Annotated in this window: 53 protein-coding genes and 1 tRNA gene (1 of these 54 only partly in view); 24 read left to right on the top strand and 30 right to left on the bottom strand. The window is 62.3% G+C overall.

Going from position 1 to position 56,988, the window contains the following annotated elements; genetic code table 11:
• A protein-coding gene (locus tag HY556_06540; protein MBI4393436.1) for a hypothetical protein crosses the window boundary here: on the top strand, positions 1-274 show its 3' portion. It extends 20 nt beyond the left edge of the window; 274 of the gene's 294 nt are visible here — the last part of the coding sequence; its start codon lies beyond the left edge, outside the window; it ends in the stop codon at positions 272-274.
• Positions 275-392: 118 nt separating this feature from the next.
• On the opposite strand, the gene HY556_06535 is transcribed toward HY556_06540, so the two are convergent.
• The 4 genes from HY556_06535 to HY556_06520 all read right to left on the bottom strand — a co-directional run bounded on the left by HY556_06535 (position 393) and on the right by HY556_06520 (position 4,969).
• Positions 393-2,993: a valine--tRNA ligase gene (locus tag HY556_06535; GenBank protein ID MBI4393435.1), complete on the bottom strand. Its 2,601-nt coding sequence runs from the start codon at positions 2,991-2,993 to the stop codon at positions 393-395.
• Between the two features lie 204 nt (positions 2,994-3,197).
• Positions 3,198-4,328, bottom strand: coding sequence for a signal recognition particle-docking protein FtsY (gene ftsY, locus HY556_06530; protein ID MBI4393434.1), 1,131 nt, complete (start codon positions 4,326-4,328; stop codon positions 3,198-3,200).
• 15 nt (positions 4,329-4,343) lie between these two features.
• Positions 4,344-4,739, bottom strand: a complete 396-nt coding sequence (gene pfdA / locus HY556_06525) for a prefoldin subunit alpha (GenBank protein ID MBI4393433.1) — start codon at positions 4,737-4,739, stop codon at positions 4,344-4,346.
• On the bottom strand, positions 4,739-4,969 hold the full coding sequence (locus HY556_06520) for a 50S ribosomal protein L18a (GenBank protein ID MBI4393432.1): 231 nt from the start codon (positions 4,967-4,969) through the stop codon (positions 4,739-4,741). The genes pfdA and HY556_06520 overlap by 1 nt, the downstream gene beginning before the upstream one ends.
• Positions 4,970-5,126: 157 nt before the next feature.
• Here HY556_06520 and HY556_06515 point away from each other — a divergent pair, with 157 nt between their 5' ends.
• Together HY556_06515 and HY556_06510 are read left to right on the top strand one after the other, a co-directional pair.
• Positions 5,127-6,014 carry a hypothetical protein gene (locus tag HY556_06515; GenBank protein ID MBI4393431.1) on the top strand — a complete coding sequence of 296 codons (888 nt, stop codon included), beginning with the start codon at positions 5,127-5,129 and terminating at the stop codon, positions 6,012-6,014.
• A 23-nt stretch (positions 6,015-6,037) separates the two neighbouring features.
• Positions 6,038-6,292, top strand: a complete 255-nt coding sequence (locus HY556_06510; GenBank protein ID MBI4393430.1) for a SemiSWEET transporter — start codon at positions 6,038-6,040, stop codon at positions 6,290-6,292.
• 25 nt (positions 6,293-6,317) lie between these two features.
• Here the strand turns inward: HY556_06510 and HY556_06505 are convergent, their stop codons facing one another.
• The 3 genes from HY556_06505 to HY556_06495 form a co-directional block, all read right to left on the bottom strand.
• Positions 6,318-7,553, bottom strand: a complete 1,236-nt coding sequence (locus HY556_06505) for an aminotransferase class V-fold PLP-dependent enzyme (protein ID MBI4393429.1) — start codon at positions 7,551-7,553, stop codon at positions 6,318-6,320.
• The gene (locus HY556_06500) at positions 7,550-7,822 is read right to left on the bottom strand and encodes a hypothetical protein (protein MBI4393428.1); all 273 of its coding nucleotides are present in this window, start codon (positions 7,820-7,822) and stop codon (positions 7,550-7,552) included. The genes HY556_06505 and HY556_06500 overlap by 4 nt, the downstream gene beginning before the upstream one ends.
• A 94-nt stretch (positions 7,823-7,916) precedes the next feature.
• The gene (locus tag HY556_06495; GenBank protein ID MBI4393427.1) at positions 7,917-8,555 is read right to left on the bottom strand and encodes a 7-cyano-7-deazaguanine synthase; all 639 of its coding nucleotides are present in this window, start codon (positions 8,553-8,555) and stop codon (positions 7,917-7,919) included.
• 141 nt (positions 8,556-8,696) lie between these two features.
• Here HY556_06495 and HY556_06490 point away from each other — a divergent pair, with 141 nt between their 5' ends.
• The 3 genes from HY556_06490 to HY556_06480 are packed head-to-tail and all read left to right on the top strand — an operon-like array spanning position 8,697 to position 12,403.
• Positions 8,697-9,779, top strand: a complete 1,083-nt coding sequence (locus HY556_06490; protein MBI4393426.1) for a thiamine ABC transporter substrate-binding protein — start codon at positions 8,697-8,699, stop codon at positions 9,777-9,779.
• Positions 9,780-9,806: 27 nt separating this feature from the next.
• On the top strand, positions 9,807-11,450 hold the full coding sequence (locus HY556_06485) for an iron ABC transporter permease (protein MBI4393425.1): 1,644 nt from the start codon (positions 9,807-9,809) through the stop codon (positions 11,448-11,450).
• Positions 11,447-12,403 carry an ABC transporter ATP-binding protein gene (locus HY556_06480; protein ID MBI4393424.1) on the top strand — a complete coding sequence of 319 codons (957 nt, stop codon included), beginning with the start codon at positions 11,447-11,449 and terminating at the stop codon, positions 12,401-12,403. Before HY556_06485 ends, HY556_06480 begins: the two co-directional genes overlap by 4 nt.
• Here the strand turns inward: HY556_06480 and HY556_06475 are convergent.
• Positions 12,384-13,067, bottom strand: a complete 684-nt coding sequence (locus tag HY556_06475; GenBank protein MBI4393423.1) for a thiamine diphosphokinase — start codon at positions 13,065-13,067, stop codon at positions 12,384-12,386. The genes HY556_06480 and HY556_06475 overlap by 20 nt on opposite strands.
• A gap of 327 nt (positions 13,068-13,394) precedes the next feature.
• Here HY556_06475 and HY556_06470 point away from each other — a divergent pair.
• A tRNA-Trp gene (locus HY556_06470) sits at positions 13,395-13,601 on the top strand.
• Between the two features lie 232 nt (positions 13,602-13,833).
• A complete protein-coding gene (locus HY556_06465; protein ID MBI4393422.1) occupies positions 13,834-14,061 on the top strand; it encodes a hypothetical protein in 228 nt (75 codons plus the stop codon).
• 55 nt (positions 14,062-14,116) lie between these two features.
• On the opposite strand, the gene HY556_06460 is transcribed toward HY556_06465, so the two are convergent.
• The 3 genes from HY556_06460 to HY556_06450 all read right to left on the bottom strand — a co-directional run bounded on the left by HY556_06460 (position 14,117) and on the right by HY556_06450 (position 15,197).
• Positions 14,117-14,347 carry a hypothetical protein gene (locus HY556_06460; GenBank protein ID MBI4393421.1) on the bottom strand — a complete coding sequence of 77 codons (231 nt, stop codon included), beginning with the start codon at positions 14,345-14,347 and terminating at the stop codon, positions 14,117-14,119.
• 161 nt (positions 14,348-14,508) lie between these two features.
• Positions 14,509-14,646, bottom strand: coding sequence for a hypothetical protein (locus HY556_06455; GenBank protein MBI4393420.1), 138 nt, complete (start codon positions 14,644-14,646; stop codon positions 14,509-14,511).
• Positions 14,643-15,197 carry a hypothetical protein gene (locus HY556_06450; GenBank protein MBI4393419.1) on the bottom strand — a complete coding sequence of 185 codons (555 nt, stop codon included), beginning with the start codon at positions 15,195-15,197 and terminating at the stop codon, positions 14,643-14,645. Before HY556_06450 ends, HY556_06455 begins: the two co-directional genes overlap by 4 nt.
• A 240-nt stretch (positions 15,198-15,437) precedes the next feature.
• Here HY556_06450 and sucC point away from each other — a divergent pair, with 240 nt between their 5' ends.
• Together sucC and sucD are read left to right on the top strand one after the other, a co-directional pair.
• Entirely contained in the window at positions 15,438-16,589 is a 1,152-nt protein-coding gene (sucC, locus tag HY556_06445) for an ADP-forming succinate--CoA ligase subunit beta (protein MBI4393418.1), read from the top strand.
• Positions 16,589-17,458, top strand: coding sequence for a succinate--CoA ligase subunit alpha (sucD, locus tag HY556_06440; GenBank protein MBI4393417.1), 870 nt, complete (start codon positions 16,589-16,591; stop codon positions 17,456-17,458). The genes sucC and sucD overlap by 1 nt, the downstream gene beginning before the upstream one ends.
• Before the next feature lie 21 nt (positions 17,459-17,479).
• Here sucD and HY556_06435 read toward each other — a convergent pair whose 3' ends face one another.
• Positions 17,480-19,015, bottom strand: a complete 1,536-nt coding sequence (locus HY556_06435; protein ID MBI4393416.1) for an exo-alpha-sialidase — start codon at positions 19,013-19,015, stop codon at positions 17,480-17,482.
• A gap of 64 nt (positions 19,016-19,079) precedes the next feature.
• Complete coding sequence (locus tag HY556_06430) at positions 19,080-19,955, bottom strand: UbiA family prenyltransferase (protein ID MBI4393415.1); 876 nt, start codon at positions 19,953-19,955, stop codon at positions 19,080-19,082.
• A gap of 268 nt (positions 19,956-20,223) precedes the next feature.
• Here HY556_06430 and HY556_06425 point away from each other — a divergent pair, with 268 nt between their 5' ends.
• The 4 genes from HY556_06425 to HY556_06410 all read left to right on the top strand — a co-directional run bounded on the left by HY556_06425 (position 20,224) and on the right by HY556_06410 (position 25,396).
• Positions 20,224-20,823: a hypothetical protein gene (locus tag HY556_06425; protein ID MBI4393414.1), complete on the top strand. Its 600-nt coding sequence runs from the start codon at positions 20,224-20,226 to the stop codon at positions 20,821-20,823.
• 280 nt (positions 20,824-21,103) lie between these two features.
• Positions 21,104-22,219 (top strand): hypothetical protein, encoded by a 1,116-nt coding sequence (locus HY556_06420; GenBank protein MBI4393413.1) that lies wholly within the window; start codon positions 21,104-21,106, stop codon positions 22,217-22,219.
• Positions 22,220-22,251: 32 nt separating this feature from the next.
• Positions 22,252-24,432, top strand: coding sequence for a hypothetical protein (locus HY556_06415; GenBank protein MBI4393412.1), 2,181 nt, complete (start codon positions 22,252-22,254; stop codon positions 24,430-24,432).
• Between the two features lie 106 nt (positions 24,433-24,538).
• On the top strand, positions 24,539-25,396 hold the full coding sequence (locus HY556_06410; GenBank protein MBI4393411.1) for a class I SAM-dependent methyltransferase: 858 nt from the start codon (positions 24,539-24,541) through the stop codon (positions 25,394-25,396).
• 16 nt (positions 25,397-25,412) lie between these two features.
• On the opposite strand, the gene HY556_06405 is transcribed toward HY556_06410, so the two are convergent.
• The gene (locus HY556_06405) at positions 25,413-25,862 is read right to left on the bottom strand and encodes a hypothetical protein (GenBank protein ID MBI4393410.1); all 450 of its coding nucleotides are present in this window, start codon (positions 25,860-25,862) and stop codon (positions 25,413-25,415) included.
• Between the two features lie 169 nt (positions 25,863-26,031).
• Between HY556_06405 and HY556_06400 the strand changes: the two genes are divergently transcribed.
• Positions 26,032-26,211 carry a preprotein translocase subunit Sec61beta gene (locus HY556_06400; protein MBI4393409.1) on the top strand — a complete coding sequence of 60 codons (180 nt, stop codon included), beginning with the start codon at positions 26,032-26,034 and terminating at the stop codon, positions 26,209-26,211.
• Positions 26,212-26,358: 147 nt separating this feature from the next.
• Complete coding sequence (gene tadA / locus HY556_06395; GenBank protein MBI4393408.1) at positions 26,359-28,242, top strand: Flp pilus assembly complex ATPase component TadA; 1,884 nt, start codon at positions 26,359-26,361, stop codon at positions 28,240-28,242.
• 11 nt (positions 28,243-28,253) lie between these two features.
• Here the strand turns inward: tadA and HY556_06390 are convergent, their stop codons facing one another.
• From HY556_06390 to HY556_06380, 3 genes are all read right to left on the bottom strand, one after another.
• Positions 28,254-28,787 (bottom strand): hypothetical protein, encoded by a 534-nt coding sequence (locus tag HY556_06390; GenBank protein ID MBI4393407.1) that lies wholly within the window; start codon positions 28,785-28,787, stop codon positions 28,254-28,256.
• Positions 28,784-29,491, bottom strand: coding sequence for a hypothetical protein (locus tag HY556_06385; protein ID MBI4393406.1), 708 nt, complete (start codon positions 29,489-29,491; stop codon positions 28,784-28,786). Before HY556_06385 ends, HY556_06390 begins: the two co-directional genes overlap by 4 nt.
• A gap of 92 nt (positions 29,492-29,583) precedes the next feature.
• The gene (locus tag HY556_06380) at positions 29,584-31,035 is read right to left on the bottom strand and encodes a DEAD/DEAH box helicase (protein MBI4393405.1); all 1,452 of its coding nucleotides are present in this window, start codon (positions 31,033-31,035) and stop codon (positions 29,584-29,586) included.
• A gap of 220 nt (positions 31,036-31,255) precedes the next feature.
• Between HY556_06380 and HY556_06375 the strand changes: the two genes are divergently transcribed.
• On the top strand, positions 31,256-32,095 hold the full coding sequence (locus HY556_06375; GenBank protein ID MBI4393404.1) for an Mrp/NBP35 family ATP-binding protein: 840 nt from the start codon (positions 31,256-31,258) through the stop codon (positions 32,093-32,095).
• Positions 32,096-32,931: 836 nt separating this feature from the next.
• Positions 32,932-33,090 (top strand): hypothetical protein, encoded by a 159-nt coding sequence (locus HY556_06370; protein MBI4393403.1) that lies wholly within the window; start codon positions 32,932-32,934, stop codon positions 33,088-33,090.
• A gap of 1,360 nt (positions 33,091-34,450) precedes the next feature.
• Here HY556_06370 and purH read toward each other — a convergent pair.
• Positions 34,451-36,103 (bottom strand): bifunctional phosphoribosylaminoimidazolecarboxamide formyltransferase/IMP cyclohydrolase, encoded by a 1,653-nt coding sequence (gene purH / locus HY556_06365; GenBank protein MBI4393402.1) that lies wholly within the window; start codon positions 36,101-36,103, stop codon positions 34,451-34,453.
• 108 nt (positions 36,104-36,211) lie between these two features.
• On the opposite strand from purH, the gene HY556_06360 reads away from it, so the two are divergent.
• Complete coding sequence (locus tag HY556_06360; protein ID MBI4393401.1) at positions 36,212-37,411, top strand: pyridoxal phosphate-dependent aminotransferase; 1,200 nt, start codon at positions 36,212-36,214, stop codon at positions 37,409-37,411.
• 49 nt (positions 37,412-37,460) lie between these two features.
• Entirely contained in the window at positions 37,461-38,408 is a 948-nt protein-coding gene (locus tag HY556_06355; GenBank protein MBI4393400.1) for a deoxyhypusine synthase, read from the top strand.
• Between the two features lie 115 nt (positions 38,409-38,523).
• Here the strand turns inward: HY556_06355 and HY556_06350 are convergent, their stop codons facing one another.
• The 3 genes from HY556_06350 to HY556_06340 form a co-directional block, all read right to left on the bottom strand.
• The gene (locus tag HY556_06350; GenBank protein ID MBI4393399.1) at positions 38,524-39,498 is read right to left on the bottom strand and encodes a PKD domain-containing protein; all 975 of its coding nucleotides are present in this window, start codon (positions 39,496-39,498) and stop codon (positions 38,524-38,526) included.
• A 114-nt stretch (positions 39,499-39,612) separates the two neighbouring features.
• Complete coding sequence (locus HY556_06345) at positions 39,613-40,983, bottom strand: hypothetical protein (GenBank protein MBI4393398.1); 1,371 nt, start codon at positions 40,981-40,983, stop codon at positions 39,613-39,615.
• Positions 40,980-42,482 (bottom strand): hypothetical protein, encoded by a 1,503-nt coding sequence (locus HY556_06340; GenBank protein ID MBI4393397.1) that lies wholly within the window; start codon positions 42,480-42,482, stop codon positions 40,980-40,982. The genes HY556_06345 and HY556_06340 overlap by 4 nt, the downstream gene beginning before the upstream one ends.
• Positions 42,483-42,775: 293 nt before the next feature.
• On the opposite strand from HY556_06340, the gene HY556_06335 reads away from it, so the two are divergent.
• The 3 genes from HY556_06335 to HY556_06325 all read left to right on the top strand — a co-directional run bounded on the left by HY556_06335 (position 42,776) and on the right by HY556_06325 (position 45,065).
• A complete protein-coding gene (locus tag HY556_06335) occupies positions 42,776-43,000 on the top strand; it encodes a hypothetical protein (GenBank protein ID MBI4393396.1) in 225 nt (74 codons plus the stop codon).
• Positions 43,000-43,440, top strand: coding sequence for a PIN domain-containing protein (locus HY556_06330; protein ID MBI4393395.1), 441 nt, complete (start codon positions 43,000-43,002; stop codon positions 43,438-43,440). Before HY556_06335 ends, HY556_06330 begins: the two co-directional genes overlap by 1 nt.
• 140 nt (positions 43,441-43,580) lie before the next feature.
• Positions 43,581-45,065 carry an exo-alpha-sialidase gene (locus HY556_06325; GenBank protein MBI4393394.1) on the top strand — a complete coding sequence of 495 codons (1,485 nt, stop codon included), beginning with the start codon at positions 43,581-43,583 and terminating at the stop codon, positions 45,063-45,065.
• A gap of 101 nt (positions 45,066-45,166) precedes the next feature.
• Here the strand turns inward: HY556_06325 and HY556_06320 are convergent, their stop codons facing one another.
• The gene (locus tag HY556_06320; protein MBI4393393.1) at positions 45,167-45,799 is read right to left on the bottom strand and encodes a cyclodeaminase/cyclohydrolase family protein; all 633 of its coding nucleotides are present in this window, start codon (positions 45,797-45,799) and stop codon (positions 45,167-45,169) included.
• Positions 45,796-46,716: a glutamate formimidoyltransferase gene (ftcD, locus tag HY556_06315; GenBank protein ID MBI4393392.1), complete on the bottom strand. Its 921-nt coding sequence runs from the start codon at positions 46,714-46,716 to the stop codon at positions 45,796-45,798. Before ftcD ends, HY556_06320 begins: the two co-directional genes overlap by 4 nt.
• A gap of 42 nt (positions 46,717-46,758) precedes the next feature.
• Between ftcD and HY556_06310 the strand changes: the two genes are divergently transcribed.
• On the top strand, positions 46,759-48,012 hold the full coding sequence (locus tag HY556_06310) for an imidazolonepropionase (GenBank protein ID MBI4393391.1): 1,254 nt from the start codon (positions 46,759-46,761) through the stop codon (positions 48,010-48,012).
• Between the two features lie 58 nt (positions 48,013-48,070).
• Here HY556_06310 and hutH read toward each other — a convergent pair whose 3' ends face one another.
• The 7 genes from hutH to HY556_06275 all read right to left on the bottom strand — a co-directional run bounded on the left by hutH (position 48,071) and on the right by HY556_06275 (position 56,242).
• Complete coding sequence (gene hutH / locus HY556_06305; protein ID MBI4393390.1) at positions 48,071-49,609, bottom strand: histidine ammonia-lyase; 1,539 nt, start codon at positions 49,607-49,609, stop codon at positions 48,071-48,073.
• 67 nt (positions 49,610-49,676) lie between these two features.
• Positions 49,677-51,320: a urocanate hydratase gene (locus HY556_06300; GenBank protein MBI4393389.1), complete on the bottom strand. Its 1,644-nt coding sequence runs from the start codon at positions 51,318-51,320 to the stop codon at positions 49,677-49,679.
• Between the two features lie 1,574 nt (positions 51,321-52,894).
• On the bottom strand, positions 52,895-54,208 hold the full coding sequence (gene truD, locus HY556_06295; protein MBI4393388.1) for a tRNA pseudouridine(13) synthase TruD: 1,314 nt from the start codon (positions 54,206-54,208) through the stop codon (positions 52,895-52,897).
• Complete coding sequence (locus tag HY556_06290; protein MBI4393387.1) at positions 54,205-54,480, bottom strand: hypothetical protein; 276 nt, start codon at positions 54,478-54,480, stop codon at positions 54,205-54,207. The genes truD and HY556_06290 overlap by 4 nt, the downstream gene beginning before the upstream one ends.
• A gap of 9 nt (positions 54,481-54,489) precedes the next feature.
• Positions 54,490-55,056: an exosome complex RNA-binding protein Csl4 gene (locus HY556_06285; protein ID MBI4393386.1), complete on the bottom strand. Its 567-nt coding sequence runs from the start codon at positions 55,054-55,056 to the stop codon at positions 54,490-54,492.
• Between the two features lie 117 nt (positions 55,057-55,173).
• Positions 55,174-55,779, bottom strand: coding sequence for a methyltransferase (locus HY556_06280; GenBank protein ID MBI4393385.1), 606 nt, complete (start codon positions 55,777-55,779; stop codon positions 55,174-55,176).
• 34 nt (positions 55,780-55,813) lie between these two features.
• Positions 55,814-56,242, bottom strand: coding sequence for a hypothetical protein (locus HY556_06275; GenBank protein ID MBI4393384.1), 429 nt, complete (start codon positions 56,240-56,242; stop codon positions 55,814-55,816).
• Positions 56,243-56,988: the final 746 nt, after the last annotated feature.

Genomic DNA, 56,988 nt, shown 5'->3' with positions numbered 1-56,988 from the left:
GAAGCGGGCGCTCGGGTTCGAAGCGTCCTTCACCGTGCTCGCTGGCGCGCGGATCCTTTGCCTTTCTTGCAAGGGGACCTCGAGGGCCGGGGATTGCACGCTACTCGACGCAGGAAGGCTCGAAGGTTCGTCGGATCCCGCGGACGAGATCCTCGTCGCTTGCTTTGCCTGCCCCCGCTGCGGCGTGAAGGGCACGGCTGTACTCGGTTGCGGTCCGCTGGCACCCGTCGAACATTCCAAAGCGCTCGGCGCGTTCAAGGATTCGAGGAAGTAGGTGCAAGCCCCCGGGATCAGGGTATCGCCGCTGAAGGCCACCGTCAATGGGAGGCGGGGAAGACATGCATTGCCGACGCACCTGCGGGAGACGGGCCTCGGTGGGCGGAGTCGAAGGATCATTGGAGTCTGTGCATGCCGACGAACGCGTCCTTGAACGCCGCGAGTTCGGCCGGGACCTGTACTCCAGATAGCGGCGCGTTCAGGGGGAGGCACTTGTCCTTCTTGATCTTCCAGACCTCGGAGTTGAACGCCTCGACCTTGGCCGTGAATTCGACGAGCGAATCCTTTACCCCGGCGATGGGGTCCGGGAGCCTTGAGTCGTGGACGTCAGAGTCGTAAAGGGCGTGGTGGACGTGGGTCGTGCTGAAGGGACAGACAGGTGCAAGGTTCAAGAGGACCCGGCGAAGCGCCTCGTGAAGAGTCCAGAGGGCGCTCGGGTCCTTGTCGTAGGCGCGCCCCTTGACCATTTCCAGGTAATGCGGGGCGAAGACGTTCCAAACGAAATTCCTGAGTGCGTTCGCCGGCGTGAAGAAGTCGAACCCCTCGTAGCCGTCCCGGCACTCCCGCGTCAACTTGTTCACCTCGGCGAGGATCCACTCGTCGACCGGATGGAGTTCGGCCGGTCTTTCCGGTGGAGCGTCGAAGGAACTGATGAACCGCGCCACGTTGAAGAGTTTCGTGAGGAACTTCCCGGCACCGCTGATGCGGTCCTTCGAGATGCGGAAGTCGTCCCCGATGGTGCATTCACTCGCCGCCCAGAAGCGGAAGGCATCGGCTCCCTGGGCGTTGAGGACCTCGTCCGGATCTATGACGTTGCCGAGGCTCTTTGACATCTTCCGGCCTTTCTCGTCCATGCCAAGGCCTGTTATCCAAACGTGCTCGAAGCCTGGCTTCCCCAGTATCAAGTGGCTTTTGAGCAGCGTGTAATGGAGCCATGTGCGGACGATGTCACGGCCCTGTGGACGCAACGAGCAAGGGAACTGGCGGTTGAACCACGCGGGATCGTCGTGATAATGGAGGACGTAGAGGTTCGAGGCACTCGAATCCATCCACGTGTCGAACACCTTCTCCTCCCCGGCGAATTCCGCATGGCCGCATTTTCGGCACTTCGAGATTTCCGACGGGGCCGCTTGCTTCCACGGCTGGTAATATGGGCCTGGGTTGGGCACGTGTGCTTCGCCGCATGACTTGCAGTACCAGACGGGGATCTCGGTGTGGAAGTAGCGCCTGCGCGACACTGGCCAATCGATCGTGATGGAGTTCACCCAATCGAGGAGGATGCCGCGGTGCTTGTCCGGGTGGAAGTCGATCTTTTCAGCGATCCCCCGGAGGGCGTCGAGTGCGTCTACCTGTTTCACGTACCACTCCTTGAGCGAGATTATCTCGATAGGAGTGCGCGACCTCTCACAGATGGGGACCTTCTGCTGTTTCTTCTCCTCTTTGACGATGCGTCCTTCGGCCTTCAACTTCTCCACGATGGCCGCTCGCGCCTGTTTCACCGAAAGGCCATGCAAGTGGCCCGCGTCGGCCGTCATCCGTCCATCCATCCCGATGGCGTTGATAGCGGGAAGCGATAGCTCCCGGAACATGGCGACATCCGTGAAGTCGCCGTAGGAGCAGATCATCATGGCGCCCGTGCCGAACTCCTTGTCGACCGTCGTGTGCGCCCTGATCTCGACCGTCCGTTCGTAGGTGGGCACCTTCACTTTTTGGCCATGGCCCGCGAGGCCCTGGTAACGTTCGTCTTCCGGATGGACCAGTGTGACCTGGCAGGCCGCGATCAATTCGGGCCGTGTCGTCGCGATGACGAAGTGGTCCACGGTGCCGCCGGCCGCTCCGGCCTTGACCGGCCGCTCCAGGTCCCACCTCACGTGGTAGAGGATCGTCTCCCGCTCGTCATAATAGACCTCGGCGTCCGCTATCGTCGTCTTGCAATCCGGGCAATAGCTGTTCGGCCGCAGGTCTTCTACCACGAGCCCCTTGTTCCAGAGTTCGATGAACGTCTTTTGGGTCATCGCCCGGTAGGCGGGACTGTCGGTCTGGTACCCATTCTCGAAGTCGCAACTCATGCCGATGCGTCGCGCCGTCTGGATGAGCCCCGCGCTGAAAGGCTCGATCTCCTTCCGGCAAAGGTCGAGGAACTCCTGCCGGTCGAAAGTATGCATCTTCCTGTCGTACTTCTTCTCGACGACAAGTTCGATGTTGATGCCGTTACGATCGAGGCCCCAGGGAAAGAGCACCTTCTCGCCGAGCATGCGCCGCGATCTTGCAATCACATCGATGAGGGCGTAGTGGGCCACGGCCCCGATGTGCCATTTGCCGGAAGGGTAGGGCGGCGGCGTGTCGATGGCAAAAACCTTCTCATGGTCGACGGCCGTTTTCCAAGTGGGCTCGAAAGTCTTCCCACGAAGGCGCTCGAAAATCTCCTTTTCCAAGGCCACGGACCAGCCCTTCTCCTTGAGCTTTGGCTCAAGCTGTGGTCGTGTGGTTGGAGAGGCGGGGGTTTCCCCGGGCGTCCCGGACACGTCCGCGGCTATGGAGTGATGGTTAAAAAGGGTGTCGCAGCACGGCTCGCTCCGTGCACACGCGGCGCGACCTACGGTCGCGCGGGGCGACCGTACAGCGTCGCCAACCCGGCCCGGGCAAGACGACTCACTGCTGTACGCGTTGGGCGGGGTCCTACGGACCAAGACCTTCAAACGAGAGACGCCATGCATACGCGGCGCGACCTTCGGTCACGCGGGGACGGCTGTACGGCATCGATGACCGGGCCCAGGTGACGACTCGCTACGTGCAAACTGGCGCGGGGTTTTTCGGACGCCGATCCTCCGACCCGGTCACAAGAACGACGCAACGAAGCCGACGGAGGCATGCTAGCGCCACGAACGACCCCGCCCGGCGCTAGGAACGCGGCGGCTGCCTCAATTCTCGAAGATCCGCCCCACCAACCACTGCGGGTCGAAGGGGATGAGGTCCTTGTAATCCTGTCCCACGCCGAGGAACGCGACCGGTTTTCCCACCGCGTGCGCGATGCTTATCGCGGCGCCTCCTTTGCTGTCGGTGTCCACCTTGGTAAGCATCACGCAGCCTATGCCGACGGCGGCGTCGAACTTCCTCGCCTGCTCCACCGCGTCGTTACCCGCCAGTGCGTCGCCGACGAAGACGACGAGGTCGGGTTTCGAGACTCTCTTGATCTTCTTCATCTCGTCCATGAGGTTGGTGTTCGTCTGCATGCGCCCGGCGGTGTCGATGAGGACGACGTCCTTGGAACGCGATTTCGCGTGCTCGATCGCGTCATATGCGACGGCCGCGGGGTCGCCACCGGCTTCGTGGCGCACGATCTTTATCGCGAGGTTGTCCGCATGTTTCTCCAATTGCTCTATCGCGCCGGCCCTGAAAGTGTCGCTTGCCGCGACGACGGACGAGTACCCGTTCTCGCGCAACCGATGTGCGAGGCGGGCGACGACCGTGGTCTTCCCCGTTCCGTTTACGCCCACGAACATGATGACCGCCGGCTTCTTCGCTTCGAGGATGAACCGGTCGAAGTCGAACACCTTGTCGGAAAGGACGCCGAGGATGGCGCTTTGCAACGCCGCCTCGACCTTCTTTTGGGCGTCAAGCGGGCTTGACACCCTGAGCCCCGAAAGCGACTTCTTGAGGTTCTCACGAATCGTGCCCGCGACCTCCATCGCGACGTCCGACTCCATGAGTGTTAGTTCAAGGTCGTAAAGCAGCTCATCCAAACGGTCGCGTGGAATGAGTTTCCCGCCTTCGGAGCGCGGCGGCTCGACCGGTGACGGCGCGTTCGTCTTTGGCGTCGCCGAAGGCGTCCTTGCAGCAGAACCGGCTCCCGGAGGTGACGGCACCGACCTTGGAGAAGGCGCCGCAAAGTTCTCGGGCAATCTAGTCGAAGCGTGCCTGGTCTCGCCCGCCGGCGCCTTCTCGGAAGGTTGCGGCGACCCGGAGGTCTTCTTCTCGACGACTTCAAAAGACGGGGTCTTTGCGACATCCTCTTCGAACGTCTTGAGTTTCTTCTTGAGAAAATCGAACATGCCCACGGGAATCAACTACCCTTGGAGCGCCGCGCCGAGTTGATCGAGCTGTTGGGCGACGCGTTCCATCTCCATGCGTAGCCTGTCGCTCGCCCGTTCGGCGGCCTGGAGTCGTTCGTCTACGCGAGCGAGGCTTCCTTCGAGGCCTTCTTCCACGGAGACGCCAGACCCAAGGGCGCTGATGACCTTGTCCTTGTTCGTGACACTCGCTCGTACGAAGTTGCCGCCGCCGACAGGGACCAAGAGGTCCTCCATATCAGCATCGCTTTTGACGGCCTCAAGGGTGCGTTTCGCGCGCGCGAGGTCGGCGACGACCTGTTGAAGGTAATCGTGCTGTCCTTCGAGGGCTTGGAACTGGGACTTGAGCTCCTCGAGGACGGCGAACGCCTCCATCCGCTGGTTGTCTTCCATCAGGGGGCCCTCTTAGGGGGCGAGATCTTGCCGCCGGAGGCCATGCGCTCCTTCGCAGCGGCGATGGGGTCGGTCGCATCCTCCACCTTGATCTGCTTCACATCGGTGATGGTCACGACGCGACGGTTGATCCCGTGCTTGCTCCCCAGCACTGAATAGACCCACTCGCGCGCGGCCTTCTCGTCGGCTGCAACGGCTTCGATCTTGAAGTTCGACGTCTTGTGTCCCATCGGAAAACTCCCGCTCACCCGAAAGATAGGCGTAGGCACCATTCGGTTCACCGGTGTCGGAAGAAGAGGGGCTACTTAAAGCCCTTTGGTCGCGCCTGAAACTCCGGGCACCGTCCGCCGACGACAGGCTTTTGGCGAGACGCCCGATGGAAGTCGGATGAACCGGCCTTCGGTCAAGATCCTCGTTGCCGCCCTATTCTCACTCGCAGCGGTGTCGACCGCTTCGGCTTTCTCCGGTCGAACTGCCGACGTCGACACTTCCCTCGAGTTTTCCTCGTGGACCTCGCAGAGCATGACCGGAAGACCGGGGGACACGGGCACGGTCCTTTTCACTTACAATTTCAACGGCAACGGTTCTCGCCTTGTGGAGATCACGCCACAGTTCTCGGGACACGTTGAATGGACGGAACCGGACCAGGCGGCCGGACCGTTCGACGCCGAGAACGGCACAGGCTCCGTTGAGATCGCTTTCGTGGTCCGAAAGGGGGCGTCGCCGGGTCCAACGTCGGTCTCGATGCGCGTCAACGTGTTCAACGCGACGAGAAACGCGACCACGAACCAGACGGATCTCGTAGAACTCGGGTCGTCGGCCTTGGGCGCGACTTTCGAGATCGAGGGCGCGCCTATCGCGGGACCGCCCGATTCCTTCGCTCCCTTTGGCGTCTCACCGCTCGTCATCGGCGGCGGCCTTCTGGTGCTCGTTGGAGCCGCATACATCCTCACAAGGCCGCGTAGACGCGCCTACACGCCCCGCTCGAAAGCACTTCGCGAGACGGACGAGCAGCCGAAACGCCCGCGGGAAGCGCCGGCCGGGGACACGCAGCAGACGTCCCCCGAGGCCAAGGCCCGCAAGGAAGTATTGATCCTGGAGGCGAAGCGGGACGACCTTAGAGGCCAGATCGAGATCGCGCGGGGACGGATGGAACGCGGCGAAATAAACGAGTTCGTCTTCAACAACCTCAAGAAGAAGAAAGAGGAAGCGCTCGCGGAAGTCGAGCTGAAGATATTGGAGTCCAAGGCCGAAAGTCGCGAAGGGAACGCCTGAATCGCGTTGGGAGCCGAAGAGAGATGGACGACGTCACAATACTCGGAATTGTTGCAGGGACCTTGACGACGAGCGCACTCCTTCCCCAGATCCTCCAGACCTGGCGCACAAGATCGGCGCGAGACGTGTCGCTTCCCATGTTCGTGGTCTTTTGCGCTGGAATCTCACTTTGGCTCGTCTACGGGTTGATCCTTGGGGCGCTGCCGTTGATACTGGCGAACGGCGTGAGCCTCGTGCTAGGGCTTTCCATGGTCGCTCTGAAGTTACGCTTCGGTTGACCCCCGGCGCACCCGGAGTGTCACATCAACCAGGACCGCGCTTCGATGACGCCCCTGATCGCTTCCTTGCTATGAGCTCCGCACCGTCCGTCAGCCTTTCCACGTCGCCGCTGTCGTTGTAAAGGTAAACGGACGACCGGACCGATCCGGGTATCTTGTTCGCGTTGAACCACGAGTGCACACAGTGATCACCCGAGCGCACCATGACACCGGAGAGGTCTTCGAGAAGGATCGCGACCTCGTGCGGGTCGAGGCCTGCGACGTTGAAGGAAGTTATCCCGCCGCGTTCCCGTGGATCCACGGGGCCGAGCACCGAGACGCCCGGGATCTCCCGGAGAGCCCCGTCCATTTGTGCGTTGAGTTCGCGCTCGTGGAAGGCGATGTTCGAGGGGCCGACGCGCCCGACGTAATCAACCGCCTCCTTGGCGGCGATGAGCCCCGCATAATCCTGGAGCCCCGCCTCGAAGCGTGCCGGAGCGTCCTTCATCTCGTGCGTCGCGTAGGTCGTGTCGTGGACGGTCTCGCCGCCCACGTTGAATTCATCGAGTCGCGCCAAAACGTCTGCCTTCCCATAGAGGACGCCGACTCCCGTGGGGCCGAGCATCTTGTGCAGGCTGAAGGCCGCCAAATCTACGTCGAGCGAGCGGACATCGAAGGGCCCATGTGGGACCGATTGGGCGGCGTCGAGCATGACGAGCGCGCCCGTCTCGTGGGCGGCGGCGACGACCTCTGCGGCCGGGATCGTCGTCCCATCGAGGTTACTGGTATGCGCCATCGAGACCATCGCGGGTCTTTCGCGGCCGAGGGTCGCTTCGAACCGTTTGAGGTCGAACCCGCCGTCGGGAGTGCTCGAGACGACGACGTGGCGCGTCTCACGAAGACGTGAAGCGAGTTGCCACGGTACAAGATTACTATTGTGCTCCTTGTCCGACGTGACGATCGTCTGGCCCTTCTCGAACGGGAAGGCGCGTGAGACGAGGTTGATGGCCTCCGTCGTGTTTCGCGTGAAGACGATCTCGTCCTTGGAGGCCGCGTTGATGAGTCGCGCCACGGCGCCACGCGTCTCCTCCACTTTTCTTTCCACGGTCGCCGCTCCTTCATAGACGGCGCGGCCGGCGCAGAACGGGTAATCCTCGTAGTAGCGGGTGAGGGCGGCGATGACCTGGCGTGGTTTGAGCGTCATGCACGCGTTATCAAGATACGCTGGCGGCGGGCTCCGCATGAGAATCGGGAATTCCTTGCGGATCGTCGCGACGTTCATCGCGACACCTTCATGACGTCGAGTACCGCGTTCATCGACTCCTCTGCGAGGGCCCTGTTCGGCGTCTTGAAGAGCAGTTTTCCGGATTCGAACAACGAGACTTCGCACCCGGCGTCGACGACGAGGATGACGCCCGCGTTCGCGATGGTAGGGATGCCGGCGGCCGCGAGGGCGGCTTCTGCCTTTCCAAGGTCCCACGCGAGCTTGTTTTCCGGGATGGCCTCGAAGCCAGCACGGGTCTTGCACGGCTCAAGGATGTAGAAACCCAATGTACCTCACCTCGGCGCCGCAAACGCCGACCGCGTCGGAAGGCCGCCCTTGCGCGTAGAGGACCGGATGTGTACCACTTGGCGCGGCACCGGCTCACCTCTCCGTCATCCCTGCCATGACCTTCGACATGAGGGCCGGGACGCCGACTTTTGCTTCCTTTTCGATCACGACGTTCAGGTCTGCGTGCGTCTCGGGATGGTCGGGCACGATGGTGCAGCATATCCCGGGCATGGTGGAGATGTCGTACGTGCCGATGCGCCGGGCGAGATCCATTATCTCGGTCTTGTCGAGTCCAAGGAGTGGTCGAAGGATGGGCAGTTCCGCTGCATCGGTCTCGGCGTGGATGTTGAGCAAAGTCTGGGAAGCGACCTGTCCAAGGCTTTCGCCCGTGACGAGGGCCTGAGCGCCTTCCATCTTGCCCGCCTCCGAGGCTGCGCGCCACATCATGCGCCGACACAGTACGCATTGGAGGCCGCGAGCGCCCTCGGCGGAGAGCGAGCGGGCGATCGCGACTTGGGTGATGAAACCGTGGGGCAAGACGAGTCTTCGCATCTTCTTGCCCGTGATCTCCTCCAGCCTATCCATGAGCTTGAACGCTTTTTCCGTCTCACGGTCGTCGGTGAAGGGCCGGTTGTCGAAGTGGAGCCCCACCACGTCGGCGCCGGCCTTCATCATGAGGTAGGCTGCGACGGGTGAGTCTATCCCACCCGACATGAGGCAGATGACCCGCATCGTTCCACAAGAAACGACGCTCACTTATCAAGGTTCGTGCCCGCTCTTTCATCCGCGTCTTGTCCCAGGCGATGCGCCATTGAGGCGCCGACACTTACAAGGCCCTTATATAAGACGGTTATATTACCTGGTTTTGAGAACATGGTCCCACGGGCTTTTGGAAGACACCGGGTGTTCGCGCTCGCATTGACCGCGTTGATCGCGCTTGCCGGATGCATCCAAACACAACCGTCCGGCCGACAGGACCCGGTCGAGCTCGTCGTCATAGCCCACGACTCGTTCGAGATGAACGGGTCGCTTGTCGAGGCCTTCAACGCCACATACAACGCGCGCGTGGTCATCCTGAAGGCGGGCGACGCCGGCGAGGCCTTGAACAAGGCCATCATCGCTCATCGTGGAGGGGCACCCCTTGGCGATCTCTTCTATGGTGTCGACAACACCCTCATCGGCAGGGCGCTCCAAGAAGGCGTCTTCGAACCCTACCAGCCGGCCGATTCGGCGAAGATCCCGGCCCGCCTCACTCTGGATCCGACGTTCCACGCGACCTCCGTCGACTATGGCTACGTGAACCTGAACTACGATGTGGCGGCGATAGAAGCGTCCGGGACGCCGCTCCCCGCGGACCTGAAGGACCTTACGCTACCAGCATGGAAAGGCAAGCTTGCCGTCATCGACCCTTCCGTGAGTTCCCCGGGCCTTGCCTTCCTCATGTCGACCGTGGCGCGCTTTGGCGAGACCGGTGATTACACGTACGTCGACTTCTGGCGGGGCCTCAAGGAGAACGACGTGACGGTCGCGAGCGGCTGGGAGGACGTGTACTACACGAGGTTCTCCCATTACGGCGGGGAAAGTCAGGTCGTCGTGAGTTACGCGACGAGCCCGGCGGCCGAGGCGTTCTTCGGAGGTACCCCCGGCTCGCGGCCGCCGACGGGAAGCATCGACGCCCCCGACTCGGCCTTCCTTCAGATCGAGGGCATCGGCATCCTCAAGGGAACGACGAAGGCCGGGCTCGCGAGGAACTTCGTGGACTTCATGCTGAGTCCCGCAGTACAGGAGGACATGCCGCAGAAGAATTTCGTGTACCCGGCCGTCAATGGGACGGAGTTGCCCGCTTACTTCCAATGGGCGAGCGAACCCGAAGACCCGGCGACGCTGACTTCCCAAGAGATAGATGAGGGCCGCGACCGATGGCTCGAAGCGTGGCGCGACGTCATGCTCGCCTGAGACCGACTCGGGGGATGGACGAGGCATATGAGGATAAGGCACGCCGCCCTGCTCGCATTTCCGCCCCTCGTCTTCCTCGCGACGTTCTTCCTTTACCCGCTCTCTGCGATCGTCGCCCAAAGCCTCCACTCGCCCGCGCAGGCGCTCGACGCGATCTCGACGGCCGCTTCGGACCCGTTCAACCGCCGGGCGATCCTGTTCACCTTCGAACAGGCGGTGCTCTCGGTGCTTTTGTCGATCGCCGTCGGCCTTCCGAGCGCGTGGCTTCTTTACCGTCAGAACGTCGCGGGACGTACGTGGATCCGGGCGTTGATCACGCTCCCGTTCGTCCTCCCTCCGCTCGTCGTCGCGATGGCGCTCTTGAGCGTGCTTTCCCAAAACAGCGGCCCGAACGCGTTCCTCACGGCGACGCTCGGGCTTTCCTCGCCGCTGCTCACGATCCCCAACGGCCTTGCCCTCATCGTCCTCTCGCACGCCTACTACAACGCGGCGGTCGTCACGCGCGTCGTGGGCGCCGCGTGGGAATCGCTCGGGGACACGTACATGGATCAAGCGAGGACGCTCGGGGCCACGCGCGCCTCGGCGTTTCTACGGGTGACGCTCCCACTTCTCATGCCGTCGATCGCGTCCTCAAGCCTCCTCGTCTTCTTCTTCTCCTTCACCGCATTCGGAACAGTGCTTCTCTTGGGCGCCCCCGGGGACTACACGATAGAGGTCGCGGTCTATCTCCTGACGGCACAGTACTTCAGGCTCGACTCTGCCGCAGGATTGGCCCTTCTCCAGGTCTTTTTCACGGGGCTCGTGCTCTTCGCGTACGCAAGGTTCGGCGGGTCGCGCCGCATGTTCGTGGAGACCGGGCGTGGGTCGACGAGGAAGGCCGCCGGGTGGGCCACCCGAGTCGCCGCCTACGCGCTTGCGTTTCTTTTCGCCCTCCCGCTTCTTGGCCTTGTCGTCGGCGCCCTCTCCACGCCGACCGGCATCGGGTTTACGAACTTCGAGGCCCTTGGCTCGGACGAACGCGGTTCCCTCTTCTACGTGACGCCATCCGTTGCCGTCTGGAACTCCGTGACCTTCGCCATCGCGACCGCTCTCGTCGCTTTGCCGCTCGGCGTATTGGCGGCCTTGTCCGCAAAGAACGGGGGACGCGTTTCCAAGGCCCTCCTCGGCCTCTACGCCCTGCCCCTCATCACGCCCGCGATCACGCTCGCCTTCGGATACATACTGGTCTTTGGCCGACCGCCACTCGCGCTACGTACAACGATGGCATCGATCGTGATAGCCCACTCGCTCATCGCCTTCCCGTTCGTGTTCGCCGGGATGCGTACGGCCGTGGCGAGCATCACGCCCTCGCTCAACGAGGCCGCGCGGACCCTCGGGGCCTCACGCGTAGAAGCGTTCCGACGCGTGGAACTCCCGTTATTGGTGCCTTCCCTGGTGGCCGTCGCGGTCTTCGCAGCGGCCATTTCGCTCGGCGAGTTCGCGGCAGCGCTTTTGCTCGTGCGTCCCGAGTGGACGACGGTGCCTGTTGCGATCTTCAGGTACGTGGCGCTGCCGGGATCAGCGAACCTCGGGCAGGCGCGGGCGCTCGCAACGATTCTCCTTCTCGTCTCCATGGCGGCGTTCATCGCCCTCGAGGCTGCCCTCTACCGACGGGGAGGGCGGCGCGCATGAAGGCCGTCACCCTGTCTGGCGTCAGGAAATCGCACGACGGCGTCGAGACGCTTCGAGGATTGGACCTCGAAGTCGACCAAGGCCGATTCACCTGCCTTCTGGGCCCGTCGGGCTGCGGAAAGACCACCACACTTCGACTCATCGCCGGCCTCGAGAAAGCGGATGGCGGCCGGATAGCCATCGGCGGCAAGGACATGGAGAACGTCCCTCCAGAGAAGCGCCGCATCGGCTTCGTGTTCCAGGACTACGCGCTCTTCCCGCACCTCGACGTCATCGGGAACGTCGCCTTCGGACCTACGCTTCGCAATCTAGGGAAGTGCGAACGCCTCGCGACCGCCGAGCGCTTCCTCGAGATGGTCGGCCTCTCACCGCTTGCCGCTCGACGCGTCCATGAACTTTCCGGCGGGGAAAGACAACGCGTCGCCCTCGCCCGGGCGCTCGCCGCCGACCCTGAGATCCTGCTCCTTGACGAACCCCTGTCGGCGCTCGATAGAGGCTTACGAGATGTCTTGCGCCGGCAACTGCGTGACCTCCACGAGAGGCTCGGGCTCACGACCATCTACGTGACGCACGACCGTGACGAAGCGCTCCTACTCGGCGACCGCGTGGCCGTGATGGATCGAGGGCGCATAGTCGAGGAGGCAACACCGGCCGACCTTGCGAGCCGTCCCCGCAGCGTCTTCGCAGCACAGTTCATCGGACTCCACAACGTCCTCGAGACGAAGGACGGGTGGATCGCCTTCCCGCCCGAGGCGGCCTCCTCGTCCGGGGAGGGGACCGCGTTCTCCGGGGTGGTGCGCGCGATCCCGTGGACGGCCTCCACCAAGTTCCTCGAAGTGGACGCGGGCGGTTCCATGGTGCGCCTCCACGCCGCATCCTTTCCTGGAAAAGGGCGTGGGGACATCGTGGAATTCCGCGTCCCCGCGTCGCGCGTCATCGAGCTTTCGCCCTAAGCGGCACGACCAGAAGCGCGCTCCCACGTTCGAGAGACGCTGTTGCTCGGCGCGACCTCACGATGTTGCTCATCGTCAGGGTCTCGCCACGCCTCACGCTTGCGCGACGAAGGTCCCATTCGAATCCGGAAAGAGTGAGCCCCATGAGACGGCTCGAGAGCGGGACTACGGACACCAACGTCCCCCGTGGTTCGCCTATGCGGACGGTCCTTCTTGGCGAGAGGAGGTGGAATCTTGCGCGCGCCTCGATCCCGCGTACGGCTAAGCCCCGTCTCGAAGCCCGTTCAAGGAGCGCCACGTTGGCGAGCGAATGGTCGGGGCGGTCCCCCCATGCCGCGGCGACGACGAGCTCACGCGGGCCACGCCTAAGGGCTTCGGCGATGGCGAGGTCACCATCCGTCGCCCCTTTTCGTCGGGGGAACCGCACGCATGGAACACCCTTTGAGCGAAGACGCGCGATCGTTTCCCGGCGGATGCTGTCGAGGTCGCCAACGACGAGGTCTGGCGTAAGCCCAACGCGCTCAAGGTGTTCGGCCCCGGAATCGGCCGCGATCACGAACGCCGATGCGGCGGCGCGGCGAAGGTCCGCCCGTCTTGGCGACTCACCGCCAAGCACGACCAGTATCCGGGCAAAAGACGTGCGGCTCGACTCGTCCACCTCCACTTGCGCCCACCATCAGGTTTATACCATATAAGCGATTATCAGCGCCGCTTATTGTTCCGTCTCGATTCCGAGGATACCGAGCGGCGGATCAAAGAGTGGCGTTTCCATGAAGAGAAGCTCACGTGTATGGAAGAAGCGCGGTCACATGCGCTGGAAGTGGCGCAAGAAGCGCATGCGGCGAAGGATGAGGACTGCGAGACGCGCGAAACGCAGCAAGGTATAGAGTCGACGCACGCCGATCCGCCTTATCACGCGGCGAAGCGAGGTCTGCCTCGCCGGCCCGCGTCCAAACCAGATTTCCCCGCCGCAAAGCGCGACGGGTCGTCTGGGGGCATGGTGCAACCAGGCAACATAGCGGGCTCCAGTTACAGGGAATGATGACAAACGGGTCAGCTGAGTTTGCAGCCGGTCGCGACCGTCCGCAAATGATGATGGCTAACTGGAGCGCTGACCCACCGTAGAAGAGACCCGCCGATCTGGGTTCAAAACCGGAAGGGGAGACCCTTTCTGGGGAAAATCCCAGTGCCCCCACCAATCACATCGAGACCAGTTCGAGGTAGGTGGAAATGCGTCAGCCGGCTGGGCCACCTGCGCGATGCGCACGTTGAACATTCGCGACCAAAGCGATGTCGAAACGCCGGCCCGCTGGCTCGCCTTTCAATGTTTTCCATTCTTCCCCTGCCGACAGCCGCATGTAACCCACAAGTCGTTCCCAAGGAAAACCCGCGCTTTTCGTGCGCTTGGGAATGAGGGAGGAATCGAGGACATGAGCAATCGGTACAAGGAGATCAAGGTCAGGATACCAGTCGAGACCCACTTGCGGCTCACGACACTGAAGCTGGTCAAGGGAACGCCGATCGCCCAAGCGGTCCAGGAGGCGCTCCAACGGTACCTTTCCACCCTTGAGGAGGAGCTCCGCCAACACCCTGCGCTCGCTCACACCGATCCTGCACTTGGCGTCGACCTCAAGTCGACCGATGAGGCGCGCCCCTGAAGACCGCGGGCACGAGAACGGGCGCTTGGCATGCGAGCCGCAACGCGGTGCGCTCTCAGTCCCGTTTCCTCGATCCGTGGCCTTTCTTCAACCACTCGCGCAGTGAATCGACGAGCGGGGCGACCACGATGTCGCCGCTCTCGTACTTCATCCGCTCAATGAACGCCTCGGGTTCGTTCTCGTCGACGACGAACGTCTCTGAGGCGCGTCCCGATGCGGTCCTCACGTCGAACCCGCCGTCGTCTCGGGGATTAAGCTCCAAGACCCGCTCCTTGTCCTTCAGCATTCTGGCAATGACGCCGATCAATCATGGCACCATTGCCTCATCAGGTCGGCGCCGGTTAAGTGAGGTCGGGGATGGTGCCCGGTCGCCGGGTGCAAATGGGCCAAAGAGCCCACTCCTCCACCCCCCAAAGCGCCTCGACCCTTTTCCAAGACGTCGCGCGGCTAATCGTCCACGTCCTCTTCGATCACCAAGGCGCCGATATAATCGCATCGTTTGCAATGGTATTTCCCTATCATGGCGCCCGCCTCGTAATACAGGTCTTGCGACCCGCACTCCGGACACTTCACGGCCCGCGTCATGGCCCCGCAGTCCCCCGCGTGGACGCCCCTGTCTCGCTCACCTTCACCCTGATCCGGGCCGCGCAAGTCGGACAAGCGAAGTTCCGCGCCGGCTCGTAGACCAACGTCGTGCGCCCGCAGCGTCGACACGAGGCGCTCGAAAGATCCGCAAACGGCACTTCCTCGTCCGCCGCATGCGAAGGGCCTGCCAAGAGGATGACCGCCCCCGCCTTGGAAAGGCCCGCGAGGAACATCGACAGGCGTCTTTCCATGTCTTTGACGTTTTCCCCGCTTGGAGGCTTGGGACTCGCCTCGCGCGCGGCGAGAGCCATCGCGATGTCGCGTGCGGGCCGTTCTCCTGACGCTTCGAACCACACGTCCCGGCCCCAACCGTCGAGCCTGACCTGGATGGTCCGCGGAGACCCAAGGAGTCGCGGCAAGATCGAGAAAAACCCCGCGGGAGCTCGCGGCACCACCGCGACCACGGACGGCCCGTCGAGAAACCACTTGACCCGTGCTCGCACTGGATAGGAAGAGACGATCGTCGCGTCGGCGCCCTCCGGTGGCGGCACGCGGCGACATGGCAGTACCGTCCCATAAGGCGAGCGCGTGCCAGAGGGGGCCCCACGGGGGCACCTGTGACGCGCGACGCCTCCCTTTGGCGAGGGTGCGTGGGCCCGCGCGGGTGCCCTTGGAGGCCATGACCGGGTCTTTCCTGGAGGTCGAGCCGCGTTTTTGCGCTCGAAGGTGCGGGCCGCCCAGGGCGCGCACAACTTATATTGAGGGGCACCGCTTTCGCGCGAACGAGACCGATGAAGCTATTCGAATATCAGGGCCGCGAGGTGTTCGCCAAGCATGCGATCCCGACGCCCGCGGGATTCGTCATATCGAGACCCGAGGAGTTCGAGGCGTTGAGACCGTCCTTGAAGTTCCCATTGGTCATCAAGGCGCAGGTCTTGGTCGGCGGCCGTGGGAAAGCGGGCGGGATACGGTTCGCGGCCAACTTCGAAGAAGGCCTCGAGGCAGTGAAAGCGGTCCTCGGGATGTCCATCAAGGGACTCGTCGTGAAGAAGGTCTTCGTCGTCGAGAAGCTCGCTTTCGAACGGGAGTTCTATGCGGGCGTGCTGGTCGACCGTTCGACGCGTTCCACGCTCTTCATGTTCTCCACCGAGGGCGGCGTCGAGATAGAGTCGGTGCCCGACGACAAGATCCGGAAGGTGACCGTCAACCCCGTTTCCGGATACTCGGGGTTCCACACGCGGACGCTACTTGCCGGAACGGGACTCCCCGCCGACGTGCAGAAGCAACTGGGCGCCATATTCTCCAAGCTATATTCTGCTTTCAAGGCCATGGACGCCGAGCTCCTCGAGATAAACCCGCTGGCCCTCACGAAGGACGGTCGTGTCGTCGCGGCGGATAGCAAGGTGATCTTGGATGACGGCGCGCTCTTTCGCCACCAGGAATTCGACCAACCGGACGAGGAACTCACGCCCTTGGAGGAGGAGGCCCGGGAGAAGGGGATCGCGTTCATCCAGCTCGACGGGAGGATCGGCGTCATCGCGAACGGGGCTGGCCTCACGATGGCGACTCTCGACGCGTTGAACGAATTCGGCGGGAAAGCGGGGGTCTTTCTCGACCTCGGCGGCACGGACAACCCCGAGAAAGTGCGCGAAGCGTTCCTCCTCATGCGCAAAGCCGACCCGAGTGTGATGCTCCTCAACCTCTTCGGCGGAATCACCAAATCCGACACGGTGGCCAAGGGTGTGAAGATGGTGCTCGACACGGAGACCATCGCCTTCCCGATAGTGACGCGCATCAAAGGCACGAACGAGAAGGAGGCAAAGGAGATACTGCAACACGCAGGCCTCCTCTCTGCCGACACCCTCCAAGCGGCGGCGAAACTCACCGTCGACACGGAAAGGACGAGAAGCCATCCACGGGAAAGTGCGCGGAGGCCGATCTGATGGCAATCGTCCTCGACGGGAACACGAAGGTCCTCGTCCAAGGCGCCACGGGCCATCAGGGCACTTTCCACATAGGCGCGATGCTTCAGTTCGGCACCAAGGTCGTCGCGGGAGTGACTCCGGGGAAGTCGGGCCAATCCGTCCACTCGGTGCCCGTTTTTGAAAGCTGCGCCGAGGCGGTCGCAAAGACCGGAGCGAACACGTCATTGGTATTCGTCCCGGCGGCGTTCACCAAGGACGCGGTCTTCGAAGCACTCGATGCCGGGCTAAAGACTGTGATCGTGATCACCGAGCACGTCCCGGTCCACGATTGCATGGAGTTCGTCCACTACGCCCGCTACAAGGGCGCGACGGTGATCGGGCCGAACTGTCCCGGCGCGGCGTCCCCGGCCCACAAGGCCAAAGTCGGGATACTTCCCGGCCACATCTTCAAACCGGGCTCCGTCGGCATCGCGTCAAGGAGCGGCACGTTGACCTACGAGATCGTGAGCGCGCTGACGGAGGCAGGCGTCGGGCAATCCACGTGCATCGGCCTCGGTGGCGACCCCGTGGTCGGCACCACCTTCGTCGACGCTCTGCGCATGTTCAACGCCGACCCGGAGACGGAGGCCATTGTACTCGTTGGCGAGATCGGCGGCACGGCCGAGGAAGAAGCGGCGAGGTTCGTCGAGGAGCACGTGAAGAAGCCCGTCTTCGCCTATATCGCCGGCCGCACCGCGCCGGAGGGAAAACGGATGGGGCACGCCGGCGCGATCGTCAGCCGCGGAATGGGGACGGCCCAATCCAAGATGGACGCCTTCAAGAAGGCGGGCGTCGAGGTCGCGAGGTTCCCGACCGACGTCGCTGTCCTCGTGAAACGCGCCGTCTGACGGCGCGGCCAGGGTCCCGACTCATTTCGGGTCTATCGGCCGGAGGATGCTTGCCACGAAGACATCCGCCTTCTCGTGCCTCGTGTCGACCCATACGGGGTGGGCCCCTTCGACCGATGAATCCATGTCGATGTAGTCGCCGATGAACACGAACCCGGCCTGGTGGATGCTCCACTTGGGGTCGCTACTCACCTCAGTCACGCGGAAGTTCGGGCTCCAAGTCGCGCCGCCGTCGTCGCTGTAAGAGTAGTAGAGGTCGAGAAGGTAGTTGTCGCCGTTTCGCCTGTCGTACCACGCGACATCGACGATTCCCTTGGGCGACACGCTTATCGCGGGGAAGAACTGGTCCACGCCGTTCCCCAGGGCGTCGTCGTTGAGCCTCACCGGCTCGCTCCACGAGGCCCCGCCGTCGGTGGAACGCGTCAAGAACATGTCGCGGTCGCCGTTTCGAGTGTCCGCGAACGCGAGGTAGGCGTTTCCCGAGTGAGGGCCTTTGGACGAATCGACGGCGATGAACCCGAGCCCCGCCGACCTGTAAGTCGCGTTCATGCCCTTGTCCTCTGCCTCGACCGCCCGCTTCCAGGGGCTGAAAGTCGCGCCCCCGTCGGTGCTCTTTGAGAAGTATGGGCCGTCTCCGGCGCGGCCGCTTATCCACACGTCGTTAGCGGGGCCCGTGGACATGAAGAGCTGCCCGGGGGTGGGACCAAGGGGGTTCGTCTGGTCGTCCAGGAGGACGGGTCCCTGCCACGTCTTGCACTTGTCGGTCGAACGGTAGGCGACGTTGCCAAACGCCAGGCCCGAGGTCCACGCGACGTGCACAGACCCATCGTACTGGTCGACGGTTATCCACTGCCGGTCGTGAAAGTTGACGGGGAAGGAGCCGACGTCTATGACGTTGAACGAATCGAAGGTCTTGCCGCCGTCCGTCGACACCGCGCACACCTGGGCGACGCGGTTGAAGACGACGTCGTTCACACCCGTGCCGGTCTGGTCCTTGCCGATCTTGCTGGCGGTCACGGGGTCCCCCTGGTACGCCATGACGGCGTAGTAGAAGGTGCCGTCCGGTCCGAAGGCGACGACGGGGTCCGTTGCGCACCAGTAGTTGCTCATCTCGTTGAGTTCGAAGCTGCCGGCGTCGTTCACAAGAAGCCATGGGGATCCGGGGAGGCTTTTGCTCGACCACGTCTTTCCGGCGTCGTGCGTCGAGTAGACGCCGTCCCAGACGCATTCGCCTGCCGTGTCGGGCGTGTAGTCCTTCGCCCCCGCGACGATGTTCCCGGCGTCTTTGGGGTTCACGGCGACCGTGACCTCGTTACCTTGGCGCGTCTCGGGCGAGACGGTCGTTTCGAAATTGCAACCCGTCTTGTCGCCTATGGGGAAGCAACGGAGCTTGACGATGCCATCCGCGGCCACGGGTGTGAAGGCGCTCGAAGGGGCCGCGACGGGGAGAAGGTCCTCGATGAGCGGCGTCTCGCGCTCCTGGTTTGCCACACACCCTGCCGTCATGAGCCCTGCCACCATGACCACGAACAAAAACGGGCTCCCTGCCCTCGTCATCGGTTCATAGCGGCTCTCTTGCGACTTAAATGTTATTGGAGGGCGGCGCCCGATTGATAGCCCTTCAGTAGATGAGGGGCGCAATCGTCGAAATGAGGAACACGTAGCCCCCGGCAACGAGGGCGAGCACACCCTTCGCCGCCTCCATCCGGAAACTGGTGAAGAGCAGGATCGACGCGCCCGCGATACCCGCCGTGGATATCATCGGGAGGTACCCAAGGCCCGCGGATGCGAGCGCGACGATCAGGGCCGCCACACAGAGGGAGTAACCGAACCATTTGGCGCGCTCCCTGCCGAGGACAACGACGACCGTCCGTTTGGCGATCGCCGAATCGGCCTCGAAATCTATCTGGTCGGAAACGATCTTGCCGCCCACGAGGTACACGAATATTGGTACTGCGATGGCCAAGATTGCGAACGCGTCCGTGCCGCCCGCCAGGAGGAACCCGCCCACCATCGCAAGCGCGGTCCCGGCCGGATAGGCGAGGCTCACGGTCACGGGGTGACGATCAAGCGCGAAGCTGTAAAGCGCGGCGATCACGAACCCCGCGAACGAGACGGCGAAAAGGGCGCTCCCCGGGGGAGCAAGCGAGAGGGACGCGATCAACCAGATGGCCGACGCGACGAACGCCGCGGCCGCCAATTCGCGCTCCGAGAGGAGTCCTCCGCTGTCTTCGAAGAATCCCATGTAGACGAATTTCGTCTCGCCGCGGCGATGGTAATCGACCAGACTGTCCAACGCGTGTCCGCAGTAGAGGGCCGCGGCAACGGCGAGGAGGTAAACGGGAAGACGCGTAAGGTCCAACGAGCCCGGGGTTGCGGCATAAAGTGCGCCAAGGAGTGCGGCAAGAAGTGTTGCGAGCATCGGGACCGGGCGTATCTCGTAGAGGTAGGCCAATCCTTTCGAGTCGCCGGAGCGCGCGGCCGCGGTCTTTCCCATGGGCCCTTATCGGACGAGCGGCCTAAGAAACTGTTGTATCGTAAAGTGCGGAGAGCCGTTGTACCGTCCAGGATGCGATATCCCGGCGAGTCCGCACGAGAGTCCAAGATGCGATATCCTGGCGAGCGGGTGCGAAATGCCGGACAGACGCGGCAAGAAGACCGTTCGCTGCCGCGGCCCCGATCCGTGCCGGGGCCCGCTCGGCCATCGGCCCGGGGCGAACGACCGGACGGGCACGCCTTAATAACCCGCGTCCAATTCAGCGGGGATGGACGCCCCCATCGAGCTCGTGATCGAGAATTGCGAGCTGCGGCTATCGCACTGGCTTGAGCTCGAGTACGTGCACGCGGTCGACCTTTGGTCCGAAGGAAGACTTGGACGCGTGACGTTCACGAGTGTCCATGGCGATGCGATGACTTCCCGTCTCCGGCGCCTCGCGAATGTGCGCCCCGAAGACGCCGGCGTCCACCTTAGGGGAAGGAAAGCCGTGGTGCTTGACCCGACGGCGGCGCAGGAATTGTCGGCGGAAGACTTCGAAACGCACGACGCAGTAGTCGTCGGTGGCATCCTCGGCACAGAGACGTTCGATGGCCGCACCGGACGCCTCGTCACAAGCAAATTGGACGCCACTTTGCGTCACCTCGGCCCGATCCAGCTTCCGATCGACATGGCGGTCTTCACCGCGAAATACATCCGGTTGGGCGGAAGGCTCGCCGACCTGGAGTTCACGACCGAACTCGAGATCGACCACGATGGGGTGACGTCAACGTTCCTGCCATATGGGTATCCCGTCGTGGACGGGAAGGTGATAATCACGCCAGGGCTCGTCGATTACCTCCGCTCGGGCGGCAAGCGTAGCGATGAGTGAATGAAGTCCGCCGACGAACGCGACGCGCGGCCCTCGCGGCGAGGCGTGCGTTGACATGTTGCGTTGGCAAGGTTTCAGACCGGATTTGTTACGCCGAGGCCACCAAAAAGCGACAATTGTCCAAGAATGCCTTTTCGTATCGAAAACCGACCGATTACAGCTAGGGACTCCGTAGGCGGCAAGGCGCCATTCACCAAAAGTTGGTCAACACGGCGACCTCAAAATATTTCAATGACCAGTCCAGTCGATATATATAGTCTCGAAGGAGGTAGTTCGGACAATGAGCGAGGGAAGGAAGGCCGTGGCAATCGTGGCATTGCTACTTTTCGGTGTCATGGCAGCCGGTTGCATCGGCGACCAAACGAGCGCGCCGCCCACGCCCGGAACCGAACCTGGCACGGGAAACCTCCAATCGCAATCTGGCGAGCCGAAGGAACTCACGAAGGTCGAAGAGCGCGAACAACAGATCAACGAATCCGCCGCGGCCTACTTCGAGACGCACAAGGCGCACTACCACGACTACTGGGGCGGCCGTTCCGAGATGGAGATAATGGCGGCCGACGTACCCCTCACGCTTTTGCCGCTTCTCGAAGGCGTACAGGGCCAACAGGTGAGCCTCGGCCACGCCGAATTCTCCCTTCCGGACGGCCAGATCGTCCCCACGGGCGCTGATCTGGTGAACATAACCATCTCATGGGCCTCGAACACCATCACGGGCCTTCGACTCGCCTTCCACGCGGCAGATTCTCCCGTCTACAACGACCTTGGCCCCGTGAGAAACGGTGGCATAAGGTCCATCAAGATCACCGAGACGCAGGCCGACCTGCCGCATTACGCCGTGTCGAAGTGGGCCTTCCGGGTCGATGCCTTGGGTGACCCCCAATACACCGAACAAGTGGGGCTTGCGAACGGAAGCATCCGCGTCACCGTCAAGGCCCATAACGGCGGCGAACTGTACATCGGCCCCCCGCACCCGGATTTCTGGGTGGGCCGCACCTCCTTCAAGCTCTTCACGGACAGCGGTGTCTTCGACGGCGCGGCGACGCCGGCCCTATCCGCACCGAAAGAGGTGAAGGTGCCGCGCGATGCGATCGTCCCCATAGAGACTAAGATGGTCGTCGTGAAACTCACGTGGGAGGCGGAAGGCGCCGGACCCGTGGGGCTCGGCCTCCAGTTTCACGGAGCGGACTCCACCGTCTGGCAGCCCGGCGTCGGAGGGACGACGAGCGGCAACACGCGCACTTACAACATCCCCGCGAACGAGCGGATGGCCGACTCGCCATACGCCGAGCACACGGCATGGGGCTTCCGCGTCACGCCCCAGACCGGGGAAGTGCTCGATCTTGGACAATTCAAGGGCAGTTATTCGATTGAGACGACGGTTGTGAAAGGATGAACGGACAGGCTAGGACGTTGATCACGGCTCTGATGGCAGGATCGCTCATTCTATCGGCGGTGCACTTTGCCGCCGCGAAGCCCGGCGAGGACGGAGTTCTCAACTTCACGGATCGGCCGGGCGACACGACGTCTTTCGGCGGGAACGACGGGACGGCGCTGCCGCAAAGCGCGCTTACGGACAACGTGGACATCGTCGGCTTCAAGATCCACAACGAGACCGACCGGGCTTTCGACATCTCGCTGGCGTTGAACAAGCTCGACGCTGTGGTGGATACCGCCACCCATAGTGTCTTCATCTCTTCGAGTTACTCCCTCTACTTCGACGGCCCGAGCGGCGACCACACGTACCGGGTGGGCCTCAACTACCAGCCCTTCCAGTGCTGTCAATCGACGACTCCCGAACCCGACGCGTTCGCCAGCCTCTACGAGGCGAAGCTCCAAGGTAACGACACCGACGACTTCGACGACGGCTTCGACTTCAAGGCGAACCTGCCGGCTCGCGTCGAACTCGCGACCAGCACCCTCTCGGTGAAGGTGCCGAAAGAACTGCTCATCGGGACCTCCGGCCAGAAATCCACGCCGAAGCGCGGGGAATCCATCGCCAATTTCCGGGCGACCTCGAACCAACTGATGCCGATCCCCGCGAACGACGCGGCCCCCGACACCGGGAAGTTCGACGCGAGCTTCGTCTTCGGCGTCCCGACGACCAACGCGATGCTCGTCCTCACGACCGGTAGCGGACGCTCGTCCTCCTCTAGCCAGTTCGGACCCTTCGGCCAAGTGAGTTTCGAGGACGACGGGTCGCAACCGCAAGCCGTCCGCATCGGCGAACCGACCGCAATCCCGATCACCGTGGTCAACAAAGCGCCGGCGAAGAAGATCGTGGCAATCACCGTGCAATCGAGCCAGAAGGACTGGAACGTGCGCGCGGTCGACAGCGTCGTGATGCCGGCACAAAGCTCCCGGAACATCACCCTCATTGTCGAGCCGCCGAAGAGCACCAAGCACCTTGACACCGCAAGTGTCGTCGTCACGGGCACCGTCGTCGGTGACGAGGACATGGTCGGGCGCGTCAAGATCGCACTCTACGCGGTGAAGCCCCTCTCTCCCGAGGAGAACACGCTATACTTCCACAGCAGACCCTACGAGGCGCAGGGCGGGGTCCTCGATCCCGTGATCATAGCCACTGGACTGGCGGGCACGGAGGTCTACCTGAACCCGCTCAAGTCCGATGGAAGCCCCGACGAACCCGTCTCCAGCGCCTTCAATGCGGGCATCTGCTTCGGAGGCCCCTGCGGATCCTCGACCCGCCGGTATTCGGACGCGCCCCTACCTGGCCCGTTCCTTCTCGATCCCGAGAAGGAGGCGGAGGCGACGCTCGCCTACACGACGGCCGTGCCGGGCACGATGAGAGTCGACTTCGCGCTATACTACGGAAACCTCCTCATAGGCCAGGGAACCGATTCGCAGGCGGTAGGCGGCGGCGAGACGAAGTTCGTCTTCAAGTTCAAACCCTCCTCGACCAAGAAGCTCCCCGCCGCAGGGTCGAAGTACATGAGCGTCCTCGCGCGAGTCCAATTGGAAGGCGCCTCGGCGACCAACGGGATAATCGGAGGCACCTCCGGCGAGCAGTTCGCAAGCTTCGTCCCGCGCTCGAGCGCGATCAAGCTTCCAGTGCTACGCGGCGAGGTCGTCATCCCGCAACTCACGTCGGCGTTGATAACGCTCGACTATGACAAGAACGTCGGGCTCGAGAAGTACGCGAACCCCGGAAACTCCACTCTTTACTACCTCACCGTGGTGAACGAGGGCGAGCGTAACGACACTGTCCACATCGAAGCGTTCCCCGAGACGGCAGCGTGGCTTGGGAAAGTGGTCCCGGCTGCAGACTTCAACCTCGGGCCCGGCGAAAGCGCCAACTTCGCGCTCTCCGTGACGCCGCCCTCCGATGCGAAGGACGGCGAGATCGGCAAGATACGGGTGAATGCGACGAGCGGCTCGGACAAGGCGTTCAAAGCGAGTCTCCTCACGACGACCATCGTGACCACCGGCGTCAAAGTGCCCGAAGAGGTGTTCTTCGACCGGGAGAACATCACGGCCCAAGCGATCGCCGCCGAAGAGGAGGCGAACAACACGCCCGGGTTCGAGACCGGAGCGATGCTCGCGGGCGCCATCGCCATAGCGCTCCTCGCGCGCCGCCGCCGCACCTAAGGGCCCGTCGGTGCCCGGCCCCCCGGTTGCGGGCCGCAACGAGGGCCCCGTCGACGACACCGTCGTCCGAAGGGAATAAATCAAGCCGCGGCGTCAGGGTCGACGGATGAGCGCTTTCAGGTTCAACAAACCCTGCGAACTGGAGGACTTCTCGCACCCCGACCTCCTTGGCGTCTTGGAGCGCACACAGGCGCATTACATGAGGCCGTACCAACCGGGATGGCCCGCAGGCTTCGAATACAGGAAACCTTGGGAGATCGGCATGGCGATCCTCGCCGCCGAGAAACTCCTTTCGCGAGGCGAGCGCGGCTTCGCGTTGGGCGTCGGCGCGGGTCGCGAGCCCACGATATTCAACCTGACGCACCTCTTCCGATGGGTCTTCGCCACCGACCTTTACCTTGCCCCGGGTGCTTGGGCGGCGGATGCGGCGCCCCAGATGCTCCAATCCCCCGAGACGGTCTACCCTTACATAAAGTCGAACAACCGGCGCCTCGTGACGCAGCACATGGACGGTCGCGAGCTACGCTACGAGGACGAGACTTTCAACTTCGTCTTCTCTTCGAGCTCGATCGAGCATTTCGGCGATTGGAAGGACGTTGAGCGCGCCGCCTCCGAGATGGGACGCGTCCTCAAACCGGGGGGCGTCCTCACGCTGTCGACGGAGTACCGCATCAAGGGGCCGCCGGGCGGCATAGGACTTCCGGGGTTCCTCGTCTTCGACCTCGCCGAACTCAAGAAGCTCATCATCGACCCGTCGGGCTGCCGGCCCGTCGATGACCTGCAGGAGACGATATCGCCACGCACCCTAGAGCGCCCCGTCAGGTTCCAGGAGGCTATCGACGATGGGGAACGCATGGCCCGAGGCGAACAGGTCGGGTATTCGCGCTACCCGCACATCGTGCTGGAGCACGAGGGTTATTCATGGACTTCGTACCACCTCGCGCTACGCAAACCCTCGCGTTAGCAAAGCCCGATGCACGTTATCGGCCGCCCAACTGCCCGACCCCGCGGCGGCCCCTCACGGCCTTTCGACCGACTTTGCGACGCCTGTCGTAGAAGACGTACCTCGACGGCACGCGGCCTTTCTGTCCGACCCAGAAGCCGCACCTCTTGCACTTCACGCCCACATGCACTTCGCTGCCGTCGAGCGTCCGGTTCTTGACCTTTGAAAGCCGGGACGAACAGACAGGGCACGATTCGAGGGTTCTATGTTCGCCGCGCCGGGCATGGATCTCGATGCGGGCGACGCCTTTTCGGACGGCAAGTTGACGCGCGCGGTCCGCGGAGACCGTGTAGTCCCCGTCGAACGCGGCGAGTTCCTCGGCCACAAGGGAGCGTAGACGGCCTTGGCTGGTCACGACACCGTTTTCCGCGAGGACCTTCGTGATCGCCGCGACCACGAGGTCTTCCGGCGGGACCTTACGCGCCACGCGTCAGCAAGGCCGCATCAGATAATAAAACGCCCGTGGTGGACGCGGGGCGCCGGCGCGGGTCCTCACCACCGTGGCCCCCGGCCGCATTGGGGAACATTCGCACGGTCGGGAGGCGCCGGACACGCCCGAGAACGCTTAAATAGGGCATCCACTCTTGTCGAAAACAATGGCCAAGAAGGACTCGCGCAACCCCGGTTTCCAACAAGCGGCGGGCCTCATCCGTTACTTCGACGCGGAAGAAGAGACCGCGCTGAAGATCAACCCATATTTCGTCCTGATCGGCGCCTTTCTCATGGCCATCGTGGTCATGGCCCTCAAGTACTTCGACCCGCTGAAACCGGCCTGATCGCCTGGGTCGCCGTGGGCGTTGTCCGCTTGCCCTTCCGGCGTGCCAGATCGACTTTCACGCCGGTGGGGAGCGGCGGCCCGTTTCCACCGGAGCCGCCCACCGATTACTTTAACACCACTCGTAACGATTGAGCGGTGAGCCTCGATGACGCCATTCGAAGAGAGACCCGCTAGAACGATCCTCGTCCCCGACACCTCGGTGATCGTCGACGGCAGGATCACCCTCATGCTCCAACGAGGAGACATCAAGAACGCCGACGTGCTCATCCACGAAGCGGTCATCGCCGAGTTGGAGTACCAGGCCAACCAAGGGAGGGAGACCGGCTTCAATGGGCTCGACGAACTCATCAAGATCCAGCAGTTGAAGGACGCAGCCGGGGTCCGCATAGAGTTCCTCGGCGAGCGGCCGAGCCTCGACGACATAGAACTCGCCCAGAGCGGGGAGATAGACGCCATGATCCGGCGCGTCGCGCAGGAGCGCGGGGGGACACTCCTGACGAGCGATTCGGTGCAGTCGCATGTGGCGAGATCGAAGGGCATCCGAGTCACTTACTTGCGGCCCGAGAGGCGTGAGGAGGAGACGAAGGCGGTCTCCGAACTCGAACTCATGAAGTACTTCGATGCGGAGACGATGAGCGTCCACCTCAAACAGAACTGTGCACCGCTTGCCAAGCGCGGGGAGCCGGCGAAGATCGAACTCGTGCGGCTGTCAGAGGAAGTCTTGGACGAGAAACGCCTCTCTCGCATGGCGCGCGACATAATCGAGGCCGCCAAACGCGACGAGAATTCGTTCGTCGAGATCGAACGCCACGGCGCGACCGTGGTACAGCTCGGGAACATGCGGATCGCCATCGCCCGCCCACCGTTTGCGGACGGCGTCGAGATAACGGCCGTCCGGCCCGTCGTGAAACTCGGCATAAGCGACTACGGCCTCGCGCCAGAACTGCTCGCACGTCTACAGGACTATTCGCGCGGCGTCTTCGTGAGCGGACCTCCGGGAAGCGGAAAGTCGACATTCGCGCAGGCCATCGCCGAGCACCTGTCGCGCCAGGGCGCCATCGTGAAGACCATGGAGTCGCCGCGCGATCTGCAGGTCGGCGACGAGATCACCCAGTACGGGCCGCTGGAGCGCGACATGGCCCTCACGAGCGACATCCTGCTTCTTGTGCGCCCCGATTTCGTGGTCTACGACGAGGTCCGCAAGACCGACGATTTCAAGATCTTCGCGGACATGCGCCTCGCCGGCGTGGGACTCGTGGGCGTGACGCACGCGAACCGGGCCATCGACGCAGTCCAGCGTCTCATCGGCCGCGTCGAGCTCGGGATGATCCCGCAGGTGGTCGACACCGTGATCCACATCGCCAAGGGGCGCATCGACACGATCCTCGAGCTTTCCTTCACTGTGAAAGTGCCGCACGGCATGCAGGAGGCCGATCTTGCCCGCCCCGTCATCGAGGTGCGCGATTTCGTCACGAAGAAGGCGGAGTTCGAGATCTACACCTACGGCGAGCAAGTGGTGGTCATGCCGGTGAAGGGCGGGAAGGACGGGAACCTCTCGGCTCGCGACCGCATGGCGGAATCCACACTTCTCCGCCTCATCCGCAAGCACGTCGAGGGGGACGTGCAAGTCGAGATCACGGGGGAGAATTCGGCGAAGGTGTTCGTCGAGGAATGGGAGATCCCACGCCTCATCGGGAAGGGCGGCAAGAACATCCAGGAGGTCGAGGGCGACGTCGGGATCAAGATCGACGTCGAACCGTTGAAGGACCGTGTGAAGAAGGGCCGGCGGGAAGAGGCAAAGCAGTGGGCGGAGTTGACGCCCGAGATCCGGAAATCGAAGCAGAACATCGTGCTCATCCTGGAGCCCGAGTACTCGGGTCGGCCCGTGGACGTATGCATCGACGGCGAATCCTTCTTCACGGCCACCATCGGGCGCAAGGGCGAGATCAAGATCTCAAGGAAAAGCGATATCGGGGAAGAGGTCCTGACGGCGCTGCAACTGCGCCGCCGGGTCACTTGCCGCATCTAGGGCGCGCCCGATCACCGCGGTTCCGATTCGAGCGACGATATCGCCCCCTCGACGGCGCGTAGCCTTTCGGCGCGTCCCTCGACGTCGTCGCGTGGATGGGGGCCTGTCGAGGGGCGCCTCTTGGGGTTACGCAGGCGATGCCGTTCGATCTGGAGGTCCTCCAACCGTCCCGCCTTCAAGTCGGGCGATGGCACTTCGATCACCGCGGGCGCGTCCTTCGATGGAAGCAAGCCGGTGGCGAAGGCACCCCTGCGTCTCGCCGTCCAAAGGAGCGCGAGCGTCGCTACGCCGATCGTTGTCTCAAGGATCGGGAGGCCGGTCGCGCCACCCTTGAAGAGGCCGCCCTCCGCGGGGGCAAACCCCAACGCGGCGCCCACGAGTATCGTCATCGCGGCGCTCGAAACGACCGCGATGAAGGTGAAGTACGCCCAGCCGTGCCTTGATGCGAGTCTACGCCCAGGAAAAAGGGCGAGAAGGAGCGAGCTCCCCGGGGCTAGGAAGAACAGGATCGCGTCGACGAAGAGGACGAGTGGGTCCGGGCTCATTGAGGGTTTGCCGCCTGCTGCTTCGTTGCGCCGACAGCATCTTGCGACTTGATGAAACCCGCGAACATCAGGGTGATCCCGAGGAACTGGGCGATGATCCTTGCTTCCACGAGGCCGAGGGTGCTGAGGCTCCCGGCCGCGAAGGGGAGCATGGCGCCAAAGGCTATGAGGAGGACCCCGATGCGCTTGGTCGCCCGCCAACTCCATAGCGCCCCCAGGATGAGGGCTAATCCGCCTACGATGTTGAGGAGGAGGAACGCGACGCGCGCGGGCTGCGGGAAGGGAATGGCTTTCCCGCCGAGCTCACTTCCCCAGTCGTTGAGCGCCATCGTCGTCCCCTCCGAGGTCACTGGGGTGTCGAGGTGCAAAACGATCGCCAACTGCCCCACCGCTGCGACGGCGATGAGGACCGCGATGAAGACGGTGAAGAACCGCGCCTTCTTGGCGTCGGCCACGAACCTGATGGTGCCGGCGCCCAATAGCCCGACGAGGGATGGCGCCATCACGAAATATATCCTGTACAGGGGGATCGTCCAGCCGCCGATCATCACCCAGGCCTCGATGAACGAGACGATCGCATAAAGGAGGAGCCCCACCGTCCAAAGGGCGTCGCTCGTTCGCCGCTTCTCGCGGAACTTAGAGGCCACAAAGATTGCAAAGGCGAGTCCTATCATGCCGGCCGCCGCCGGGACAAGGGGGTCCATCGTGGAGGCGAAGCTGCCCCGAATAATAACTTTTCCTCTACATGTCAATGCCGACCATGGTCATGACAATGCAAAGGGATGCGGGCGGCCTCTCATTCCCTGATGGGCCGCATCTCCACGACCTTGCCGTAGAGTTGCTTGCCGTTCACCGCGCGGTAGACCTCACCTGCGACCCGCTGGGGGAGTTCTAGCTCCGAAAACGCCTCGTGCACCTGGATGAGGCCGAAATCGCTGTCGCGAACACGCGCCCGGCTTGCAAGCTCCCGCAAAAGGCCCATCATGACGACACCGTCTCGTTTGCCCACGTCGAGCCGGAAGCGAACGACACCGATGGGGCTTGCGAATTCGTTGAAGTCGTCGATGCGCCGGATGCGATCCCTTCCCCCCGCCGACTCGGGGACCTTGCGGAGCTTCACCTTGGACCCGCTCGCCGACTCAATCTGCGAGAGGAGGCCCCGTTCGTCGTTGGTGACGAAGGTGATGGCCTTTCCTGTCCGCCCCGCCCTTCCCGTGCGGCCGATCCGGTGGACGTACCATTCGGGGTCCTCGGGCATGTCGTAGTTGATGACGTGGCTCGTGTGGAGGACGTCGATACCCCGCGCGGCGACGTTGGTCGTGATGAGCACCTTCACTTTCCCGGTCCGGACACTCTCCATGACGCGCGTGCGTGCCCCTTGCGGCATGTCCCCGTGCAACGGTTCGCAGTCGTACCCGTGGCTTCTCAGGAGCTTCACCACCTTGTCCACCTCGCGCTTGGTCCTGCAGAAGACCATGGCGAGTTCGGGCTTCTCGGCCTCGAGCACCCGGTAGAGCGCCCACACCTTGTTCTTGTAACCGACCTCGAAGTATATCTGCTCCGTCGTGTCCAGCGTGAGTTTCTTCGCGGCGACCCGGACGGTCTCGGGGTCCTTCATGTAGCGCCGGGCGATCGCCTCTATCGGGCCTGGGATGGTGGCCGAGAAGAGGAGCGTCTGGATGCCCTTCGGGATATGGCGCATGATCCAATTGATGTCGTCGATGAACCCCATGTCGAGCATACGGTCCGCTTCGTCGAGGACGAGGAACTGGAGCTTGCGAAAATGCAGCGTTTGCCTGCGCATGTGGTCCATGATGCGGCCGGGCGTCCCGACCACCACTTCGACGCCCTTCGACAGCTCCTGCACCTGCCGGTTCATCGACGCCCCGCCGTAGACCGCAAGCGTCCTCACGCCTTTCACGTGGCCGAGCTCGGTTATCTCTTCTGCCACCTGCTCGGCGAGTTCCCGCGTGGGGACGAGGGCCAACGCGCACACGTCCTTGGAATGCGGCGGCAGTCTTTCGACGAGCGGGATGCCGAAGGCGGCGGTCTTTCCCGTTCCGGTCTGCGCCTGTGCCATCACGTCGCGGCCGGACAGGATAACGGGGATGACCTTCGCCTGGATCTCCGTCGGGTGCTCGTAGCCCATCGTCTGGAGCGCCTTCTTCATCTCCCAGGAAAGATCCATCTCGGAGTATGCGACGGCTGGTGCGAAAGGACCGTCGACGTCAGTTTCTTCTTCCACCATGTTTCGCCTTTCGTATAAGAGGGCCCCTATTTCAACATTGGTCGAAGCAAAGCCCGTAACCGCCAAGAACGGCGCTTCCCGCCACGGGCCCCGCCGACGACGTGAATACGCGCGCTCGATGAGTCTAATCGCGGGCCAAAAAGAATTAAGGGCGCCGCGCTTTCAGCCGAGCGTGGCCCACACGTCCTCGCGACCTCCCCCGCCCGGCGACGCCTTGCCGATGGTCGACGAGGCCGCCCTCGAAAGGTTGAAGGAAGCCGAAAAACGGATGCGCAACCTTTCCCGCATGGCCCACAAGGTCGCCGTCATGAGCGGCAAGGGCGGCGTTGGGAAATCCACGGTTGCCGTGAACCTCGCGTATTCGCTGCGGCGATTGGGGGCGCGAGTGGGGCTTCTCGACCTCGACATCACGAACCCCAACGTGCCGCGGATGGCGGGCGTCTTCGACCAGAGACTTACGGGGGACGAGAACACGGTCTATCCGGTCGAGGCCGACGGCGTGAAGATCGTCTCCACCGGCCTCGTGCAACTTGCCGCCGACACGCCGTTCATCGGCCGCGGTCCCTGGAAGATCGGGGTCATGAAGCAGTTCCTCGGCGACGTTTCGTGGGGAGACCTCGATTACCTCGTGATGGACCTTCCCCCCGGAACAAGCGATGAGCCGCTTTCGGTTAGCCAGGAGATCCCCCAGACCCAAGGCGACGGGGCGGTCATCGTCACGACACCCCAAGACGTCTCCCTCATGGACATCAGGAAGGCCGTGAACTTCTGCAAGATGGTGCAGATCCCCGTGATCGGGATAGTGGAGAACATGAGTGGCTTCACCTGCCCGAACTGCAAGAAGCGGCACGAGATCTTCAAGTCCGGAGGAGGCGAGGAGACGGCGCGCAAGATGGGCGTGCCCTTCCTCGGACGGATACCCATCGACCCGGCGGTCGCGCTCAACGGGGACAAAGGCAGGCCTTACGTCCTTGCGGCTCCGGAGTCGGAGGCGGCGAAGGGGCTCTTGGCCATCGCGAAGAAGGTCCAGGCCGCTCTTGAACACCCGCGGCCAAACTAGGTTTTTCGCAGTTGAGTGATAAGTTTACCGGTCCGACTTCGGCGACGGCCTTCGAACCAACAGTACTTGCACGCCTGTCCTGCGGCGACGCTGGCGTACCGCAGGAGAACGAAATGTCCGCATTCGGCGCATTGCCATGGTGCCGTGGTGTTGGTCCTTTGGAAGGCCAACGCCAACGACCAGAGTCCGGACTGGAGACCGACGACCTGATAATCGAGAAGGGATTTTCTCGCCGCGTTCGTGCATTGTGGACACCATGAGCAGCGCCGAAGAGAATAGGCACTGGCTTTGAATTCATGGCCATGGCCACAATCGGTAATGCGTAGTTTCGTACCGGGCTTGTAACCTCCAACCAGCCCTCCGCGGCCTTGACTTCGCGCCCCAATCAACTTTTCCAACGCGTCGACTGCAAGCCGGCTCCCACCGCAAAAGGGGCAAGCCCTTCCCTTCTTCACATCGTACGGGATCGTCTCGTACGTTCGATTGCAATCGAGGCAGCTACGGGTTAAGGCATGTTGACTTCCTCGGTACGGGCCTATTATTGGGTCTCGACTATAGGACTGGTAGTACTCCAGCTTCCCCTCCCACTTTCGAGGAACTAGGAGCGGCATTTCCCTTGGCTTTGGTATGGTTTCTTGACGAGCCCGTACCCCCAGTCGGGAAAGTTCTTGATGTATGTGGCGACCAAGGTCTCTCGCATGAATCTCGTCGCCGATGACGACCAACCGACGACCCGCGGCCGAAAACATCGCCTGCTTTCGCCGGTCATTCTCGAGCCGCCGCGAGAAGGACCTTGGACCATCCTTTTCGCGATAGAAGTGTTCTAGCTCCAAGCGATGCAGACGCCCGTTGTACTCGAAACCAAGACGGAGCTCGTCGTTGTAACCATCCACCTCCAGGCCGTCAAGCCAGGCGGGCCGCTGGCGAACGAACGGTTTGCCGGTGAAGAATTCAAAGTAGTAACGGCAGAGTCGCTCGGGGTAACTGCCGATTGAGGCATTACAAGTCGGGCAGCCGTGGCCAAACTGAAGGTCGTTGAATCTCATTTGGAACGTGGAACCGTCGCGCACGCATCGTAACGTCAGCTTCGTCGAATTCTTGTCGTACGAGCTGAGGCGCTCGTAACCGAGGGCGAGGCAGTATTCGTCGACTTTCTTCACGTTGAGTCGGCGCTTGGCGCTTCGACGTTCGATCCCGCATTTGGGGCACCCTTGTCCCCTCGAGAATGAGTTCCAGGTCATTGAAAACGGTCCGTGCGTGTCACACCCAAATGAGAGGGGCGCCTTGTTGCCTGCGTACGCGGCACTGAGAAGTGGGTAATTGCGCCCCATTGCAACACGAGCGATCTTTTCAATGGAAACTTTTGGTCGCGGCTCGTTGCAATTCATGCAGCGAGTGGACCTTGGCTTCTCTCCTTCTATTCGTACCCATCGCTTGGTCCCACAGCGAGCGCACGGGCACTGAGCGAAGAGGGCATCGCCTGCCTTGCCGATGGCGCCACCGGGTAGTACCCTGAGTTCTAGTTTCCTGGAGAGGGCACCGATCCGCTGAGTTTGATACTGACCAAGGGTCCGGCGGGCGATTCCTCGTCGCTTCAACGTCCAATAAACGCGCGTAAGGGACAGTCCAAGCTTTCGCGAAATTGCCGTTGCAGGCTTGCCCTCCGAATACAACGTCACGATCTGGTCTTGAACCTCACGCGGGGTTTCTCGCGGATTGTGCTTTCCAATTCTGGCGCGACCACACTGCTGACACCCGTGGCCTCGCTTGATTGCCGCGAGCCGTTGCCTAAATTCTCCGTGTAGGGAACACCGAAGCGCAATCGGAGAATAAACGTTCTCGTACTCGGTGGCAATGAGGTCGTAGCCTTTTTCTTTAACGAGCGTGCGAACCTGGTCGATGTCAAGCCGCGGGCGTCGGGCACACCCTGGGCACCCGGCACCCTTCTTCACGTCGTGCATCGATTTCTGAAATTCGCCGTGCTTTGGGCACATGATCTGCATCTTCTCGTTGACGTTTCGGTAACGTATAGAGAGCAGTTGATAACCGCGTTCCGTAACTATACGGCGCGAAACCTCCAAGGATCTCCGAGGGCGACCGCATTTCTGGCACTTTCGCCCCTTCTGAATTGCGTGAATGGTTCTCGTGAACGGGCCGTGCCTGGGGCAATAGATGAGCAACGGCGTTTCAGTGTTCTGAATCTCGGTCGATAGCAACTTGTAGCCACGGGCTGCCACCAACAGACGAGCACGCGCCATTGTCATCTTTGGGCCTGATGGCCGCGTCATTCGACTACACACGGCCCTTTCTTCTTATTTGGGTTTCGAGGATTAGAGCCCCACGGGGGTGGCCGGTCTAGTGCCGAAACGCCCTTTGTCCTGTGAACACCATCGCGATTCCGGCCTCGTCCGCCGCTGCGATGCACTCCTCGTCCCTGATCGAACCACCGGGCTGCACGATACCAACGACCCCTGCCTTCGCGGCCTGGTCGATCGAGTCCCGGAAGGGGAAGAACGCCTCGCTCGCCATTATCGAGCCACGGATGTTCTCGCCACCTTTCTTCGTCGCGATGAACGTCGCGTCGACCCTGGACGTCTGCCCGCCGCCGATTGCGATCGTGTGCTCTTCCTTCACGAAGATGACGGAGTTGCTCCTCACGTGGCGCACAGCCTTGAAGGCGAAGAGCATCGAACGCATGTCCTTGGGGCTAGGGTGGACCTTCGTGACGACTTTCCATGTGGAAACATCGGGTTCACGGATGTCGCGGTCCTGCACCAAAAGGCCACCAACGACGCCGCGGAATTGGAGTCCCGCGAAGTGCCCGTGATGCTCGAAACCCTTCACTTCGAGAAGCCGCACGTTCTTTTTCTTCTCAAGAAGCGCCAAGGCGTGAGGAACGAAACCGGGAGCGACGACGACCTCAAGGAAGATGTCCGCGAGTTGGCGAGCGGTCTCCTCGTCGACCTCGCGGTTGAGCCCCACGACGCCGCCGTACGGCGAATAAGTGTCGAACTGATATGCCAGCTTGAACGCTTGCGATATGGAATCTGAGCTCGCGATTCCGCACGGGGTCGCATGCTTCACGATGACGACACTCGGGCGGGAGAACTCCTTTGCGCACTCGATCGCCGTGTCCACGTCGAGGATGTTGTTGAACGAGAGTTCCTTACCGTGGATCTGCTTGGCGTTGACGACGCACGGTTCCTTAGTAGGTTTTCCCGCGAAGAACGCCGCGCGCTGGTGACTGTTCTCGCCGTAGCGAAGGTTCTGTATACGTTCGAAAGAGAGGTTGAGGTGCTGCGGGAAGTCATCCTTCAAGACTTGGCGCCTGAAATACTGGTCTATTATCGTGTCATAACGGGCGGTGTGCGCGAACGCCTCGGCGGCGAGGCGCTGCCGCGTCTCCGCCGTGAGGCCGCCGGTCTTTTCCAATTCCTCCAACACCGGGCGGTACTGCGAAGGCGACGTCAGGACGGCGACGTCCCGGTAGTTCTTGGCGGCGGCGCGGATGATGGAGGGCCCGCCGATGTCGATCTGTTCGAGCACCTCCTCATGCTTTGCGCCTTTTCCGACGGTCTCCTCGAAAGGGTACAGGTTCACGGCCACGAGGTCGACGGTCCGGATCCCGTTCTTTTCAAGGGCGGCGAGATGATCAGGGCGCGACCTCACCGCGAGTATCCCTGCGTGGATGCGCGGGTGCGTCGTCTTGACGCGTCCGTCGAGCATCTCGGGAAAACCAGTGACTTCGGCGACCTCCGTAACGCCTACGCCGGCTTCTCGAAGCGTCTTGGCGGTGCCGCCGGTAGAGACGACGCGCATGCCGTGACCCACGAGGCCTCGCGCAAGCTCGACGATGCCCGTCTTGTCAGAAACCGAAAGAAGCGCGTCTCGTGTGCCCACGATTCTTACCGCGTGATAATGCCCCGGAGGTTCATAAGCGTTCTTGAAACCTAAGGAGACGGATGGGGCTTTTGTCCGGGTGTATCTTGGCGCGGTAACACAACACATAAAACATCGTTCTCTTTACCCCCGGATGATGAGCGCGGCGGGACCGGAGAGCGACGGCGTCTTGGTACGCGAAGACCAGGCCGGTCGGAGATCGTCGGGGTCGTCTGCATGAGCACCATCGAGGGCGCCGCGCCGGAAAGGCGACGGCTCCACGCGAAACGCATGGACGACGTCGAGGCCTCGGGCACCGTGAAGACCACGGACATCGTGAACCGCCTCAAGGCCGAGGGGAAGGAGATCGTGTCCTTCTCCATAGGAGAACCCGATTTCATCACGCCAAAGCACATCCGCGACGCGGCGACGCGGGCGCTTGACGCGGGGTTCACCCACTACACTTCCTCGTACGGAATCCCCGAACTGCGTGAGGCGATCGCCAAGAAGAGCGTCTCCGACAACGGCATCCCCTGCGAAGCCAAGCACGTCCTCGTGACACCGGCCAAGCAGGCGATATTCGAGGCGATCTTCGCCACGGTGGATCCGGGCGATGAAGTGATCATCCCAGACCCGGGTTGGGTCTCCTACGAACCGATCATCAAACTGGCCGGGGGTGTCCCCGTGCACGTCAAAGTCGAGGCCCACAAGGACTTCCGCCAGATGCCGGACGACATTGGAAGGGCCGTGACGCCGAAGACGAAGATGATCATAGTCAACTCCCCGTCGAACCCCACCGGCTCGGTCGCGACGGAAAGCGACGTGAAGGGGGTGGCGGAGATCGCGAAAAGCCACGACCTCCTTGTCCTTTCGGACGAGATATACGAGAAGATCATCTACGAGGGAAAACACCACTCGATCGCCGCGGAGCACGGGATGATGGAGCGGACGATCACGGTGAACGGCCTTTCGAAGTCCTACGCCATGACCGGGTGGCGTATCGGCTGGCTAGTCGCCCCCCTCGACATCCTCACGCACATCTCGAAGATCCAGCAGCACTCGATCACGCACGTGACGAGCTTCGCGCAGAAGGCCGCGGTGACGGCGCTCACCGCCAGCCAGCGAAGTGTCGCGGACATGGCGGCCGAGTTCAAGACGCGCCGCGACCTGGTGGTCGAGGGATTGAACGCGATACCGGGGATGCACTGCGTCAAACCGAAGGGCGCCTTCTACGTCTTCCCGCGCTTCGACTACGAGATGTCGAGCGAGGAACTATCGACCTACATCCTCTCCGAGGCGGGTGTCGCGGTGACGCCGGGGTCTGCGTTCGGGCCGAACGGCGAACACCACCTCCGCATCAGTTACGCGAACAGCCAGGAAAACCTACGGAAAGGCCTCGACAGGATGCGCGAGGCCCTCGGAAAGCTCAAGGAATAGAGGGTCCAGATTGCCGCGAAGAGGAAGACTCCCCCCGTCCGTCAAGGACATGGCCGTGGACGCCGACACGTCCGCTTCCGCGCTCGTCGACCTCATGTTCGAAGGCGGAGGCTTCTCTGCAAAGGAGATCGCGGTCGGCGCCGATATCTTCGCTCGGATGGTGAAGGATGATGACGCGGGCGTCCTCCTATCGTTTCCAGCCGCCCTCATGGCGACGGGCGTCCGGGGCGTCCTCACGGACATCGTCCGTCGGAAGCTCGTCGACGGTGTCATCACGACCTGCGGGACGCTAGACCACGATCTCGCCCGGCTCTTTTCACACTACTACCAAGGCGATTTCGCCCTCGATGACGCGACGCTTCACAGGCAAGGCATCAACCGGCTCGGAAGCGTGCTCGTGCCGAACGAAAGCTATGGCATAGTCCTCGAAGAAAGACTCCGGCCTCTTCTCAAGACGCTCCACGCCGAGAAGAACGAATGGTCTGGAGTCGAGCTCATCCGTCGCGTCGGCACCGAGATCGCTTCGGAGAAGCGCGCCAAGGAGTCGCTTCTCTATTGGGCCGCAAGAAACGGCATCCCCGTATTCGTGCCGGGGATCACGGACGGTGCCTTCGGCAGCCAACTGTGGCTCCACCGGCAGATGAACCGCTCGTTCAGGGTCGACATTCTCGCCGACGAGGACGCGCTCGACGCTCTCGTCCACGAGAAGAAACGCCTGGGTGCGGTCATGCTCGGGGGTGGCATCAGCAAGCACCACACGATCTGGTGGGCCCAGTTCGTGGGCGGGCTCGAATACGCCGTTTACGTGACGACCGCCGTGGAGCATGACGGGTCGCTCTCGGGAGCGCGCCTCAAGGAGGCGATCTCATGGGGGAAACTGCGCGAGAAAGCGAGGCACGTGACGATCGACGGGGACGCCACGGTGATCTTCCCGTTGCTTTACGCAAGCACCCTCGCGAAACTCGAGAAGGCGAAAGGCGGCACGAAGAAAAGGTAGGCCCGGACCGCGAGCGTGGCCGCGGCACCCTTTTTTCGCTGACGCGAAAAAAGCGCGCCCGGAAAGAACCCCGATCCGTGGCGAAATGACCGCGGCCCCGGATTGAACCGGACGATCACTCGTTGATGCCCAATATCGCGTTGACCTGCGGGTTCACTAGTTTGTACTTGCGGTAGATCCAGCATTCGTACTTGGCTTCGGCGCCATGCACGAGGTGGACCACGAGCGCGTACTTCCCCGGCGGCAGAGGATTGGTCGGCCCGAGTTGCATGACGATTTTTTCCTCGGGCGTGAAGTTCGCATTGTTTTCTTTGGGAAGCTCCACTTGCTGGTTTTGGTGCCCGCTCACCTCGACCCCGGTGTCGTTATACAGGTAGATGTCGAAATCGTTTAACCTTCCGGGCTGCTGGCCGGCCGACGTTTCGTTGCTGTCGAGATCAGAGACGGCCCGTAGCGTTATGTTCAGCCATTGGAGGCGAAGCTCGCCGTCGATGTCGTCCGGTTTGATGTCGACGTCGATCACGTGGAAGTACACGCCGTTTCCTTGGTCTGACTTGTAGTTTTGTCCGTTGAAGGTCTGGGGTCCGGCCACCCTGATGCTCCCCATCACGGTCTCATTATCTTCGGGGAACTTGTACGGAATGACTGGCAGCCTCACGATCTGGTCGTCGGAGAGGCCGTCGAGGTTCGTGACCTTGAGCTTCACTTTGAAGACGCCGCCTGCGACCTCGAAGAACCTGACGACCTGCTTGCCGTTGCCGCGGCTTCCGTCGCCGAAGTCCCAGAAGTAGGATATGATGTCGCTCGAACGGCCGTCCGAATCGCCCGCGTTGAACGTGACGTTCGTTCCCGCGCGCACCGTCCCCTTGTCGCCTTTCACGACGTCGTCGCCGGCGTCGAACTTGCTCTCGAAGATGACCTGGTTCTTCTCGTCGGCGATCCTCATGCGCGCCACCGGTGCCTTTGGCTCGCGCGTATCGTTGTCCCCGGTGGCGTTTCCATCGCTCCCATCGCCACCGGCCGTATCGTCCCGCGTCTTGAACACGACGTCTGCCAGGTCCGGGGGCCCGACGCAACCGGAGAGCGCCATGGCAAGGAAGAGGGAAAGGACGAAAAACGGGAAACGGGGGCTTCCCTTCAGGACTACCACCTCACGCTATCACTTCACCGCGATTCTCGCCGGGAACTGGAGTCGTCCCATCGGTCACCGCTTGTAGTTCAACGCCATGTAGCCGATCTCGCCGTTGAAACCGTCGACGACGACCGACATCGTGTAGTCACCCTTGATGATGTTCTCCTTCACCATGTGGATGAAGCAGGCATCGCAGTAGGGCCCGGTGGGGTCGTAGTAGTCCTCGGAGAAGCCGATGCTCGTTTCCTCCGACGCGTCGTAGCGAAGCGTGCGGTAGTACTCGTAGACGAGGCCCTTCGACGTGGACATCTTGATGTAGACGTCCCCGGCGAACGTGCCTTCCTTGCTGGCGTAACCCACGACGTCGAGCGGGAATGACTTGAGCGAGAAGACGCGCTTGTCGCCTTCTTGGACGACGGGGTTGTCGATGGTTCCGCCGTCTGCGCCGAACTTGTGCGGCGCCATTCCGGGCTTGGGCGAACCGTCGAACACCATCGTCTTCTCCCACTTCGGGACGATCGCGCGAGCGATGTTGTTCGGGACCGGCACGTCGGCCTTTACCTCAAGGAAACCGCCTTGCATGTAATAGGCGTAGAACAGGTACTCGCCAGGCTTTTTGATAGGCACGAGCACTGTTTCCGTCGGGATGTTGATGTCGTCGTACTTCGTGTAATACACCAGGTTGTCTTCCGGATCCAGGACGACGAATTCGGCCTTGATGTGCTCGGGACCACCGGCTTTGACCGAGTGGAAGAGAAGCGACGAAGCGCCTTGGGGCACATCCAGTGCGTAGAGGTAGTACGGCGTGAGGACGTTCGGTTGGTACTTCATTTCCAGGCGTATCGAGTACTGCAACGTCTGACCGGGAAGAATCTTCGCGTTCTCAACCTTGACGCCGATCCTGTGGTTCTGGCCCGCGGCCCCGACGGTGTCGACGACGAGCTTCTTCACGACGAGGTTCCAATCCCAGTCTCCAGGGTTCGACTTGTTGTAGTCGCGGTCGACTTTGGTCCCAGGGACCTCTATCGCAAGATGCAGTGTGGCGGACTTCCCGGGGTCGCCTTGCCATGCAAGGCCCGCGGTTATCTCCACGGGTTGACCGTCGGGGATCAGGTCCTTGATGTCTTTCCAAATGTATAGACGGTTCACGTCCGTGCCACTGCTTTCCGTGCCGGCGACCGCCGACATCGCGGACGTGTCAATCGTCCCGTTGATGTAAGTGCGTTTGTGCGTGTTGAGCTTCTGGAGCGGGAAGGAGAAATTGCTCGGGATCTTCGCGGCGAGTTCTTCGAATTTCTTCTGGACTTCACGCTGGTTCAGTTCCTTTGGGATGTCGGCCTGTTTCTGGACTTCCTGGCTCGGTGGCCCGCCAAGGCATCCGGATAGCGTTCCTACGAGGAAGACCGCGAGCACCCCGACGACGACTGCGCGGCGCGACTTCAAAGCGCCCGCCTCCGTCCGACGAAAGCGAGGCCCATCATCGAAAGCCAGAGACCCGGCTGCACTAACTCGCCGGGCCCGGCGTTGGAGTCCGATTCCGATGACTTGTCGCCGCCCGCCGCCCCGGTCGACTGGTCGATCTGTGCTTCGGTGAAACTCGCCTGGCCGCTACGACCCACTTCGGTCGAGCCAGGGAGGCCGCCTTCGAGGATCGTGAATTTCGCGGACGTGCTGCTGCACGCGGAGTGCTGGTAGTTGCACGCGGAGACCGTGACCTTGTAGTCGCCGGCCCGTGCCTTGTCGGCCTGGTAGTCCCAGACCCATGTGACGTTGATCGGCTTGAAGTGCCCGCCATGCGCGACGGAGAAATCGGCGGTCTTCGAGAGCGTCTGGACATCGGCCGGCATGTTGTCTTTCAGGTTCGTGAACGAAATGTCCACGGAATCGCCGTCCATGTCGTAGCTTCCCCAAGGCGTGTTCATGAGACCCAACACGACGAGCTTGTCGTAGACGAAGCGGGGATAGACGAGTTCGACGTCGAAGGCATCCTTCACGGGGATGGTGAACCCGGCGGGATAGAACTCGCCGTTGTTGATGTTCGGATTGATGCCGTTCGCAATGTAAGTATTCCCGCCGGTGTTGCTCCACCACCGGAACCGCATGACCCAGTCGTCCGTCTTCTTGATGCGGTCCACCTTTGGTTTTCCAAGGTTGATGTTGAATTCATAGACCGTCTTGTAGGTGCCCCCGAGGGATTCATCGAGGGAGACCATGTCCATGGGTTGCGTGATCCCTTTGGCCACTTCCACGTATTCCTTGGCCACGACCTTCGGGTGAATAGTGGGGGCTTCGCTCGCCTGTCCTTGATATTCACCGAGACTCATCGCCATGAGAGTGGCTTCAATCTGCCAACCCGGTTCATACCCGGGATCCCAGTTCCAGCGCGGCGTAGGCGCCGGCACCCCTGGCGTAGGTGACGCCACAGTACCGGCCCAACTGTGGCCATCGCCGGACATGTAGAACCTTGCCGTGATGTCTTTTGAAGTGTCGAAGAGAATGTCTTTCGTTTGACCACGCTCGTTGTGGAATGCCGTGTAATCAGGGTTTTGAGTACTGATGCCCTCGTTGATTTTTTCACTCTGGACAGGACCAGCCGTTGAATAGACGTACATCAGGTTGCTCGCGGATTGGTCGCAGGGTTGCGTCGAAACCTGAGCTACCAGCAAACCGACGGATTGCCCGCCAGCCGGGCCCAAGGCGGCAGGTGCGCAGTCGCCACCCCCGCTCCCGATACTCGTATCATCCTCGCCCCAGGGGTACATTGTGTTCCCGGGGTTTGGGTTCCCCGAACCAAAGAGCATGGCGTGGGCATAGAACGTGATCTGCTTCGTCTGGTACTTCGCCTGATCCTCCTCTTCCACCTGCGCGCTTGCAGCGGGCAGCATGGGGGAAACGACCAGGATCACAACAGCCATCAGTGCGACGAGGGACCGGACTTGCATCTTACTCCTACCTCCGCTTACCGCCTCCTGTTTCCAAGAGGCCAGCACGCTTGGAGTGTCAAAAATCCCTTATAAGGATTTTGGTCACTTTGGTGCCCAGCAAACGGCTGCCTTTCGTTGAGTTGGCAATATAAAACCCTTCTTGAACGAGGGTTGGTCAGATGCTTGACGTCGCGTGGAACAAACCGATTGGCGGAATTCGCTGGCGAAGTAGAAGAAATGAGCCCAAATCGCGCTCGCGCACAAGGGAAACACCGAAAGTTCCTTGTATTATAACTGCCATTCTAACATTCATGGCCGTCTCCCTCGTTGAGAAAGCGCTCCCTGTCAAGGTCCGCCGCATCGGATCGAGCCTCGGCGTGATCCTCCCCAAGGCCGAGCTTGATGCCCGAAACATCCATGAGGGCGACGAGATTCGGGTCGTGATCAAACGGCGCGACCTGAGTGAACTCCGCGGGCTGTTCAAGGGAGGCCCGCCCTTCGTGAGGGAGAAGGAAGACCGAGTGGACCGCTACTAATGCCGATCCTGGTGGTCGATAGTTCGATCTGGATAGAATACGGACGAGACACGCCGATTTTTCGCGAAATAACGGCACATCTTGAGGCGGCCGAATCCGTCTGGACACCGGCCACAGCGGTTGCGGAGGTGGCGGCCTACGCGTTGAAGATGGGCGCAGACATCGATTCGGCGGTGACGGTGATCGGCGACTACGCCCACGTGGAGCCGGTGACTGGTCCATTGTCCCGATTCGCGGCCGAGATCCGGCATGGGATGAGACAGGAGGGCAACCGGAAATGGAGCATGATGGATTCCTACGTTCTGGCCCTCGCGCGCCGAGAGGATGGCGAGGTCCTCACTCTCGACGAGGACTTTGCGGGCGTCCCGGAGGCGATCATTCCACGCCGGACGGGCGAGGCCAAACGCTCCCGTCGCCCTCATGATGACGAGATTCCGTGAATTGTCCAGCGTCGTGGGCGTGAAGAGACGGTGGAAACGCGGCCACGTGGGGCCTGCCCGGCACTCCGGGCGTCCGTTTTCCCGGAAAAGCTATCATCCCCGCAGTGCCTCCAGGAAACCGACCTTGGGAGGTCAATATCGTGCAGAAGATAGCCGTCCCGTTCGCAATCGCCTTGATCGCAATCGTTCCCGCCTACGCGTTCACGGGGGCCGGTTCGTCTCCTGGGCTCGTTGTGCAGGCGGATGCCGCGGAAAGTGGCCCTTCAGTCCCCGCCTCATCGGTTTCCGGGGTCAACCGACTTGCGACGGTCACGCTTGGTCCCGCCAACGAGGTGGACCTCGCGGTCAACCCGACGAACGCCCTGAACATCGTCCTCACGGCGAAGGACTACTCCCTCGAATCGGTCATCGGGCCCGGCGGTTACTGCGGTGCGCACACGGTCTGGGGCGGCGTCTACCGGACGGTCGATGGCGGTGCCACGTGGGCGAACACCCTTTTCCCGGGCTACCCGACCGACCCGGTCCCGAGTGCTGCGAGCGGCTACCCGTGTATGAGCGACCCGGTGCTCCTCTTCGAGCCAGGCGGCGACCTGTACTTCACCGGACTCCTCTACGGAAAACCTGGACCGGACGGGACGCCGATGGCGGGGATGGTCTTTGGGGCATCCTACGACGGCGGCGCGACGTGGCCCTTGACGACGATGGCCTTCGAGGGATTGGACGACCTCGCGTGGGAGGACAAGCAGATGATGGCGGTGGATCCGACGGACGGCACCATCTACGTCTCGTGGGACCTCATCAACTCGGCGGTCATCTCTCCAGTGATCTCACGCTCCATCGACGGAGGCCTGACGTGGGTCACGAACCCGATAATGCCCCCGGCCGCGTGGGGCGCTTTGACCCAACCCGCGGTCGGACCAGACGGCACCCTGTACGTGAGCGCGTTCTCGCAGCCGAGCGAACCCGCCAAATACCCGCCCGGAACGATCTACTTGAACCACATTCTCAACGATTGGATGATCACGGTCTGGGTGAGCACGGACAAGGGCGTCACGTTCGTCCCCCAGGACATCGCGGTTCCCGTCGCACAGATGTGCGGTTCGTGCGGGACCTCGTACAATTACCGGGCCCCGACGATCCCCACGATCGCGGTGGACCATTCCTTCGGAACGAACAGGGGCACCGTGCATGTCGCTTGGCACAGTTGGGAGACGGCGACGAACCGGTGGCACGTGACGGAGGCCCGCTCGAATGACCAGGGCGCCACATGGACCATGACGCAACCGGGCAAGATCGCAAACCAGCACCAGGTTATGCCGCGCGTCGCCACGTCACCGACGAACGGCACGGTGGGCATCCTTTACTACAACGACGCAGGGACGACCGCGGCCCCGGGCCTTGTGACGGCGCGGTTCATCGATTCGTTCAACGGGGGCGCGGGCTGGACGCCGGCGCTCACGGTGTCGAGTGCCTTCAGCCCGGCGCCCATGTACCATCAACAGGGCTTCGTCTTCATCGGCGACTACGTGGGGCTGGACTTCGACTCCGGAGGTTACGCCCACGCTGGATGGGCTGATGGGAGAAACGGCCGCTCCGACGTCTACTACGCGAAGCTCAACCCGTGAGTCTGTGGACCCGACGACTTCCACGCAAGAATGATGGAGGATGGCCCCGGACTATGAAGCGACGCAGAGGAAAAAGCCCGTAGGCGAAATGGGCGGCGCGTTCACGACTCGAAGCGGTGAAGCGCGGTCGTGGTCTCCCCAAGCAAGGCGTTCAGAGACTCCCGGAGCCGCGACTGCGCCGCGCCCTCCGGAAGCGAGACGATGTTCGTCTCCGCGTTCAAACGCGCCCCGTCGAGCGCAGCGCGTAGAAGCGCCACCCCGGTCTGGACATCCGTCCGCGTCGAGCGTGGGCCTGCTGTAAGACACGTCGCGAGGTGCTCAAGGCCTTCCCGGCAAGAGCCGATGACCGCGAGCGGCGGCTCTGCTGCCCCCTCGAGCGCTTTGTGTATCGCCGCCCGGCGCGTCGCTTCCTCGGCGGGGCTCGACTTCGGCAACTTGTAAGCGGCGGTCACGCGCTCGTACGCGAGCGAGTCCTCCTCGACCAACCGGACGAGAGCGAAACGGGCCTTGTTGAGGGCGATGCGGGCGGCTTCGAGGACCGGCCAAGACGCTTTCAACGACTCCTTGCCCAAACCGATCGTCGCGGCCATCTCCCCAAGAGAGCAACCCATGGCACCGGCAAGCGCCGCAGCGCTTCCTCCGCCGGGTGTCGGGGAAGGCGACGCGAGCGCCTCCAGGAACGCCTCCACCGGTGTCGTGCTGTACGGTTCGCTTTCGAACGCGGTCTTCGTCACTCTTCGAGCCTCCGTTCAAGGATCTGGTGCGCCGTGAAATCCTCAAGCTTCAACCGTTCGACGGCATTAGGAGGAAGCGACGCCTCCGGCACTAGCCCCACGATCTCCGAGGCGACGACCTTGACCCCCGCCTTCAGCGCTTCATCATGGACTGCGTCGAAGGCACGGCTCGGCGGAGTCACTCGGTAATCCGTCAGGTTCATCGAGACCTGGACTAGCCCACGCGCCTTGAGGTCGACACCCATCGCTTTGAGCTTCGGGATGCCGCCGCTACTCTCCCGGATGGTCTTGGCGATCCTCTTTGCGAGTTCGAGGTCGGTCGAGTCCAGGTTCACGTTGTAGGCGATGAGTGGCATCCTAGCCCCGATAACGACGGCCCCGGCGGATTCGTGTAGCCGCGGTTCGCCGACGTCGGGGGCGCGCGAGCCATCCGTGAGGATAGCGTCCCGCAGGCCTTCGAATTGTCCCTTCCGGATCACTTCGAGGTTGCGACGGTCCGCACGGACGGCCGCGTCCTCATAATAGTAGACGGGGACCCGGAGTCGCGTCCAGATGTCCTTCGCGAGCGATCGGGCGAGTTCGACGCAACGCTCCGGGGTCGCGCCTCGGATCGGGATGAACGGTATCACGTCGACGGCGCCGATCCGTGGGTGGGCGCCCACATGGCTTCGAAGGTCTATGAGTCCCACCGCCTTCTCGGCACCGAGGAACGCCGCCTCTTTCACCGCCTCGCCGGGGCCGACGATGGTGACGACGGACCGGTTGTGGTCCGCGTCCAACTCGACATCGAGGACACGGACACCCGCGACCGAAGCGATCGCGCGGCGGATCTCGTCCACGACGTCTCGGCGGCGCCCTTCGGAAAAGTTGGGCACGCACTCGATCAACTCGCTTCCCTTCGCGTCCGTCGTCGGCATTGGCGAGGAGTTAATTAGCGCTCCCGTATTAACCCTACCCCAATGGAAAAGGCCGACCTTCTCGTACTCGACGCCGCCGAGGTCCTGACGCTCAAAGGGCGGAAAGGCCCACGCTTCGGGCCCGCGCTCTCGGAACTCGGTCGCATCCCGAAAGGTGCCGTCGCGATTCGGGGCGGCCGCATCGCGGCCGTAGGCAAATCGAGCGAACTCTCCAAGTGGAAGGCCACGCGGACGATTCGGGCTACGGGCAAGGTCGTAATGCCGGGGTTCGTCGATTCGCACACGCACGCCGTCTTTGCGGGTTCTCGCGAGCGAGAGTTGGAGATGAAGCTCGAGGGCTGGAAGTACGAGGACATCCTGGCGGTGGGCGGCGGGATCCATTCGACCGTGGAGGCCACACGCAAAGCCTCGACGGCGCGGATCGTGGAGGAGACCAAGGCCCGGCTCGACAGGATGCTACGTAACGGCACGACCACGGCTGAGGTGAAGACCGGTTATTGCCTTGACACGAAAGGAGAGCTGAAGCTCCTTGAGGCGATCTCGAGACTCCAAGCGACCCATGACGTGACCATCGTCCCGACACTGATGGCGGCCCACGCCGTTCCGCCCGAATACAAAGGGGACACGGACAAGTTCGTCTCGATGGTGGTGGAAGAGACCATACCCGCCGCGGCCAAAACGAGTGTCCCGAAGTTCTGCGACATCTTCCTCGAAAAAGGCATATTCACTCCCCACCACGCGCGCTCCGTGCTCAAGGCCGGGAAGGAACACGGGCTCCAGGCCAAGATCCACGCGGACGAGATAAACACGTTCGGCGGCGCGGAGCTTGCCGCAGAACTAAGCTGCGTCAGCGCGGATCACCTGCTCAAGACGAGCGACCGCGGCATGCGCGCCTTGGCGCGAGAGGGCGTCATCGGCGTGCTCTTGCCGGGGACCCCTTTCTGCTCCTTCATGCGCTCCTACGCGAACGCCTTGGACATGGTCGGCAAAGGCGTGCCGTTGGCCTTGGGAAGCGACATGTCCCCGAACGCCTGGACGGAGAGCATGCAGGCCGTCATCTCGCTGGCCGTCTACCAGATGCGCATGACGCCGGCGGAAGCGGTCGTCGCGAGCACAATCAACGCCGCCCACGCCTGCGGTGTTGCCGATGACGTGGGAAGCCTCGAACCGGGCAAACGCGCCGACGTCCTCGTCATCGATGCGCCTTCCCACGAGTGGCTGGGCTACCGGTACGGAACGAACCAGGTGGAGACGGTCGTGAAGGATGGGAAAGTGGTCGTCGGGACAGACGGCTGACCGCGACGCCATGGTGATGGGTGAGGCCTTGCCCAAAGGCCTCGGCCCCTGCAGGGACTCAACCGGGCGCCAACGGGATCTTCCTGGTGACCACCTCTCGTATCTCGCCGGCGCGGACCGCCAGGATGAGCCTATCCAAGTCGGGTTTGAGGTAACGGTCGCGCTTCAGGTGGGACACTCGCCGCCGGATCTCCTCGTGCGCGAGGCGGCTTCCGCGGCCGGCGCGTAACGGTGCCTTGAAGTCGAGCGCCTGCGCCGCGCTCATGTACTCGATCGCGACCACCGCTTCCGTGTTCCTCACTATCTGCAGGGCATTGCGCGCCGCCGTCGCCCCCATCGAGACGTGGTCCTCCTGGTTTGCGGACGTCGGGATGGAATCCACGACCGCGGGCCACGCGAGCCCCTTGTTCTCGGAGACTAGGCTCGCGGCCACGTACTGGGGGATCATGAGGCCGTTGTTGAGGCCCGGGTGCTCGGCGAGAAAAGCCGGAAGCTCGGAAAGGTGCTCGTCCACGAGGCGAGCGGTACGTCGTTCGGAGAAGGACGCGATCTCGGCGACCGCCGCTCCGACGTACGCGAGCACCAGCGCCACCGGTTGCGCGTGGAAATTGCCGCCCGAGAACGCGTCACCCTCCATTATCAACGGGTTGTCGTTGGCCGAGTTCATCTCACGCTCGATAACGGGACGCGCGTGGGTCAATGCGTCGAGGCTCGCGCCAAGGACTTGGGGGATGCAACGGATGCTATAGGCGTCCTGGACGCGGCCGCAATGACGGTGGCTCTCGACGATCTCCGAGGTCGCGATCAGGTTGCGCAGGTTCGAGGCGACGACCGCATGGCCAGGATGCGGGCGCACTGTGGCGAAACGTTGCGAGAGCGGGATTTCGCTTCCCATCAAGCTTTCGAGGCTCATCCCGGCCGCGATCTGGGCGTCGACGATGAGGTTCAACGCATCGTGCACCGCGATGAGCGCGACACCCGTCGTCGCCTGCGTCCCGTTGACGAGCGCGAGCCCTTCCTTGGCCTTGAGTCGTACTGGTCGAAGGCCGCCGCCGAGGAGGGCCCTGCGGCCGCTCGTTTGACGCCCCTTGCGCGTGGCCTCGCCCTCGCCTATCATCGTGAGCGCAAGATGCGCTAACGGCACGAGGTCTCCAGAAGCACCCACACTTCCTTTCTCCGGGATCATCGGGTGGACGCGTTCGTTCAACATGTCGACGATGAGGCGGACGACTTCGGGCCTCACGCCGCTGTACCCTTTCGCAAGCGCATTTGCGCGTAGAAGCATTATCGCGCGCACGGCTTCAGCGTCGAAAGGCGCCCCGACGCCGCACGCGTGGCTTCGGACCAGGTTCTCTTGGACGTCGTCGAGATCGGCGGACGGCACGATGGTGGTCGCAAGCTCCCCGAACCCGGTGTTGATGCCGTATATTGCGCGTGTCGACTTGCCGTTACGGACCGCTGCGACGAGCGAATCGACGGTGGACCGTGACGCCTTCATGCGTGCAAGGGCCGAACGCTCAAGGCCGACCTTCTCTCCGCCACGAACGGCCTTCATCGCGGACTCGATGGTGAGGCTCTCGCCGTCAAGACGCAGCATCGGGGGGCGTTAAGCGAGAAACACGCTTAATACTGCCTACTGCCCGCGGGAGGCGGCGACGCTTTCGTCACTTGGGCGAGCGTAGCCCTAAGCGCGGCCCGGCCCGCTTCAGGATACGCTTCGCGGTCTTGTACCCGGCATCCGCATGGCGAACGATGCCCATCCCGGGGTCGGCGACGTACACCGACCGGATGCGCTCCGATGTCTCCTTCGTCCCATCGGCGACGACGATCATCCCGGCGTGCGTCGAGAGGCCGATCCCCACGCCGCCTCCGTTGTGGACGGCCACGAGGTCGGCGCCTGCCGCCGTGTTGAGAAGCGCATTCAGGATGGGCCAATCCGCGACGGCGTCGCTGCCGTCGAGCATGGACTCCGTCTCCCGGTACGGGCTTGCAACACTGCCGCTGTCGAGGTGATCGCGCGTCATCGCCACGGGCCCGAGGCGACCGCTTGCCACCGCCTGGTTCACCTTCAAGGCGAACCTGTGCCTCTCGCCAAAGCCCAGCCAACAGACGCGGGCCGGAAGACCTTCCCAAGGGAGGTTCGCGTCGGCGAGGTCGATCCAGCGTCGTAGGCCCTTGTCCTTCGGAAAAAGCTTCTTGACCATCCGCCCCGTCTCGTGGATGTCCTCCCCCTCGCCCGTTAGGGCTATCCAGCGGAATGGCCCCCGGCCCTCGCAAAACAGGGGCCGGATGTACTCCGAGACGAAACCCGGGTAAGCGAACGCGTCCGCGAACCCAGCCTCCTTCGCTTGCGCCCTGAGGTTGTTTCCGTAATCAAAAGCCACCGAACCGGCGCCCATGAATGCGACGATCGCCTTGCAGTGATCGCGCATCGAGGTCATGGAACGCTCCACGTACTTGCGCGGGTCTTCCCGGCGCAGCTCCTCCGCCTCCCGAACGGACGATCCCGCGGGCACGTAGCCGTTCAACGGATCGTGGGCGCTTGTCTGGTCGGTCACGATGTCCGGGCGGAACCCGAGGCCGTGGAGTGCACCGTGCGTCTCGGCGCAGTTTCCAAGAAGCGCTATCGAGAGGGCCCGCTTCTCGCTTGCCGCCGCTTTGGCGAGCGCGAGGGCCTCCTTCGGCTCGGTGGCCATCACGTCGCAGAAACCATTGTCCATCCTGCGTTTGATGCGCCGCTCGTCGACTTCGACGGTTATCGAGACGCCACCGTTCATTTTCACGGCCGGCGGCTGGGCGCCGCCCATCCCGCCTAGCCCCCCTGTGAGCACGATCCGACCGTTGAGCGTACCACGGAAATGGCGTCTAGCCACCGCGGCCAAGGTCTCGTAGGTGCCCTGGATGATGCCCTGGCTGCCGATGTAGCACCACGAGCCCGCGGTCATCTGACCGTACATCATCAAGCCCTTGCGTTCGAGCGCGTTGAAATGGTCCCACGTGCTCCAACGCGGGACGAGGTTGCTGTTCGCGATGAGCACGCGTGGGGCGTGAGAGTGGGTGCGAAACACCGCCTGTGCTCGTCCCGATTGGACGATGAGCGTCTCGTTCGCGCCTAGCGTTTCGAGCGCGGAGACGATCCGTCGGTAGTCCTTCCAGGAGCGGGCCGCGCGGCCGGTGCCCCCGTATATTATGAGGTCGTCCGGGCGTTCGGCGTTCTCAAGGTTGTTCATGAGCATGCGGAGGATGCCCTCCTGCCGCCAACCGCGTGCGGTGAGACGTCGTCCTCGGGGGGCACGGATGCTACTCATCGGGGCGGGAATGCGGGGGAGATGGATAGGGTTTCGCCGACCAAAGCCAGCCGGACGACAAATCCATTGAATCCATGATGAAATCACGTTTAGACGTTTATCGACTTAATGACGTAAACGTCATGTCGACTAAGCGTAATTTCATAGTTTCACGATTCCACGAAATAATTCTTACTTCGAAATGAAGATCGCGTCGCACAATAGCCGCGGCCCCGCCGCGCGCGCCGGATCATCGACACTGCGCGACGGGGAATCAGGTGAAAACGCCCAAATGGCGAGACACCTGGAAAAAGATCGGAGGGGGGCTGCACGAACGGCGCGTGCAAGAGAAAAACGAAAAAACGAGGGAAGGAGCGGCGGCGTGAACATCCGCGGCACGAGGAAACGTTTCAGGGCAAGAGACACGCCAAAAACGCCAGATACGAGCTAGAAAAGAGGTTCTCAGGAGAAACATGACATCTAATCACGATTCCCACGAGGGCGATAACGAAGACGCGCCGGCCGATTACTGAAAACCAACAATCGCTCGAGCACATCGGCGCCTCGCCCTTTCACTTTGGATTTGGGAAGCCAACGCCGCAGGGAGGTCACCGGTGACCCTGGAGTCGCCGCTGCGGTCTCGAGCAGAGGCGTCGATGACCCTGGAGCCATCAAGCCGTTGACATGTAGCAGCAAGAAGTCCGCAACGGCGCCGTAGCCGTTCACCTTAACAACCCTCGAGCCCTTTTCCGGTCTCTGTACGTCGGCATACGCATTACTGTGACAATCCAGTATCGTTCTATACGATGTTTGTAAATGAGGAGCCGTTCGTCGTGGTCGTGGCGCGTGCGAACCCGGGATCCCAAGAATCAGCCCTTTTCGTGCAGCAGAGGCAAAGCCAGGGACCCTGCTTAAGAACCCCCGCGAGAATACGGGTCCACATTTACACAGCGGCGTTGAGAATTATAATATATCTAAGTATTTAAATGAAAATGCGCGAGGAACGGCGTACGCGTGCCGTCAACCGGGGGTTTTCAAGGCCACGAATGCCCTTCCTCGCAAATCCCGGCCCATTCGCCGCACTTTGACCGAATCAGGCGTTCCCACGGCGCCGGGCAACGGATCCGACCACAGCACACGCGGACCGAGCAGTTCTCCCTCGCGCAAAGGGATTCGCGCGCGGAGAAGTTACGCCATCCATCTTATGAATCGCGAGATCCCTGCTCCGCCGCCATTTCGCGCGTCATCTCAGGACCGTGCAATTTTCTTGATCTTACACGAAACTCAAGCGCAAATCTTCACCATCGAGATTTTCCGACATTGCGTCAGGGTTTTGCGCCGAACACGTTCGCGGCGCTATTTTTGCATCGAGCATGCGCATCGGCGATCTTTCGTGGCCCGCGTTCAACGCGCACACGGCGTGGCATTAAAATCATAGAAACGTGGTCATTCGCGAATTGATTGTTTCTGAGCAAAAAATGATTTCGTAATTTCACGAAATTATGATTTATAGCGAGTAGTCGAAAACCTTTATGATGTTAAGGCAATAGCGCTTTAGCGTTATCTCTGTATCGAATACACCGAACTTCAAGAGTCTAGTTCGCGCTGGCATCGTTCTTCATGAATTCCCTCAACAAGCACGTCGCATACGAGCCCTTCGCCAACGCGAATCTCACCTCGACGTACTCCCCCGCTCCATCGCGCCCCGCCTCGGCCTCGAAATCCACCACGGGGGCTAGGAGCGTCCTCCGGACGCCGAAACTGCGGACCTCGGGCATCGCGGGCACCCGGAAATCATCTTTAGAGACGCCCGAAGACGCCGCGACAGCGCGCTCGATCGCGCCCATCTCGCCGGAGGCGAAGGGGGCATCATAACCGTAAAGCAGGCCCGTCACGAACCCCTCACCCGCGGCAACGCTTCGCTCGCATCGATCGAGGTTCTCTTCGACCACGGGAACGAGACTATCGACATCGGATCTTCCGCCGCGATCGGCGGGAGCCAGTAGGTCCCCGACGAGTGGCGAACCGAACGTGAGCCCCCTTTCCATGCGCTTCGAGACAATATGATTGAAAAGCATAGATTGATACGCGTAAATGAACATTGTCCGCAGGTTTCTTGGAAGCACCCGCAAGGCCCCGATCCAGTCACCATTGTTTCGAGACAGGTAATTGATCATGTCAAGCTCGAACGAGAGATCGGGGGGAAAGTAGCGAAGGGCCGCAGCGAAGTCGCGATCAGCCGCAAGGCGTGTGCGTGCCTCATAGCAGGCGGGTGATTCTGCAGGGAGCGGGTTCGCGACGTAGGCCATCACGGCGCCTTCGAAGTCGCCCCGGAGCATCCGTTCGCCGACGACGTGCGTGACAGGGCGCAGCGACCCGAACCGTTGCGGCCCGAAGTAGTTCGGAAATCCACCAAGTGCTTCGATTGAATTCCACGTTTCTTGCACTTGTAGAAGCGCTTCCGGCAAGCCCCCGTCGAAACCGCGGATCCGTATCGCGAAGCGGTTTCCAGCGAGGTCGCCGATCTTTGGCGCGAAGTCCGCCCGGAAAGCGGCCTTCACTTCGACGTCGGGGATTCCAAGGGCCTGGACCTTTTCGATGGGCGCTTTGATGGCCATCTGCTGAGTGGTGACCGCCCGCTTGTCCTTCGTCCCGGCGAAATGCACATCTGAACGCTTGATCCCAAGCCGATTGGCGACCTCGACGACCAGGCGGTTCGTCTCCCAGTTTCGCGCCGTGAGCTGGACGATCGTGTACTTGCCGTCGGAGCGCGCGGTGGCAGGGACGTGAGGGATCTCTTCGACCCTGAAGTCCTCGGGAGAATCACGGATGCGGCCCCCGATCCCGGCGGTGTCCGTCGCGTAGAAAGAGAGGCCTATGGACTCCTCAAGAACACCGGATCGTCTCATTTCTTGAACTTGAGGACGGCGTCTTCCAGCGAGTCGAGGTCCTCGCGAAGCGCCTTCACCGCGGCCTTCACGTGCGTCTCCGCCTTCCCGGAACGCGCTTCGACGAAAAGACGCGGTTTGTCAAGGAGCGGATGGCCGATTATGTAGGTGGCCGTCACGATCTTGTCGTTCTCGAGGAGTTTCTGCTTGAGCAGGTTCAACAGGGTCTCGTTTTCCCCGGGAAGCTCGAATTCTATCGCCTTGTCCGTCCGTTCGATGACTTTCAGTTCCACGTGTTCACCTCAGAGTCTCCCGGTCCCGTAAAGGGATGATAGTTTCTTCGCGTCCTTCCAATCGCATTCGGGGCAGACGACGGCCTTTTCGACCGCATTCATCGCCGTGCGGCAGCGAGGGCAATAGGCCTTGACGACGCCTAGCTCGTCCCCGAGGGTCGTGAGTTGCAGAGAGGGTTGCGTCGACACGACCTTCGCTCGGAGGATGTCGCCGAGGCGGAAGGCGTCGTTGATGGACTCCACGTAATCGTCGGAGACCTTCGATATGTGTATGGTGCCGTCCGTGTCGCCGGCGATCGCACTGTCGGGGACGTCGACACGGGCGCCCACGTCGACGATGGCCATACTGCTTTTCAGCATCCGGACGCTGCAGATGACGGAGTCGTCCACGTTGAGTTCCACCGGCACGCGGGTGCTGGCGTTGACCGTCACGGTGAACGCCTCCGGGTCGTAGCGGACGATGCCTATGCGGGCCGCGTAGACCTTGCCGTTCTCCTCGAAAGCCCCTGGGCCGGGCACGAACTCCTCTGCGATAGCGATCTCGTCACCAGGGAAGACCAATGTAGGGGAATTCATGCGCTGGACGGCGACAATGCGGCGACCCCTTTATAAGCGTTTTGCCGTCGCGAAGAGTCGCGGTTTCACGTGGCGACCGCGCTCGCGCGCTTTCGAGCGAGGAGCGAGGTGGGGGCCTCAATCATCGCGCCTTTGGAACCTGAACAGGACGACCTTGACGTGTTCGACCGCTTTCTCGTGGAAAACGAACTGATGCCTCAAGGCGAAATCGTAGTCCCACTTATGCGTGAAATCGGCAGCAAGGTCCGCCGCGTAGGATTCCACGAACGCCTCGGTCGTCTTGAGGTGGAAGGAGTAGACCACGGGCGCGATGGCGATGGCCTTTTCAAGGAAGGGCCTGTCCGCATGGCGGTTTTGTGCGCCGAACGGGGGGTTCTGGATGACTGTGTCGTAACTTCCCGTCACGTCCCCCACCTTCGAGACGTCGAAGACGACGTCGGCGGAGAGTCGTTTCGCGCATTCCCTCGCGACCTCGATCGAGCCCTCGTCCGCGTCGATGCCTCGCACGGTCGCCGCGCCGCAGAGACTGGCCCCGATAGCGAGTATCCCCGTCCCGCATCCCAGGTCGATGACCCGCTTTCCAGCGAGGTCTCCCAAGGCAAGCGCGTTGTAAAGAAGCGCCGCGGCAACGGGAGAGGGCGTCTGGTACTGTTCCAACCTTGGATTCGGCTTCGGGTGCGGCGGGACGCGGGAGAGGACGATCTCGAGCTCGCGTTTCTTCAAGGGGCCCTCCAAACGAATGTTCGGCCGTCGAAGGTCAGGCGACTTCCGGCCCGCCAGCGGCCGGTTTCGGCTTCTCCTCGTTCTGGAACTTCACCTGAGGAAGCGGTATCGGTGGGGGGAGGTTCAGGTTCTTGGCGATGCCGACCGCCTCGGGGACGCATATGCGCATCACGGCCGTGTGGATCTCGGAGGCGATCTCGGCAGGCATCTGCGCCGACTCGGTCCATTTCGCGTGGAGCGCCTTCGCATCACCTTCGTAAGCGAGAGAGCCTTCGAGCTTTATGACGCCGACGGAACCGTAGGACGCGGTGTAGCGGAACTCGATGTTCGCCTCGCTCTTCGAGACCTCCTTGACGAGCGTCACGGTGCTGTTGTGATCGATCCTGACTTGCGCCAAGCGCTCGGTCGTGCGCGAGAAGCGCTTCGCCTCGATGGAGACGAGTTCGATGGATTTCACGGACATCTTTTCCCGCGATGATACCCCTGTCCCTTTTTGAAGCTTCCTTAGGCCGTTCGAGCCTTCCGGGAAAAAGGGGACGCTCCACCTATCGACCTCTGTCATCCATGATGGAAACGACGAGGGGCCGTATCGGCGGCGGCTTGGCCGTCTACGAGACCATACGCAGACACCCGGGGATATCAACTACGGGGCTCGCTTCGAGCCTGGGGATCCACTTTTCGACCGCCCAATACCATGCGCGCCGACTGGCTGACGCGGGGCTCACGACGCTAGAGCGGAGGCCGTGGGGGACTTTTCATTTTCCTGCGGGCTCAGTCACTTGCCCATGGGCCCGCGCGGCGATTCCGCTGTTGGCGGATCCCCTCGTGACGCGCACCCTCCGGGTAGCGCTTGCCGCCGCTCCGAGCGGCGCCTCCGGTGCGAAACTTGGCCGTTCACAACGCGCGGTCCAACGGCTCTTGGCGCGGCGCGGCATTGTCGAGGGGGGTCTGTCGGACCTTCGCGTACCGCCGGAACACGCTCGGTGCGCCTTGTCGACCCTCGCCGAGGGCGTACCGGCGAAGAGGTCAAGTTGTGACCGCTAGGGCCTCCGGGCCCTGATTCTGGACCCATGAACGGAGACTGTCAACTTAGGGAAATTCCCCGAGGTTCGCTTTTAGAACCCCCGGATTCGGTTCGGTGACGTGAAAGGGGCCCCGCCCCCTAGCGGAAATTGCACTTACCCGCAAGGGGGGATGGGACCGTGCGCC

This window comes from Euryarchaeota archaeon, assembly GCA_016207515.1.
Lineage (GTDB): Archaea > Thermoplasmatota > SW-10-69-26 > JACQPN01 > JACQPN01 > JACQPN01.
This window is presented reverse-complemented; position numbering and strand designations above follow the sequence as displayed.

Excerpts from the sequence above, each read along its gene's own strand:
- HY556_06385 (MBI4393406.1), bottom strand. The coding sequence starts at position 29,491 with ATGGACCCCCTTGTCCCGGCGGCGGCCGGCATGATAGGACTCGCCTTT.
- HY556_06300 (MBI4393389.1), bottom strand. The coding sequence starts at position 51,320 with ATGAGTAGCATCCGTGCCCCCCGAGGACGACGTCTCACCGCACGCGGT.
- HY556_06285 (MBI4393386.1), bottom strand. The coding sequence starts at position 55,056 with ATGAATTCCCCTACATTGGTCTTCCCTGGTGACGAGATCGCTATCGCA.
- HY556_06410 (MBI4393411.1), top strand. The coding sequence starts at position 24,539 with ATGAGCGCTTTCAGGTTCAACAAACCCTGCGAACTGGAGGACTTCTCG.
- HY556_06375 (MBI4393404.1), top strand. The coding sequence starts at position 31,256 with ATGGTCGACGAGGCCGCCCTCGAAAGGTTGAAGGAAGCCGAAAAACGG.
- HY556_06390 (MBI4393407.1), bottom strand. The coding sequence starts at position 28,787 with ATGAGCCCGGACCCACTCGTCCTCTTCGTCGACGCGATCCTGTTCTTC.
- HY556_06380 (MBI4393405.1), bottom strand. The coding sequence starts at position 31,035 with ATGGTGGAAGAAGAAACTGACGTCGACGGTCCTTTCGCACCAGCCGTC.
- HY556_06310 (MBI4393391.1), top strand. The coding sequence starts at position 46,759 with ATGGAAAAGGCCGACCTTCTCGTACTCGACGCCGCCGAGGTCCTGACG.
- HY556_06465 (MBI4393422.1), top strand. The coding sequence starts at position 13,834 with ATGAGCAATCGGTACAAGGAGATCAAGGTCAGGATACCAGTCGAGACC.
- HY556_06510 (MBI4393430.1), top strand. The coding sequence starts at position 6,038 with ATGGACGACGTCACAATACTCGGAATTGTTGCAGGGACCTTGACGACG.
- sucD (MBI4393417.1), top strand. The coding sequence starts at position 16,589 with ATGGCAATCGTCCTCGACGGGAACACGAAGGTCCTCGTCCAAGGCGCC.
- HY556_06340 (MBI4393397.1), bottom strand. The coding sequence starts at position 42,482 with ATGCAAGTCCGGTCCCTCGTCGCACTGATGGCTGTTGTGATCCTGGTC.
- HY556_06495 (MBI4393427.1), bottom strand. The coding sequence starts at position 8,555 with ATGCGGGTCATCTGCCTCATGTCGGGTGGGATAGACTCACCCGTCGCA.
- HY556_06335 (MBI4393396.1), top strand. The coding sequence starts at position 42,776 with ATGGCCGTCTCCCTCGTTGAGAAAGCGCTCCCTGTCAAGGTCCGCCGC.
- sucC (MBI4393418.1), top strand. The coding sequence starts at position 15,438 with ATGAAGCTATTCGAATATCAGGGCCGCGAGGTGTTCGCCAAGCATGCG.
- truD (MBI4393388.1), bottom strand. The coding sequence starts at position 54,208 with ATGAGACGATCCGGTGTTCTTGAGGAGTCCATAGGCCTCTCTTTCTAC.
- HY556_06360 (MBI4393401.1), top strand. The coding sequence starts at position 36,212 with ATGAGCACCATCGAGGGCGCCGCGCCGGAAAGGCGACGGCTCCACGCG.
- hutH (MBI4393390.1), bottom strand. The coding sequence starts at position 49,609 with ATGCTGCGTCTTGACGGCGAGAGCCTCACCATCGAGTCCGCGATGAAG.
- HY556_06480 (MBI4393424.1), top strand. The coding sequence starts at position 11,447 with ATGAAGGCCGTCACCCTGTCTGGCGTCAGGAAATCGCACGACGGCGTC.
- HY556_06455 (MBI4393420.1), bottom strand. The coding sequence starts at position 14,646 with ATGACGCGGGCCGTGAAGTGTCCGGAGTGCGGGTCGCAAGACCTGTAT.
- purH (MBI4393402.1), bottom strand. The coding sequence starts at position 36,103 with ATGTGTTGTGTTACCGCGCCAAGATACACCCGGACAAAAGCCCCATCC.
- HY556_06355 (MBI4393400.1), top strand. The coding sequence starts at position 37,461 with ATGGCCGTGGACGCCGACACGTCCGCTTCCGCGCTCGTCGACCTCATG.
- HY556_06420 (MBI4393413.1), top strand. The coding sequence starts at position 21,104 with ATGAGCGAGGGAAGGAAGGCCGTGGCAATCGTGGCATTGCTACTTTTC.
- HY556_06330 (MBI4393395.1), top strand. The coding sequence starts at position 43,000 with ATGCCGATCCTGGTGGTCGATAGTTCGATCTGGATAGAATACGGACGA.
- pfdA (MBI4393433.1), bottom strand. The coding sequence starts at position 4,739 with ATGGAAGACAACCAGCGGATGGAGGCGTTCGCCGTCCTCGAGGAGCTC.
- HY556_06370 (MBI4393403.1), top strand. The coding sequence starts at position 32,932 with ATGCAGACGCCCGTTGTACTCGAAACCAAGACGGAGCTCGTCGTTGTA.
- HY556_06535 (MBI4393435.1), bottom strand. The coding sequence starts at position 2,993 with ATGCATGGCGTCTCTCGTTTGAAGGTCTTGGTCCGTAGGACCCCGCCC.
- HY556_06350 (MBI4393399.1), bottom strand. The coding sequence starts at position 39,498 with ATGGCGCTCTCCGGTTGCGTCGGGCCCCCGGACCTGGCAGACGTCGTG.
- HY556_06515 (MBI4393431.1), top strand. The coding sequence starts at position 5,127 with ATGAACCGGCCTTCGGTCAAGATCCTCGTTGCCGCCCTATTCTCACTC.
- HY556_06430 (MBI4393415.1), bottom strand. The coding sequence starts at position 19,955 with ATGGGAAAGACCGCGGCCGCGCGCTCCGGCGACTCGAAAGGATTGGCC.
- HY556_06425 (MBI4393414.1), top strand. The coding sequence starts at position 20,224 with ATGGACGCCCCCATCGAGCTCGTGATCGAGAATTGCGAGCTGCGGCTA.
- HY556_06275 (MBI4393384.1), bottom strand. The coding sequence starts at position 56,242 with ATGTCCGTGAAATCCATCGAACTCGTCTCCATCGAGGCGAAGCGCTTC.
- ftsY (MBI4393434.1), bottom strand. The coding sequence starts at position 4,328 with ATGTTCGATTTTCTCAAGAAGAAACTCAAGACGTTCGAAGAGGATGTC.
- ftcD (MBI4393392.1), bottom strand. The coding sequence starts at position 46,716 with ATGCCGACGACGGACGCGAAGGGAAGCGAGTTGATCGAGTGCGTGCCC.
- HY556_06400 (MBI4393409.1), top strand. The coding sequence starts at position 26,032 with ATGGCCAAGAAGGACTCGCGCAACCCCGGTTTCCAACAAGCGGCGGGC.
- tadA (MBI4393408.1), top strand. The coding sequence starts at position 26,359 with ATGACGCCATTCGAAGAGAGACCCGCTAGAACGATCCTCGTCCCCGAC.
- HY556_06505 (MBI4393429.1), bottom strand. The coding sequence starts at position 7,553 with ATGAACGTCGCGACGATCCGCAAGGAATTCCCGATTCTCATGCGGAGC.
- HY556_06485 (MBI4393425.1), top strand. The coding sequence starts at position 9,807 with ATGAGGATAAGGCACGCCGCCCTGCTCGCATTTCCGCCCCTCGTCTTC.
- HY556_06415 (MBI4393412.1), top strand. The coding sequence starts at position 22,252 with ATGGCAGGATCGCTCATTCTATCGGCGGTGCACTTTGCCGCCGCGAAG.
- HY556_06490 (MBI4393426.1), top strand. The coding sequence starts at position 8,697 with ATGGTCCCACGGGCTTTTGGAAGACACCGGGTGTTCGCGCTCGCATTG.
- HY556_06435 (MBI4393416.1), bottom strand. The coding sequence starts at position 19,015 with ATGACGAGGGCAGGGAGCCCGTTTTTGTTCGTGGTCATGGTGGCAGGG.
- HY556_06460 (MBI4393421.1), bottom strand. The coding sequence starts at position 14,347 with ATGCTGAAGGACAAGGAGCGGGTCTTGGAGCTTAATCCCCGAGACGAC.
- HY556_06520 (MBI4393432.1), bottom strand. The coding sequence starts at position 4,969 with ATGGGACACAAGACGTCGAACTTCAAGATCGAAGCCGTTGCAGCCGAC.